The organism is Paenibacillus sp. EKM301P (assembly GCF_011800295.1).
Taxonomy (GTDB): Bacteria; Bacillota; Bacilli; order Paenibacillales; family Paenibacillaceae; genus Paenibacillus; species Paenibacillus polymyxa.
The window spans coordinates 230,686-288,356 of the sequence record NZ_JAALFM010000006.1; the positions used below are offsets into that span (position 1 = coordinate 230,686).

The 57,671-nt window shown below is 44.3% G+C and carries 53 protein-coding genes and 1 riboswitch (2 of these 54 only partly in view); of the genes, 11 read left to right on the forward strand and 42 right to left on the reverse strand.

Features of this window, described 5'->3' with window-relative positions:
* The 9 genes from HFD99_RS16635 to HFD99_RS16675 all read right to left on the reverse strand — a co-directional run.
* Positions 1 to 630, reverse strand: the 5' portion of a protein-coding gene (locus HFD99_RS16635; RefSeq protein WP_167440953.1) for an ABC transporter substrate-binding protein. Its footprint begins 351 nt before the window's first position; only the first 630 of its 981 coding nucleotides appear in the window; the start codon lies at positions 628 to 630; its stop codon lies beyond the left edge, outside the window.
* Positions 631 to 667: 37 nt separating this feature from the next.
* Complete coding sequence (locus HFD99_RS16640; RefSeq protein ID WP_016820751.1) at positions 668 to 2,383, reverse strand: ABC transporter ATP-binding protein; 1,716 nt, start codon at positions 2,381 to 2,383, stop codon at positions 668 to 670.
* Between the two features lie 32 nt (positions 2,384 to 2,415).
* Positions 2,416 to 3,423, reverse strand: a complete 1,008-nt coding sequence (locus tag HFD99_RS16645; RefSeq protein WP_025364997.1) for an ABC transporter substrate-binding protein — start codon at positions 3,421 to 3,423, stop codon at positions 2,416 to 2,418.
* A gap of 221 nt (positions 3,424 to 3,644) precedes the next feature.
* Positions 3,645 to 4,565 carry a ribose ABC transporter substrate-binding protein RbsB gene (gene rbsB / locus HFD99_RS16650; RefSeq protein ID WP_017427750.1) on the reverse strand — a complete coding sequence of 307 codons (921 nt, stop codon included), beginning with the start codon at positions 4,563 to 4,565 and terminating at the stop codon, positions 3,645 to 3,647.
* A 34-nt stretch (positions 4,566 to 4,599) separates the two neighbouring features.
* Positions 4,600 to 5,568, reverse strand: a complete 969-nt coding sequence (gene rbsC, locus HFD99_RS16655; RefSeq protein ID WP_017427749.1) for a ribose ABC transporter permease RbsC — start codon at positions 5,566 to 5,568, stop codon at positions 4,600 to 4,602.
* Between the two features lies 1 nt (position 5,569).
* On the reverse strand, positions 5,570 to 7,051 hold the full coding sequence (locus HFD99_RS16660; RefSeq protein ID WP_025364998.1) for a sugar ABC transporter ATP-binding protein: 1,482 nt from the start codon (positions 7,049 to 7,051) through the stop codon (positions 5,570 to 5,572).
* A 31-nt stretch (positions 7,052 to 7,082) separates the two neighbouring features.
* Positions 7,083 to 7,517, reverse strand: coding sequence for a D-ribose pyranase (gene rbsD, locus HFD99_RS16665; protein WP_025364999.1), 435 nt, complete (start codon positions 7,515 to 7,517; stop codon positions 7,083 to 7,085).
* Complete coding sequence (rbsK, locus tag HFD99_RS16670) at positions 7,517 to 8,395, reverse strand: ribokinase (RefSeq protein ID WP_025365000.1); 879 nt, start codon at positions 8,393 to 8,395, stop codon at positions 7,517 to 7,519. The genes rbsD and rbsK overlap by 1 nt, the downstream gene beginning before the upstream one ends.
* Positions 8,388 to 9,416, reverse strand: coding sequence for a LacI family DNA-binding transcriptional regulator (locus HFD99_RS16675; protein WP_025365001.1), 1,029 nt, complete (start codon positions 9,414 to 9,416; stop codon positions 8,388 to 8,390). The genes rbsK and HFD99_RS16675 overlap by 8 nt, the downstream gene beginning before the upstream one ends.
* 209 nt (positions 9,417 to 9,625) lie before the next feature.
* Between HFD99_RS16675 and HFD99_RS16680 the strand changes: the two genes are divergently transcribed.
* Positions 9,626 to 10,354: a DsbA family oxidoreductase gene (locus HFD99_RS16680; protein ID WP_025365002.1), complete on the forward strand. Its 729-nt coding sequence runs from the start codon at positions 9,626 to 9,628 to the stop codon at positions 10,352 to 10,354.
* A gap of 90 nt (positions 10,355 to 10,444) precedes the next feature.
* Here the strand turns inward: HFD99_RS16680 and HFD99_RS16685 are convergent, their stop codons facing one another.
* A complete protein-coding gene (locus tag HFD99_RS16685) occupies positions 10,445 to 11,233 on the reverse strand; it encodes an SDR family oxidoreductase (RefSeq protein WP_025365003.1) in 789 nt (262 codons plus the stop codon).
* A 155-nt stretch (positions 11,234 to 11,388) separates the two neighbouring features.
* Entirely contained in the window at positions 11,389 to 12,300 is a 912-nt protein-coding gene (locus tag HFD99_RS16690; protein WP_039276065.1) for a copper amine oxidase N-terminal domain-containing protein, read from the reverse strand.
* Between the two features lie 240 nt (positions 12,301 to 12,540).
* On the opposite strand from HFD99_RS16690, the gene HFD99_RS16695 reads away from it, so the two are divergent.
* Complete coding sequence (locus tag HFD99_RS16695) at positions 12,541 to 13,458, forward strand: AEC family transporter (protein WP_019687395.1); 918 nt, start codon at positions 12,541 to 12,543, stop codon at positions 13,456 to 13,458.
* 285 nt (positions 13,459 to 13,743) lie between these two features.
* Here the strand turns inward: HFD99_RS16695 and HFD99_RS16700 are convergent, their stop codons facing one another.
* From HFD99_RS16700 to HFD99_RS16710, 3 genes are all read right to left on the reverse strand, one after another.
* Positions 13,744 to 16,815 carry a X2-like carbohydrate binding domain-containing protein gene (locus tag HFD99_RS16700; RefSeq protein ID WP_167440954.1) on the reverse strand — a complete coding sequence of 1,024 codons (3,072 nt, stop codon included), beginning with the start codon at positions 16,813 to 16,815 and terminating at the stop codon, positions 13,744 to 13,746.
* A gap of 467 nt (positions 16,816 to 17,282) precedes the next feature.
* Positions 17,283 to 18,455: a M20 metallopeptidase family protein gene (locus tag HFD99_RS16705; protein WP_017427740.1), complete on the reverse strand. Its 1,173-nt coding sequence runs from the start codon at positions 18,453 to 18,455 to the stop codon at positions 17,283 to 17,285.
* Positions 18,456 to 18,683: 228 nt separating this feature from the next.
* Positions 18,684 to 19,193 (reverse strand): GNAT family N-acetyltransferase, encoded by a 510-nt coding sequence (locus tag HFD99_RS16710; protein ID WP_017427739.1) that lies wholly within the window; start codon positions 19,191 to 19,193, stop codon positions 18,684 to 18,686.
* A 109-nt stretch (positions 19,194 to 19,302) separates the two neighbouring features.
* Between HFD99_RS16710 and xerS the strand changes: the two genes are divergently transcribed.
* On the forward strand, positions 19,303 to 20,403 hold the full coding sequence (xerS, locus tag HFD99_RS16715) for a tyrosine recombinase XerS (protein WP_167440955.1): 1,101 nt from the start codon (positions 19,303 to 19,305) through the stop codon (positions 20,401 to 20,403).
* A gap of 8 nt (positions 20,404 to 20,411) precedes the next feature.
* Here xerS and mobB read toward each other — a convergent pair whose 3' ends face one another.
* The 3 genes from mobB to HFD99_RS16730 form a co-directional block, all read right to left on the reverse strand.
* Positions 20,412 to 20,963 (reverse strand): molybdopterin-guanine dinucleotide biosynthesis protein B, encoded by a 552-nt coding sequence (mobB, locus tag HFD99_RS16720; protein ID WP_016820736.1) that lies wholly within the window; start codon positions 20,961 to 20,963, stop codon positions 20,412 to 20,414.
* Positions 20,960 to 22,237, reverse strand: a complete 1,278-nt coding sequence (locus HFD99_RS16725) for a molybdopterin molybdotransferase MoeA (protein ID WP_123797271.1) — start codon at positions 22,235 to 22,237, stop codon at positions 20,960 to 20,962. The genes mobB and HFD99_RS16725 overlap by 4 nt, the downstream gene beginning before the upstream one ends.
* Before the next feature lie 195 nt (positions 22,238 to 22,432).
* Positions 22,433 to 22,672, reverse strand: coding sequence for a helix-turn-helix domain-containing protein (locus tag HFD99_RS16730; RefSeq protein WP_016820734.1), 240 nt, complete (start codon positions 22,670 to 22,672; stop codon positions 22,433 to 22,435).
* An 88-nt stretch (positions 22,673 to 22,760) separates the two neighbouring features.
* Between HFD99_RS16730 and HFD99_RS16735 the strand changes: the two genes are divergently transcribed.
* Positions 22,761 to 22,976 (forward strand): helix-turn-helix transcriptional regulator, encoded by a 216-nt coding sequence (locus HFD99_RS16735; RefSeq protein WP_016820733.1) that lies wholly within the window; start codon positions 22,761 to 22,763, stop codon positions 22,974 to 22,976.
* A gap of 270 nt (positions 22,977 to 23,246) precedes the next feature.
* Here the strand turns inward: HFD99_RS16735 and HFD99_RS16740 are convergent, their stop codons facing one another.
* Genes HFD99_RS16740 through HFD99_RS16750 form a run of 4 tightly spaced genes read right to left on the reverse strand, consistent with a single transcriptional unit; the run spans position 23,247 to position 25,303 of the window.
* A complete protein-coding gene (locus HFD99_RS16740) occupies positions 23,247 to 23,981 on the reverse strand; it encodes a hypothetical protein (protein ID WP_016820732.1) in 735 nt (244 codons plus the stop codon).
* Positions 23,982 to 23,986: 5 nt separating this feature from the next.
* Complete coding sequence (locus HFD99_RS25965; protein ID WP_016820731.1) at positions 23,987 to 24,118, reverse strand: hypothetical protein; 132 nt, start codon at positions 24,116 to 24,118, stop codon at positions 23,987 to 23,989.
* The gene (locus tag HFD99_RS26090) at positions 24,091 to 24,639 is read right to left on the reverse strand and encodes an accessory gene regulator ArgB-like protein (protein ID WP_103042465.1); all 549 of its coding nucleotides are present in this window, start codon (positions 24,637 to 24,639) and stop codon (positions 24,091 to 24,093) included. Before HFD99_RS26090 ends, HFD99_RS25965 begins: the two co-directional genes overlap by 28 nt.
* Positions 24,590 to 25,303 (reverse strand): hypothetical protein, encoded by a 714-nt coding sequence (locus HFD99_RS16750; protein ID WP_016820730.1) that lies wholly within the window; start codon positions 25,301 to 25,303, stop codon positions 24,590 to 24,592. The genes HFD99_RS26090 and HFD99_RS16750 overlap by 50 nt, the downstream gene beginning before the upstream one ends.
* Before the next feature lie 266 nt (positions 25,304 to 25,569).
* Between HFD99_RS16750 and HFD99_RS16755 the strand changes: the two genes are divergently transcribed.
* Positions 25,570 to 25,803: a helix-turn-helix transcriptional regulator gene (locus tag HFD99_RS16755; protein WP_016820729.1), complete on the forward strand. Its 234-nt coding sequence runs from the start codon at positions 25,570 to 25,572 to the stop codon at positions 25,801 to 25,803.
* Positions 25,804 to 25,936: 133 nt separating this feature from the next.
* On the opposite strand, the gene HFD99_RS16760 is transcribed toward HFD99_RS16755, so the two are convergent.
* The 5 genes from HFD99_RS16760 to HFD99_RS16780 form a co-directional block, all read right to left on the reverse strand.
* Positions 25,937 to 26,692, reverse strand: coding sequence for a DUF4247 domain-containing protein (locus HFD99_RS16760; RefSeq protein WP_019687402.1), 756 nt, complete (start codon positions 26,690 to 26,692; stop codon positions 25,937 to 25,939).
* A 13-nt stretch (positions 26,693 to 26,705) separates the two neighbouring features.
* Complete coding sequence (locus tag HFD99_RS16765) at positions 26,706 to 27,212, reverse strand: DUF4178 domain-containing protein (RefSeq protein ID WP_017427734.1); 507 nt, start codon at positions 27,210 to 27,212, stop codon at positions 26,706 to 26,708.
* 24 nt (positions 27,213 to 27,236) lie between these two features.
* Positions 27,237 to 27,644, reverse strand: a complete 408-nt coding sequence (locus HFD99_RS16770; protein WP_013371429.1) for a DUF350 domain-containing protein — start codon at positions 27,642 to 27,644, stop codon at positions 27,237 to 27,239.
* Positions 27,645 to 27,773: 129 nt separating this feature from the next.
* Positions 27,774 to 28,442 (reverse strand): PspA/IM30 family protein, encoded by a 669-nt coding sequence (locus tag HFD99_RS16775; protein ID WP_013371430.1) that lies wholly within the window; start codon positions 28,440 to 28,442, stop codon positions 27,774 to 27,776.
* An 86-nt stretch (positions 28,443 to 28,528) separates the two neighbouring features.
* Complete coding sequence (locus HFD99_RS16780) at positions 28,529 to 29,551, reverse strand: NADH:flavin oxidoreductase/NADH oxidase (protein ID WP_103042466.1); 1,023 nt, start codon at positions 29,549 to 29,551, stop codon at positions 28,529 to 28,531.
* Between the two features lie 303 nt (positions 29,552 to 29,854).
* On the opposite strand from HFD99_RS16780, the gene HFD99_RS16785 reads away from it, so the two are divergent.
* Positions 29,855 to 30,661 carry a polysaccharide deacetylase family protein gene (locus HFD99_RS16785; RefSeq protein WP_103042467.1) on the forward strand — a complete coding sequence of 269 codons (807 nt, stop codon included), beginning with the start codon at positions 29,855 to 29,857 and terminating at the stop codon, positions 30,659 to 30,661.
* Positions 30,662 to 30,860: 199 nt separating this feature from the next.
* On the opposite strand, the gene HFD99_RS16790 is transcribed toward HFD99_RS16785, so the two are convergent.
* From HFD99_RS16790 to HFD99_RS16800, 3 genes are all read right to left on the reverse strand, one after another.
* Positions 30,861 to 31,529, reverse strand: a complete 669-nt coding sequence (locus HFD99_RS16790) for a 3D domain-containing protein (protein WP_019687404.1) — start codon at positions 31,527 to 31,529, stop codon at positions 30,861 to 30,863.
* Between the two features lie 6 nt (positions 31,530 to 31,535).
* A riboswitch (cyclic di-AMP (ydaO/yuaA leader) is annotated at positions 31,536 to 31,705 on the reverse strand.
* Between the two features lie 243 nt (positions 31,706 to 31,948).
* A complete protein-coding gene (locus tag HFD99_RS16795; protein ID WP_013371435.1) occupies positions 31,949 to 32,671 on the reverse strand; it encodes an amino acid ABC transporter ATP-binding protein in 723 nt (240 codons plus the stop codon).
* Entirely contained in the window at positions 32,658 to 34,121 is a 1,464-nt protein-coding gene (locus HFD99_RS16800; protein ID WP_017427733.1) for an ABC transporter substrate-binding protein/permease, read from the reverse strand. Before HFD99_RS16800 ends, HFD99_RS16795 begins: the two co-directional genes overlap by 14 nt.
* 148 nt (positions 34,122 to 34,269) lie before the next feature.
* Between HFD99_RS16800 and HFD99_RS16805 the strand changes: the two genes are divergently transcribed.
* Both HFD99_RS16805 and HFD99_RS16810 read left to right on the forward strand, forming a co-directional pair.
* Complete coding sequence (locus HFD99_RS16805) at positions 34,270 to 35,448, forward strand: M20 family metallopeptidase (RefSeq protein WP_123797272.1); 1,179 nt, start codon at positions 34,270 to 34,272, stop codon at positions 35,446 to 35,448.
* Positions 35,449 to 35,487: 39 nt separating this feature from the next.
* A complete protein-coding gene (locus HFD99_RS16810; protein WP_123797273.1) occupies positions 35,488 to 36,558 on the forward strand; it encodes a hypothetical protein in 1,071 nt (356 codons plus the stop codon).
* 77 nt (positions 36,559 to 36,635) lie between these two features.
* On the opposite strand, the gene glgA is transcribed toward HFD99_RS16810, so the two are convergent.
* Entirely contained in the window at positions 36,636 to 38,087 is a 1,452-nt protein-coding gene (glgA, locus tag HFD99_RS16815; RefSeq protein ID WP_123797274.1) for a glycogen synthase GlgA, read from the reverse strand.
* 21 nt (positions 38,088 to 38,108) lie between these two features.
* Positions 38,109 to 40,034: a 1,4-alpha-glucan branching protein GlgB gene (gene glgB, locus HFD99_RS16820; protein ID WP_107733526.1), complete on the reverse strand. Its 1,926-nt coding sequence runs from the start codon at positions 40,032 to 40,034 to the stop codon at positions 38,109 to 38,111.
* A 237-nt stretch (positions 40,035 to 40,271) separates the two neighbouring features.
* Here glgB and HFD99_RS16825 point away from each other — a divergent pair, with 237 nt between their 5' ends.
* Positions 40,272 to 41,498, forward strand: coding sequence for a glucose-1-phosphate adenylyltransferase (locus HFD99_RS16825; protein WP_017427730.1), 1,227 nt, complete (start codon positions 40,272 to 40,274; stop codon positions 41,496 to 41,498).
* A gap of 78 nt (positions 41,499 to 41,576) precedes the next feature.
* Here the strand turns inward: HFD99_RS16825 and HFD99_RS16830 are convergent, their stop codons facing one another.
* From HFD99_RS16830 to HFD99_RS16850, 5 genes are all read right to left on the reverse strand, one after another.
* Entirely contained in the window at positions 41,577 to 43,007 is a 1,431-nt protein-coding gene (locus HFD99_RS16830) for a sensor histidine kinase (RefSeq protein ID WP_017427729.1), read from the reverse strand.
* Positions 43,004 to 43,702 carry a response regulator transcription factor gene (locus HFD99_RS16835; RefSeq protein ID WP_016820715.1) on the reverse strand — a complete coding sequence of 233 codons (699 nt, stop codon included), beginning with the start codon at positions 43,700 to 43,702 and terminating at the stop codon, positions 43,004 to 43,006. Before HFD99_RS16835 ends, HFD99_RS16830 begins: the two co-directional genes overlap by 4 nt.
* 1 nt (position 43,703) lies before the next feature.
* On the reverse strand, positions 43,704 to 45,038 hold the full coding sequence (locus HFD99_RS16840) for a hypothetical protein (protein ID WP_123797275.1): 1,335 nt from the start codon (positions 45,036 to 45,038) through the stop codon (positions 43,704 to 43,706).
* Positions 45,035 to 45,760, reverse strand: coding sequence for a phosphonate ABC transporter ATP-binding protein (locus tag HFD99_RS16845; protein ID WP_031461573.1), 726 nt, complete (start codon positions 45,758 to 45,760; stop codon positions 45,035 to 45,037). Before HFD99_RS16845 ends, HFD99_RS16840 begins: the two co-directional genes overlap by 4 nt.
* 81 nt (positions 45,761 to 45,841) lie before the next feature.
* Positions 45,842 to 46,999: an MFS transporter gene (locus HFD99_RS16850; RefSeq protein WP_123797276.1), complete on the reverse strand. Its 1,158-nt coding sequence runs from the start codon at positions 46,997 to 46,999 to the stop codon at positions 45,842 to 45,844.
* Positions 47,000 to 47,452: 453 nt separating this feature from the next.
* Here HFD99_RS16850 and HFD99_RS16855 point away from each other — a divergent pair, with 453 nt between their 5' ends.
* Together HFD99_RS16855 and HFD99_RS16860 are read left to right on the forward strand one after the other, a co-directional pair.
* Positions 47,453 to 48,370, forward strand: a complete 918-nt coding sequence (locus HFD99_RS16855; protein WP_017427725.1) for a hypothetical protein — start codon at positions 47,453 to 47,455, stop codon at positions 48,368 to 48,370.
* A gap of 65 nt (positions 48,371 to 48,435) precedes the next feature.
* The gene (locus tag HFD99_RS16860; protein ID WP_039276073.1) at positions 48,436 to 49,200 is read left to right on the forward strand and encodes an HAD family hydrolase; all 765 of its coding nucleotides are present in this window, start codon (positions 48,436 to 48,438) and stop codon (positions 49,198 to 49,200) included.
* Between the two features lie 25 nt (positions 49,201 to 49,225).
* Here HFD99_RS16860 and HFD99_RS16865 read toward each other — a convergent pair whose 3' ends face one another.
* From HFD99_RS16865 to HFD99_RS16890, 6 genes are all read right to left on the reverse strand, one after another.
* A complete protein-coding gene (locus HFD99_RS16865; protein ID WP_039276074.1) occupies positions 49,226 to 51,580 on the reverse strand; it encodes a type IA DNA topoisomerase in 2,355 nt (784 codons plus the stop codon).
* 609 nt (positions 51,581 to 52,189) lie between these two features.
* Positions 52,190 to 53,677, reverse strand: a complete 1,488-nt coding sequence (locus tag HFD99_RS16870; protein WP_167440956.1) for a glutamate synthase subunit beta — start codon at positions 53,675 to 53,677, stop codon at positions 52,190 to 52,192.
* A 236-nt stretch (positions 53,678 to 53,913) separates the two neighbouring features.
* Positions 53,914 to 54,402, reverse strand: coding sequence for a dihydrofolate reductase (locus tag HFD99_RS16875; protein ID WP_025365020.1), 489 nt, complete (start codon positions 54,400 to 54,402; stop codon positions 53,914 to 53,916).
* A 17-nt stretch (positions 54,403 to 54,419) separates the two neighbouring features.
* Positions 54,420 to 55,214 (reverse strand): thymidylate synthase, encoded by a 795-nt coding sequence (gene thyA, locus HFD99_RS16880; protein WP_016820707.1) that lies wholly within the window; start codon positions 55,212 to 55,214, stop codon positions 54,420 to 54,422.
* Between the two features lie 249 nt (positions 55,215 to 55,463).
* Positions 55,464 to 56,885, reverse strand: coding sequence for a dihydrolipoyl dehydrogenase (gene lpdA, locus HFD99_RS16885; RefSeq protein WP_016820706.1), 1,422 nt, complete (start codon positions 56,883 to 56,885; stop codon positions 55,464 to 55,466).
* A gap of 3 nt (positions 56,886 to 56,888) precedes the next feature.
* Positions 56,889 to 57,671 carry the 3' end of a 2-oxo acid dehydrogenase subunit E2 gene (locus tag HFD99_RS16890; RefSeq protein ID WP_025365021.1) on the reverse strand. Its footprint extends 831 nt past the window's final position, so only the last 783 of its 1,614 coding nucleotides appear in the window; its start codon lies off the right edge, out of view — the gene reads right to left on this strand; it ends in the stop codon at positions 56,889 to 56,891.

The window sequence follows — 57,671 nt, forward strand, 5'->3', positions numbered from 1 at the left end:
TACATAGTATTCTTTATCTGTGGCTTCCATTACTGTGAAAGTATCCCCGGGTTGAACAATTCCCTTTAATTTGTCACGTGCAGCTTGCAATCGCTGGTCGTATTGGGCAAGCCATGTTTTGGCTTCCTGTTCTTTTCCCAGCAGCTCACCAAAAGCTGTCAGTTCCTCATGCACATTCTTGTATGTTCCATAAGGAATAACGAGAGTCGGAGCAATCTTACTGTATTTTTCATATTCAGAAGCATCCTTGGAACCAATCAGAATCATATCCGGCTGTAGAGCCAATACTTTTTCAATGGATACACTACCGCGGTCTCCAATGCTTGCAATGCCTTGTACAAGATCCTTCGAAAACGGATTATCCAGATAATATTTAACACTTCCCACAGGTTTAATTCCTAATGCTAATAAATCATTCTGGTACATATCTACTACAATCCGCTGAGGATGAATCGGAATCTGAATCTCTCCATGAATCGTCTTAACTGTTTTCGTTGCAGCTGACTTTGATTCACCAGAAGCTTGATTTTGCTTTTCGTCTGGCAGATTTACCTTTCCACCACAGGCGCTAAGAATGACAATAACTGACAAAAGCATCGTCACAATCCACATTTTCTTTGTCAAACTCATTCATTCCTCTCTCTATTTACGAAGTCGCAATTGACTCTTACGTTCCATACTGAGCTTGGTGTAGGCGGCTATATGCACCTTTTACAGCCATTAATTCTTCATGTTTTCCTTGCTCGGCAATCCCTTGATCTGCAACTACAATAATGCGGTCAGCATTTTTAATCGTTGCCAGACGATGGGCAATCACGAGTGTCGTGCGACCTTGAGATAGCTCTGTCAGAGCTTGCTGAATTGCAGCTTCTGTCTCTGTATCCAATGCTGATGTCGCTTCATCCAAAATGAGAATTGGCGGATTTTTCAGAAACATCCGGGCAATGGATAAACGTTGCTTTTGACCACCGGACAGCTTTACGCCTCGCTCACCGATCATCGTATCCAGCCCTTCTGGATAGGATCGAACAAGTTCTTCAATCTGGGCTCGACGGGCAGCATCCCAGATCTCATCTTCTGAAGCATCAAGTTTGCCGTAAGCGATATTTTCACGAATCGTTCCATCAAAAAGGAATACATCCTGCTGTACGATTCCAATCATGGACCGCAGCGAATCCAGCTTCATTTCACGGATATCCATACCATCAATCTTAATGCTGCCTTCCTCGACATCATAGAAGCGTGGCAGCAAGCTGCAAAGTGTCGTTTTGCCTGCTCCTGAAGGACCCACAAGAGCTACAGTTTCTCCCGCATGAATAGCAAGGTCCACTTTGCGCAGTACCTTGTCTTTGTTTTCATAGCCAAACGTTACGCCTTCAAATTGAATATCTCCGTTGAGATGCTTAACGGTCTTCGCACCTGGAAGATCCTCTACGTCAGATTCACTTTCCAGCAAATCTAAGTAACGTCGGAAGCCGGCAATTCCTTTGGGATACGTTTCAATGACAGAGTTAATTTGTTTGATGGGTGCGAGGAATACATTGGACAGCATTACAAATGCGATAAATTCCCCATAGGACATCTGCCCCTTAATAACAAACCATGTTCCACATACAAGCACAAACAAAGAGACCAGTTTCATCAGAATAAAGCTAATTGAAGAATTCCACGCCATAATGCGATATGCGATCAGCTTTGTTTTACGAAACCGTCCATTATTCTCAGCAAAACGATCCATTTCATGTGCTTCGTTGGAAAACGCTTGAACAACACGGATACCGCTAACGTTATTTTCAATCCGGGCGTTGTAATCCGCAATATCAGAAAACATACGATGGAATGCAGCATTCATTTTGCGACTAAAATACAAAGACAGGTAGATCATCAGTGGAACAATAATGAATGTCAGCACAGCCAGCTTCCAGTTAATACTGAGCATGATACCGAAAGCCCCGCCCAGAGTCATCAGTGCAATGAACAAATCTTCTGGTCCGTGGTGGGCAATCTCTCCAATATCCATCAGATCGTTGGTCATACGGGAGACCAGATGGCCTGTTTTGTTATTGTCAAAAAAGCGAAAGGATTGCTTTTGTACTCGATCAAACAGCTTTTTACGCATATCTGACTCAATGTTAATCCCCAGCTTGTGTCCCCAATAGGTAACGACATAATTCAATCCGGCGCTTACGACATAAATCCCAAGCAAAGATAAACAGGCAAATAAAATCCATTTCCAATTTCCACTGGGTAGCAAATCATCAACTACCCGATTGACTGCAAGTGGAAAAGCCAGTTCCAGCAGTGCAGCTAGTATGGCGCAAGTAAAATCAATGATAAACAAAGTCCGGTAGGGACGGTAATATTCAAAAAATCGTCTTAGCATAAGACTTCTCCCTTCCTATTTAAATGAGCTGATTATTTAGGTTCGACGGAAAACATGTTAACGGCCTCATCCAGTGATTGATCGATAGCCAGTGGTGAGTAGGTAAACCAAGGATCGGCCTTGATGAAATACACTTTGTGGTTTTTGACAGCCGGGAGATTTCTCCACAGCGCACTTTGTTCAATTTCCTTCAACATTCCGTCCTTAGTCGCTTCATCGTAAACCAGCATAATAATACGATCTCCTGACAGTTCAGGCAGTTTTTCCATCGAAATGCTATCGTATACAAAATTATACTTCGGGTCCTTTGCGAGCTTCTGACGTATGTACTCTGGAGGATTCAATTCCAGTGAACGGTAGATGACATGTCCTACATTTCGCGCCCCGTACACTCTCAGCACGTCCTTACCGTAGGTCATATAAATGGTAATCGTTTCATCTTTCTTGAATTTTCCAGCCATCTTTTTTCGACCTTCTTCAGCCTTTTTGTCAAAACTAGCAATCCACTGATCGGCTTCCTTGTCCTTACCTAGTACGGCTGCGACATCCCGCAGTTGCTTAAATACATCTCCATCTCCAAAAGAAACAGCTACGGTTGGAGCAATCTTCTCCAGTTGCTCCCTCACTTCTGGCGAGGTATCTTCTGTTGCTATAATCAGATCAGGTTGTAGCTCTAATACCTTTTCCACATTTGTCGGATTCCCAATATCAGCAATCCCGTCAATCTTACCTTTCAAATAGTCGCCTTCTAACACATGAGAAGCAGCCCCTACTGGTTTAACACCTAAAGCCAGCATCGCATCCAAATATTGTGTCGTGACAACCCGCTGTGGATTTGCAGGGATACTGATCTTTTTGCCAGTGGCATCAACATATTCGCGCGTGGCAACTGATTTGGATTGTCCGTTAAGGGCATCCGTTCCACTCTTGTCATTGGTCTGGTTACTACTTGCTGCATTTCCGCATGCAGCCAATACAACCATCAAAAAAACGGCAAAACCAAGCATAATTCCTCTTTTTAATCTGTTCTTTTGTTGCACAATATACGTCCTCCTTAGATATATGCCTTCATAAAATGATAGTGATTCTCATTATCATACAAGTGTTATTCTATCTTTTACCGTCTCTTCTTACAATACAAAAATTAAAAACTTCCATTTATGTGTATATATCGTCTTGGCAAAATATCCAAAAAAAAAGAACTGATGCGTATTCTTTGCATCAGTTCGAAAGCTTCATAGGTTGGTTCACATGCCCATTCCTATTTGGATTGATCCACTAACTCCAGTTTGGCGGGAATCGATGTTTTCACGGTTTTACCTTGAAGTACATCCTTGGCTGCTTGCACTGCCAATTGTCCAATCAACTCAGGCTGCTGAGCCACAGTAGCTGTCAGCTTCCCTTCCTTAATTGATTTAAGCGCATCCTCGTTACCATCAAAGCCGATGACTGGAATATTCTTACCAGAGCTTTGAATGGCTTCAATCGCTCCCAACGCCATTTCATCATTGTGGGCAAATACCGCCTGAACATCCGGGTTGCCTTGCAGTAGATTTTCCATCACATTCAAACCTTTGGTCCGATCAAAATCAGCCGACTGCTTGGCGATGACCTTCAGGTCCTTATCTGCCACTTCATGGAAGCCTTTCCCACGTTCACGGGTAGCCGATGCGCCTGGAACGCCTTCCAACTCAATAACCTTGGCGCCTTTTCCGACTTGATCAATCACGTATCTGGCAGCCATCCGTCCTCCCTCGACGTTGTCTGAAGCGACTAGCGCTTTCACATCACCTTTGTCAGCGGAACGGTCCAGCGTAATTACAGGAATGTTCAAAGCATTCGCTGACTGTACCACAGTGGAGATAGCCGACGAATCTGTCGGATTAATGAGTAACGCATTTACTCCCTGTTGGATCAGATCATCCACATCATTACTTTGCTTCGCAGAATCATTTTGTGCATCGACCACAATAACCTGCAATCCTTGTTTTTTGGCCTCTGCAACAACTCCGTCTTTGAGGGAAACGAAGAATGGATTATTCAATGTTGAGATCGACAAGCCGATTTTAATGTCCTTCAGGTCTGCAGCCGCTTTAGGCTTCGCCCATTCGGGCGGTTCCAGGGAACACCCTGTCATGAGCAGGAGCAGCAAGGATGTCATGATTAATGTAAGCTTTTTCATATTTGTGTGTCTCCTTCTATGCAGATTAGGTGTATTATGCGGATTTTTTACGGTCAATCAATACAGCAATAGCAATGACGATTCCTTTTACGACCATTTGGTAAAAAGAGTTAACCCCCAGCAAATTCAAGCCGTTGTTTAGTGTCCCGATGATTAGCACACCAATTAATGTACCTACAATCCGTCCGCGTCCTCCCGAAAGGCTTGTTCCACCTAGTACGACAGCCGCAATGGCATCCAGTTCATAAGAAGCACCTGCTGTCGGCTGCGCTGAATTCAAGCGTGAGGTCAAGATAGCACCCGCCAATGCGGAAAGCATTCCCGCCAAAGAGTAAATCCAGATTTTTACACGTGGTACTTTAATACCTGAAACAATCGAAGCTTTCTCGTTGCCGCCGATGGCATACGTTTTGCGTCCGAAAGGTGTTTTATGCAGAATGATCCAAAGAGCAGCAAAGGTAATGAGCATCGTAATCGCCGGGACCGGAATACCAAACTGATAACCACGACCGAATAATTGAAATACCAGACTATCTCCGAGCCCCGTAATAGGGTTACCGTTGGTATACACTAATGTTAATCCTCTAAAAATAGTCATGGTTGCGAGTGTGGCGATAAACGGAGCCATTTTACCTTTCGTAATCATCAAGCCGTTGACCATTCCCATCACGCCACCCAATGCACAGCCAATGATAATCGCCAAAATCGGATCGAAGCCGGCCAACATCATATTTGCGACAAACGCACTGGATAGTGCTAATATAGAGCCAACGGACAAATCGATTCCGCCTGTAAGAATAACGAAGGTCATACCGAACGCAATCAACGCATTAATAGATACCTGGCGCAACAAATTCAAAATATTAAGCGGTTCCAAAAAGCTGGGATTTAAGGCCGATACAATGATCACCAAAATAATGAGCCCCAACAATGGGCCAAGCTTCTGTGTGATTTGTGATATTTGGATGCCTTTGCTACCTTTTGCTTCATTCATAGTTGTCATATTACTGTCCTCCTGTAGCTAGCGTCATAATATTTTCTTGTGTGGCTTCTTCCCTGCTTAGCTCTCCGCTGATCTTTCCCTCGTGCACCACGACAATACGATCACTCATGCCAAGTACCTCGGGAAGCTCTGAGGATACCATGATAATTGCGACTCCACGTTCGGTCAGTTCGTTCATCAACTGGTAGATTTCCCGTTTGGCTCCTACATCCACGCCTCTCGTCGGTTCGTCAAGAATGAGCACATTGGGACCGATACCTACCCATTTGGCAATAACCACCTTTTGCTGATTGCCACCTGACAAACTGCCAACCGTCGCTTCGGCTGATTGGGTTTTGATTTGTAAGCGCTTAATTAATGTATTAACAAAATCCATCTCTTTTTTGCCTGATATAAATCCTTTTGATGTAAAACTGAACAGATTCGTCAGCACCATGTTTTCCCGAATGGAAAAATCCAGCACTAAGCCCTCATCTTTTCGATCTTCTGTAATGAAGCCAATCCCTAGTTTCACTGCATCATCCGGCTTGCGAATAGACACCTTTTTCCCACGTACGTGTATCTCACCACGATCCAAAGTATCCAGTCCAAATAACGACCGCATGATCTCGGTCCGTCCCGAGCCCATCAAGCCCGAAAAACCTACAATTTCCCCAGAGCGCACTGTAAAATTCACATTTTCAAATAGACCTTTATGTGATGCGTTTTTGACCTCTAGCACCACTTCTCCCAAAGCAGGCGTTCTTACCGGGTAGCGTTCAGTCAGCTCTCTGCCAACCATTTTCCGTACAACCTCGTCAAAATTCGTATCGGGGATCGCTTGAGTATCTACGGTTTTCCCGTCACGCATAATGGTAATCCGATCACAGATCGCGAATATCTCCTCCATCCGATGGGAAATATACACAATTGAAACACCATCTTTTTTCAAGGAAGTAATAACCTCAAACAGCTTTTGTATTTCCCGTTCGGTTAAGGCTGCTGTCGGCTCATCCATTACGATCACTTTGGCATCCGTCATGAGTGCTTTGGCTATTTCAATCATTTGTTGTTGACCCACTGAACACTCGCCTGCTTCACCGTTCAAAGGAAGGTTTACTGAAAGCTTGCTAAATTGCTCATTTGCTAGCGCTTTCATTTTAGAGCTATCTAGTAATCCCCACTTGGAAGTCATTTCCTTGCCGATAAATAGATTTTCCAGTACCGTCATCTCTGGCCATACATTCAGTTCCTGGTGAATAAAAGCAATTCCTTTTTGCTCCGCTTCCTTGGGGTTGGCAAAATAGGTTTCCTGACCGTCAGTGATGATCGTTCCCTCATCGCGTCGATGCAGTCCGATTAAAATATTCATCAGCGTTGATTTGCCTGCACCATTTTCACCCATGAGGGCATGTACTTCTCCTTCACGGAGATCAAAGTCAACACCACTTAGTACCTGATTGGTTCCAAAGGCTTTGTGAATTCCTTTCATTTGAATCTGCATGCTATTCCCCCCTTTTTTATTCAACACTAATTTATCCAAAAAGAACTCCTGCCTGTAAAATACAATTGGCAAACGGCGTAGCCTCTCCTGTACGGATGACAGCTTTGGCTTGCCGAGTTAATGTCTTAAATTGTTCATGTGAGCAAAACTCAATGACGGCAGTCGGCTGATTAATCTGCGAATGCTCTAGTTGCTCTCCTGCAAAGGTGCGCATAATATACTGGAGTGCTTGTTCATTTTCTTGTTTGATTTCTTCGGCCAGTGTTACTTTTTCAATCATCATATCTGCGGCAATGACATCAACAACGTCCTGAAAGGACGGAATACCCAGTTTCAATGCCAAATCAATTTTGGTAACGCCTTCAGGAACTGGTAAGCCGGCATCAGCCACGACAATAAAGTCCGTGTGGCCGAGATCCGTTAGTATTTTGGATATATGACTGTTAAGAATTCCATGTTTCTTCATTATAATTGCTCCTCCACTTCACGACGGGTTGGCATTCCACCTTGCGCTCCAAATTTGGTAACAGACAAGGACGCAGCCCGATTAGCAAATTTCACACTATCTGCCAGCGATTTCCCTTCAGCTAGTGCTACCGCAAAAGCAGCGTTGAACGTATCTCCTGCACCTGTTGTATCAACGGCTTCTACCTTGTAAGTAGGAACCACAACTTCCTGTTCTCCGTCGAAAAATCGTACACCGTTGCTGCCTTCCGTTACAAACAACTTGTTAGGATACTTGCGCAGTGCTTCTTGAAGACTCATATCCTTAAACATGATGGCAGCTTCATGCTCGTTTGGGGTAATGTAGGTTGCATTGGCAATTACGCTTTCTTCAACTTCACGAGCCGGGGCTGGATTCAGCAGCAAGGGTACCTGATACTTCGCACAAATTTCGCTTACATAGACAATCGTCTCCGCCGGTATTTCCTGTTGAATTAACACAATATCCGAACTTCGTATGACATCAAGCCCTTCTTCCACGTAAGCAGGAGTAACTTCATTATTCGCTGCTTTTACCACGACAATACTGTTATCACCCTCGGCTAGTACAATGTGTGCTGTACCGCTTTCCATATGTGTAACCGGTTTCACATAGTTAATATGAACATGATTTTCTTCAAAATTGCGTAAAATCTGTTGTCCCAAATGGTCGTCTCCTACACGTCCAATCATCGTAACGTCCGCCCCGAGTCGTGCTGCAGCTACTGCCTGATTGGCTCCTTTACCGCCAGGTACGGTTGTAAAGCTTTCTCCCAATACCGTTTCACCAGCACCGGGACGCTTGGAAGAAGTAACTACGAGGTCCATCGAACTGCTTCCGATAACCGAAATTTTAGCCATGATGATCCACCTTTCTCGTTGTTTCCCGTTCGATAAATTTGACGGGCAATTGTATGCTTGAATAGGTAAGTACTTTCGAATGAAGATTAGGTACACTTGACTTCGTTGCTTGCGACTGCTCAATCAATTGAATGAGCAGACCTGCCGCTTCCCAGCCCATTTCATAAGCAGGCTGCTGGATTGTTGATAATGGCGGAAATAACAAGCTGCTTAATGGTATATCATCAAACCCGATAATTTGAACATCTTCCGGGATTTTCTTTCCTAATCTATGTGCTTCATGCATCACCGCGGTAGCTACAATATCGTTACTGGCAATAACTCCGTCCGTATCCGGATACTTGCTGAACAGCTCTTTGGCCCATAACTCAGCTTCCTTGAACGAAAAGGACGTTGTCTCGACGATATGGTAAGCAATACCAGAATGCTGAAGCTCTTCCACTGCCCCGCGAAAACGATCTTGTGCTGGACGAATATGAGCAGGACCCTGCATGACTGTAATTTGTCTGCTGCCACGGGCAACCATAGCCTGTGCAGCCAAGCGACCGCCATGAGCTCCATCCGCATAAACGGAGAGACTGTCACTGGAAGTCCGATCGAGAAAAACGACTGGTATTTTCAGTTTGGCGTAACAGTCGGCAGCAGGGTCATTGGTAGATGAAATAACCCCAACAACATTATTCTGAACAAAAGTATCCATGTAATCTAATTCTTTCTGGCGATCCTCATCACTATTACCGAAAATAATACGAAAATCATTTTCCTGCATTCGATCCTCCACCCCACGAGCCAACAAGGGAAAGTAAGGGTTTGTAATATCCGGCAGCAGCAGGCCGATTAATCTGGATTTCTTTTTATACAGAGAACGTGCAACTTCATTAGGCTTGTAATTTAGCTGCTTCACCGCAGCTTCAACTTTTCGCCGTGTATCCTCGTGGACATAGCCGGTTTCATTAATAACTCGGGATACGGTCGCCACGGAAACACCTGCAAAACTTGCTACTTGCTTAATTGTTGTCATAATGTAGGTTCAACTCCAATTGTGTAACCGGTTACACATATAAAATATCATAGCATTTATTTTTTGACAAGCATTAATTATTTGCACATCGAAAGCAATAGCCGTATAATCTTTTTGTAACTGATGAAGTTTCACCTTTTTGCTTATACTAAAGTATGCTGATTCACTCTCAGTTGCTTAATAAAATATATATATGGAGGCATTTCCTGATGAATATCGAAGTTTGGTCTGATTATATGTGTCCGTTCTGTTATATTGGCAAACGCCGTTTGGAGCAAGTCTTGCAGCAGTTCCCACATCGCGATGAGGTTCAATTGACATTCAAGAGTTTTGAATTGAATCCGAATGCTGTGAAAGATAGTGGTAAGACGATTAATGAGGAACTATCAGCAAAATATGGCGTTAGTCTGCAAGAGGCTCATGCCATGAATGATCGCATGACCGAAAACGCACGTTCTACAGGTCTGGAGTACAATATTCATGCCATGGTGCCGACAAACTCTTTCGATGCTCACCGTCTAACGCATTGGGCTCACACACAAGGCAAAATGCTGGAATTGAGCGAGCGTTTATTTCAGGCTGTCTTCATGGAAGGCAAGCATACTGGGGATCATGAGGTACTGGCAGCGTTGGCAGCCGAAGTTGGTTTGGACCATAACGAAGCCGCTGCCATATTAGCCAGTGACCGCTTTACCGACGAAGTTAGAGCTGATGAAACTGAAGGTGCTAAGTTAGGCGTTCAGGGTGTTCCATTCTTTGTATTTGATCGAAAATTTGCTGTTTCTGGTGCTCAGCCTGAGGAGGTATTTCACGATGCGCTTCAAAAAGCATGGGATGAACGTTCTCCTTTCACTATGATTAGCGGCAGCTCGTCCAAACAGGATGCAGCTGGTGTATGTACTGATGATGGTTGTGAGCTTCCAAGCCGCGAGAGCTGATCAGCCAATGAACTAAACCTCTCTTTAGATAACTTATGAAAAAGCGTGCCAGCAGCAATTAAGCCTGATGCGGCACGCTTCTTTAATTTTTTATAATGATTTAATCATTCCGCCATCCACAAGAATGGTGCTGCCGGTCAAATAGGATGAAGCCGATGACGCCAGAAAAGCAACGACTTTACCGAACTCTTCAGGCTCACCGTACCGTCCTAACGGAATGCCCTCTTCTGCTTGTTTGCGAACTTGATCCGTCGTTTGGTGGGATTTTTCGGCTCGATGCTCGTCCAAGCTACGTACGCGATCGGTTGCAATTCTCCCTGGTGCTACAGTATGTACCAGAATATTATATGGGGCTAATTCCATGGACAATGTTTTCGCCAATCCGGCAACTCCAGTACGTAGTGTATTGGAAATAATCAGGCCCGGAATCGGCTGCTTCACTGATGATGAGGCGATATTTAAAATTCTACCACTTTGTTGTTTTTTCATATAGGGTAACGCCTCACGGATCAACCGGATATGACTAAGTAAATTTTGCTCAAAGGCCTGCATCCATACTTCATCTGTAAAATCATCAAAGGTGCCCACAGGAGGGCCGCCCGCATTGTTAACCAAAATATCGACGGTGCCAAACCAATCAACTGTACGGCGAATGGCCTGGGAGATATGTTCAGGTTTGGTTACATCACAAACTACATATTCAACGCGACCACTCGCTGTTTCCTGTAATTCGGCCTGAGTCCGCTGAAGCTCTGCTTCATTTCGTCCAGAAATAACAACATTCGCACCCTCACGTGCCAGCTCCCTTGCGCTTGCCTTGCCGAGTCCTTTACTGGAACCTGCAACAAAGGCTGCTTTCCCCGTTAATCCTAAATCCATCTATGACACTCCCTTTTCTCAGTGTTCTTTAATTGTACACATGACCAGCACATAATGCTAATAGCTAGGTACAAAGTAGCAAGGCAACACAAAAAAGGACCTGACATTTAGTCAGGCGCCCTTTCTGTTATACACTATTTTCTTGGTTTATAGCACTATAATGCTTCAGATATTGTTGACTGCTCATATACAACAACGGACTGGCTCTCAGGCTCCCATTTAACATTTGCTCCCAAAGCCTCTCCGATTACCCTTACAGGTACCATTGTAGTTCCATCCACTATGGATGCTGGCTGCTCGATAGAATACGGCTGGCCGTTAATATATGCTTTGGCGCTATTCACGAATAATTTGACGGACACGCCGTTGCGACTGACAGTAACAGCCTTTTCTTTCGGATCCCAGGAAACTTTGGCATTAAGGGCTTCGGAAGCTGTTCTAAAAGGAACAAGTGTGGTGCCATTGCGGTTAATCGGTTCGGCATCATATTTTTCACCATTCACGAACAGCTTCATACCTGATGACCTTCCAGCCTTCCTTGAGAATACATCCAGCTTTTTGTAGCTATCCAGATTGGACACATCAGCCAAAACTGCCTCCTCCTGCATGTAAACGGCATCTGTTACATTTCCGTTTTTATCCAGTAGCTCAGCAGCCTTAGTTAGTGCTTTGTCAGAATTTCGGATCAATTCAAGTTCAGCTACCTGCTCCGAGGTCAAACGATCCGGGTATTTTGTAAGCAGCAGATTCGCAATAACCGCTCCTGCCGGCTTATCTTTTGTATTTTCTACTGCTTGAAGCAGACCATTGTACCCGTTGTGTCCCTTGTGACCTTTATGGTCTTTGGACTCCCCGTATGTATCATCCGTTACTGCAACAGGGGTGTTCTTTTTGATTTCGTCGTGTTTATCTTTTTTGTTGCTCTTTTCATTCCGGTCTTTATCAGACGCCTTTGCTTCCTGTTTGTTCTCCTGACCATTTCCGCGCCCCTGTTTGGCTTCGGCTGTTCCTGCTGCCAGTCCCAAGACCAGTATACACGCTAATAATGCTGTCCAAGTGTTTCTCATGATGCGCTTCCTCCTTATAGTAAAAGACCAGGTTTAAATGTAACCTACATATATTAACGGCTACTATAAGCTAAATATGAAGCCCTTTTTTACTAGTGTTGCATTTGCAGGGACTGATGGCTAATCCAATATAATAAATTTTATTATGCGTGAACCTATTTCCACAGTATAATGGGAAATGCACGTGTATTTTAAGGGTTAACGTTTACATTCGCATAATAGAAAGAAGTGGAGACAGACATGTTCGGCACCATTCTTTTAGACGTTGTTTTACCTATTTTTGTCCTTATCGGTTTTGGCTGTATCATGCAATATTATTTTCGATTGGATTTGTATACCCTAGCTAAAATTAATTTTTATTATATCACCCCTGCAGTTGTGTTTACCGGTCTTTATAACTCTGAAATTTCTTTAATTCTCATGGGTGAGGTTTCACTTTTTTATGCCCTGTACATAGCTATTCTGTACGTAATCAGTACTACCGTTGCCAGATCTCTGAAATACAGCCCCGGAATGCGTGGAGCTTTTACAAACAGTGTCATGCTAGATAATTCAGGGAATTATGGTCTACCAATTAATCAGTTGGTGTTTAAAGGTGATCCGCTGGCTATTTCTGTCCAAGCTCTGATTATGACTTTTCAAAGCTTTGTTACATTTACATATGGTACTTTTGTTGTACAGAACGGTAAGGCCAATACACGAAAAATTTTAATTAATTTTTTGAAAATGCCTGTCCCCTACGCGCTTGTGCTGGGCCTGCTCCTGAATCTACTGCACAGTCCATTGCCTAATTTGCTGGCTGAGCCTCTAAATTATATTAGCCATTCGATGGTCGCAGTGGCTCTGCTTACTTTGGGAGCACAAATTGTGCAGTATCCTTTTCATTTACGGCGGACAGCCGTGTATATCAGTATGGTATTACGCCTGATTGCAGGTCCAATAGTTGGCTTTATGCTCGTGTTTTTTCTAGATCTTAAGGGGATTCCCGCTCAAGCATTGCTCATTGCATCAGGTATGCCTACCGGTGTTAACACGAGTATTTTGGCAGAAGAATATAAAAATGAACCTGACTTTGCGGCACAGACAGTATTACTTTCTACGATTGTGAATGTCATTACGATGACTCTGTTAATTTCAATATCTCGTCATCTTACTTGAGGTGTATGATAAATATAAAGCTTGATTTGTAACGCTTTTTGTCTGAGGACAGGAGCGTTTCTTTTTCAATCAAAATAGGAACACACGTTCGTGATTGTACCCCTTTTTCTGTTTATAGTGGTGTGTTTGTTTGATGATGATGGTATGCGAGAAGGAATCTTTTTCTATTATGAATTTTTCATATAGTGAAATAGTTATATTTTTGAATTTAAACCTCTGATTCCTCCAAAAATAAAGCCAGCTCGCTCATTAGAGTGGCTGACTTAAGATTATTTTTATGAAGATTTAAGGCTCAATTCCCCATTGCTTGATCCCAGACAGGTAAGCGGTTATTTTAGTGGAATCTTGTAAGCTGTTTGCTGTGGGATTAAAGGAATAATCATCAGTTTGTGTATAATTGCTCCAATCCGCTTTGGATATCCGGGTTTGTAGCTCAACACTCTGACCAGGCTCTAAAGAACCTGCTGCCGACTTAAAACCAATTTCTGCATAAGAATCTGCACCTGGCTTCGTATTAGTTAATGTTTTGAAGTTAGCAATGACATTCTCTGTACCGATGCTTGACCAATCCGTAAAGAAGTTCTGTGATTTCTCCCCGTTAACGGTGTAATAATAACGCAATGTCACATCTGCTAGGGAAACGGGTGAGCTTCCTGTATTGGTTATTTTAAACTTGGAACTGATCGTATTACTTGTTGCAGATACATTCCCATTGAAGGATTGCACCTTCAGAGCACCCTCGCCTGTTCCCGGCTGACTTGGCGTATCCCCTTTCACCGTAATCGTGAACAACGCATCATTGCCAGTACTAAAATGGAAGTTGAGCGTTGTCTCTCCTTTAGGAAGTTTAGATAAATACTTGTTGGTAAGAATAACTGTTTCTTCACTAACCGTATAATCTTCACCTTTGTTCAGTGCCACACTTCCCTGCTTGATCGCTTCTAGTGTATTACCGTTAAGAGTAAGCTTGACAGTAATATCGGTATTACTGTTAGCCACTCCATAGGTTGCAGCCGTCGGTGTAATACTTGCTTGTCCGGTAGATGGCTGATCACCACCCACACGATCTGCCACCAGAATGCCACGGCCATTCGTTCCGAGATAAGCACGTCCGTAAACCCGAGGGTCCCCAATAATGGTGGTCACTCGAGCATATTGATGCTTGTCATCATTAATGCGCACCCAGTTTGCGCCAGCATCGTCCGAACGATAAAATCCACGAGTTCCGTCAATCTTACCAACGATAAACACTGCTGCATTCGTGCGATTGGGTGCTGCTTTGCCAAAGCCTACAAAATCCGCCTCCTGCACATGATCAAGCTTGGTGAATGTAACACCTGAATCCTTGGAATGCCATAAGCCGTATGGCCCTCCGTCCTCGGAGCCTCCAGCAAACCACACATCTCCTTCCGCTCCTCGTACAGCACCAATATCTGCATTACCTACACTTGGCAAACCAGTAACTGTGGATGGTGTGAAGGATGCGCCTCCATCAACACTTACATATATTTTCCCAGCAGCAAACGCGTAGTATTTGTTAGGATTTACTCGGTCAGAGGCGATCTTTGCATTAGCTGGAACTCCCGTGCTTGCTGTCCATGAGTTTCCTCCGGTTTTGGAATAAAATACACCTTTGTCCGATGTACTCCACAGCAATCCATTACCATTTGCCGCTACAGCGATGCTGCCTCCTCCTGCTGTACCGGAAGGCTCGCTATTAGCTTTGTACCAGTTCGCTCCGCCATCATTGGATAATCCGATAGATTTGGCGTTTGGATCTTTTTTATAGTCCGCTTTACCTACCCGAGCCATAAAAGAAGGGCTTAACTCGGCATAATCAATGCTTTCGCTGCTTGTAAAGGTTGGATTATCCAGCATTTTAGCAGGAGCCTTGAACAGGTCATCATGTCTGAATCCGGAGACATCACCCACTGCACTCACCAGAGGAGCTCCAGTTGGAGGGCTCACCAAATCCAAAATCGCCGTTTCTTCTACCCCTTTAGCGGCTACCGAAATGTCCAGCTTACCTCCCTTGTCCCAATTGGTCAGATTTTTAGAGCCATAAATCGTAGCTCCTGTGCCGTACAGCATATGATCTGAATTAAATGGATCTATTTCCAGATCTCCAATCATCCAGCCCAGCTTGGGCGATACTTCCGGCGGTGCAGGATTGGCATTGAAAGTCAGCCAAGGCGCACCGGATATATCCAGATTGTACTTCAGCTTACGAGCTGGATAACCATCAAATTCCCAAATAGGGCTCCAGGTTGCCCCACGATCAGTACTGCGGTAAATCGTTTCATCCGGCCACCAGGCATTCAACGTTGCAACCATAAGTGTACCTGGCTTCTGGGCGTCCACTGTCAGTCCACCATATCCAAAATGATTGTCTGCGCTGCTGCTGGCAACGGGGCTAATGTTAGTCCACTGTCCACTGGCTGTATTCAGTTTCCACAGCTCACCCTTTGTTCCATCATACGGTCCAGCTCCATCGCTGTAAGAAATATACAGGTCGCCATCTGGCGATAAAACGCCGTGATGTGGCAAATAGCCTGTAGGCTGGCCCGCTATAGCAGACCAGGTTGTCCCGCCATCAGTACTGCGATAGACACTTTGCTTTTTATCTGCGACACCCACATAGATGGTCTGTGTTGCTTTACTGGAAGAGCCCGTTTTTTTGTCAAAAGTGATCCAGGCTAAACCGACAATATCACTGGTGTATTCATTGGAAGGGTCCTGTACATACGTCCCCGGATTCGGAAAACTACTCACCTTGCTCCAGGTCGCCCCGTAATCGGAGCTTTTCCACAATCCATTACCACTTCGAGCTCCGAAGAATAATATATTGTTTTTATTCGGATCAATTGTCAGACGTTCACCCATCGAGCGTCCCGGCATATTGCCTCCTACCTTGAAGGGGAGCTTCGTCGTCTGCCACGTATTCCCCTTGTCGGTAGAGCGCATAATTTGCCCGTTTTGTTTATCCCAGGAATTAGTATACGTGCCTGTAGCTATATATACACGATTCGGATCCACAGGGTCGGTGGCTAGTGCATCGACACCATTTTTGTTCCAATCTTCCCAGCCCACAGAATCCGTCAGCGGAATCCAGCTTTCACTCGCAGGATTCCAGCGGTAAGCTCCTCCAATATCTGTACGGGCATAGATCAGATCTTTTTCCGTTTCATTAAAAATAATACCAGGTACAAAACCACCTCCACCGCCTGTAACGACACTTTTCCAAGTATAATCGTCACTTGGAGCAGCATGGGTGGGTGCTATCATGCCTGTCCAGGAAGCACCCGCTACTATAAGCGCCAAACATACAATTCTCAACCTGCTTTTTGCCTTAGTCAATGAATTCAACCTCCTTCTCCGTAATCATTTAAAAATGCAAGTCATTTCGAGCTAAAAGTAAGCAGTCAATTGCGGATTCGTTCCTATCGTTATTATTCCATTCATCAATCAAACAAGCGTTCTCTCAAGCTCACCTCCAGTAATCCAATAGATTTGCAACCTCTTTTTTGTTAGCGCTTACATCGGTGTCTGCTCAAAAGATTCGTCATCTTTTTCTCATTTCCTTGTGTGAAAAATCAAGATAATGTAATAGTATCTTCTGCTTGATAACTTGTAATAAAAGAGTTGGCTTCCACTTACAGTTGATACCTCTTATAAATTACTAATATGAATTTTTCATATAATGAATTATTTTCTTTAAATTTCATTCGAACGAGGTACCAAAATACTTTGATTTACAGCAAAAAACCGCGCTATGCGCGGTTCGGGCTTCCGTAATGCTATGGCTATTCATTAATAGGTTGAAATTACTGCAAATATTCAAGCGCCAGCGCTAAAAAAATATGTCCTGAGATGAGTAACGCACGCTCATCAAAATCAAAACGAGGATGGTGGTGAGCAAAATGGGTTCGTTCATCCTCATTACGAGCGCCCACAATAATAAAAGCTCCAGGTCGTTGTTCTAGATAATAGGCAAAATCCTCTGCTCCCATGGCCGGTTTTAAGTCCATAAAAGCATCTGCTCCATACAGCCTACTGACTAGCTCACGTACCCGTTCTGTTTCGGCCTCGGCATTCACCAGAGCAGGATAACCATTCAAATAATCAATTTCGTATCCCGCATGATAAGCATCCGTTAGACCTTTTACGATACTACGAATTTCGTTTTCGACTTCCTTGCGTATATCCTTATTAAACGTACGTACGGTCCCTTCAATTTTGGCTTTATCTGCAATTACATTAAAGGCAGTTCCTGCTTGAAATACCCCAATCGTTAACACTGCTGATTCCGTAGGGTCCACTCTGCGACTCACGACCTGTTGTAGTCCGTTCACAATTTGACTTCCAATAACAATGGAATCCACTGTCTGATGCGGTCTGGCGCCATGTCCGCCCTTGCCGTTGATTTCAATTGAAAAGGCATCGGCAGCAGCCATTGCCGGCCCACCCTTTAAGCCGATTTTGCCCAGTGGAATTTCCGAGGAAAGGTGAATACCATATACTGCTTCCACCCCATCCAGACAACCATCCTCAATCATGAATTTGGCTCCGCCAGGCGGTTTTTCTTCGGCATGTTGAAAAATAAACACAAGCTTTCCCTTCAGTGTCTTACGGTGATGGCTTAACACTCGTGCCACTCCTAGCAACGCAGCTGTATGACCATCATGTCCACAAGCATGCATAACACCGGGAACGGTCGATTTATAAGGCGCATCCTTTTCATCCTGAATAGGAAGTGCATCAAAATCAGCACGAAATGCAATCGTTCTACCTGGCTGCCCGCCTTCTAAAAAACCGAGCACACCGTTTCCACCGACATTCGTTCTTACTTCAATACCAAAAGAGCGTAATTGGTCTGCGATAAATGCAGATGTATTCGTTTCCTCAAAAGAAAGCTCTGGATGCTGATGCAAATATCTTCTCCACGCAATCAGTTCTTGTTCACCATCTTTTAGTTCCTGAACCCATTTCTCCAGCATATTACCCTCTTTTCCTATTGAATTTATATACTTCTATCCTTATCTTACCATAAATGATTCCAATAAGTTATATATGAATTACCAAATAACTGTATACCTGCGTTTTTATCAATGTCAATGCAAGTTCTAATTGGAACGATCCATGAACAGAAGGCTTGAAATGACAACAAAAAAGCCGACAAAATATTCTCCTCGGCTTTTTTCTGGTGGTTTTCTATTATGAATTTTTCATGTATTGAAAAACTGACTTATATTCCCTCGTACTGGATGTGTTTGCTCCCTATACTCACCATTCGTATAGCTTCCAATGACCTTGCGCCAAAAGGATTGGGCTGGTCTATTCGTGCTCATCTGAGTCACCTTCCATCGCCCATTAAAACGTCCAAACAGCTCATGAGCCGCCCAAGTGCCCACGCCATTGTGTCGATAAGGACGAAGTACAAAGAACTCAGCCATATAATAGTCAGCTTCTCGATTGCTAGACATTCGGTCAACGAGTGCAAAGCCCACAGGAATATCCTGTCTCCAGATCAAAAAAGGCAGCTTTTGTTCGCCGCTCGTCCAGTATTGATACAAGTCTGGATAAGCCGGGAATGTCCCCTTCTCAGTGACATCAATTCGCAGATAGGCTGTAAAATCGTATAAGTAAAATTGCATGAGCTGGACAATAATGTCCTTCTGCGACTCTGGTACACTCTTTATGGACAGCTTCAATTCTGATTTGATATTATATCCCATACTTTCACCTCTCTTGGCGGTCAGCTTGTTCTTTACTTTGATTACTCCCATCCAGTGCTGTTCAAAATATGCTAAAATACATGTATTATGACCGGACGAGGTGAACCCTATGAACATACAAAAGATCATCGACCGGCGCAAACTGGATGAAAAGTTGCCGGATTTGCCATGGTACGTACAGCAATTTATGGATTACAAGCTTCCCGACCTATCCCCCTCTACTTTGCTGGAATATGTGCGGGATTACGAAGCTTTTTTTTCATGGCTTCGCTCGGAAGGCTTGTCTGCCGGAGAAACGAATGCCCAAGTTACACTGGAAGAATTAGAGACACTCCATATGGATAGCATTACAGGTTTTCGTTTGTTCCTGTCTACCAAACGCGGAGGCTCCAATTCCCGTATCACCATTTCACGTAAACTATCGTCCTTGCGTTCACTCTTTCATTATTTGAGCCAAATCGCTGAGGATGAAAATTTTTATCCGTTGCTCAAGCGCAATATTATGGCCAAAGTCGAAATTAAGCGCGTACATAAACCCAAGGATACGGCCGCCAAGCTCAAAGGAAAAATACTGGAAGAGGAAGAACTGCTTGAATTTATCGGCTATATTTATGAAGGCTATGGACAAGATTTGGCTGATAACAAGCAAGCCCTATACTCTTATGAATTGAACAAGGAGCGAGATGCCTGTATCGCAAGTCTTATTCTGAACTCAGGACTGCGTGTATCTGAAATCGTCAACTTGAACATGGACGATCTCGATATAAACAATAAATTGCTGTATGTGTACCGTAAAGGAAATAACGATGAAACTTTTAAAACGCCAGTATATTTCCGCGAGCAGTCCAAAGATGATCTCGCACTTTATTTGTCCTTAAGACATACCCGTTATCGCGCTCCAAAAAAAGAAAAAGCTCTTTTTGTCGCGCGACCCAACGGCAGTGCTGAGGGCAAACGGATGACTAAAAGAGCGATTCAAGCAATGATCATCAAATACGCCAAGCGGTTCGGCAAGCCCTATTTGACCGTTCACAAGCTCCGTCATTCCTTTGCTACTGACTATTATTTACAAAATGATATTTACAAAACCAAGGAACAGCTGGGTCACGCTTCGACAGAAACAACGGAAGTCTATGCCCACCTGACTGACAAAACGATGTCTCAGGCGATCGAACGACGGATAGAGACTCAGACTGACTCCGCTAATTAGTGGCCCTCTCATCCCTGCTCTGTCTGGAATCCCATTTTGTGCCTCTGAATCTGTTCGAGTAGCCAGCAGCCTGCCGGTTCGCTGGCATCGGCAGGAAATATTTGCACCGTTTGTTCATCTGAGTAGTAGTCCTGAGCCCAATCCATGTGGTACTCCCAAACTACTACTCCCTGTACATTTGTCAGTTCCTGAACAAGCTGCGCATCCGATTGTTCCCGCACCATGATCAGCTTCGGATATTTTTCCTGCTTGAAACCTTCCAGCAACACACAGTCATAGGCCTGAAAATGCCGGATGAGTCCGATCACAGGCCGACTATGTTCCTCTAAAATGGCAGTTCTTCCTGCCGAAACAATCGCTACGCCTTCGGCACCCGCCTGTCGGTGCTTGTACGTATCTGTCCCTTCATGATCCATCTCAAATTCATGACCATCATGCTTGATCACAGCTACACGTAGTCCTGACTGCTGCGCATAACGAATCAAACCTCCGAGGAAGGTTGTTTTTCCTGTATTTTTGAATCCGACGATTTGACATACAAATGGATATTTCGTTTTCACATCACCTGTCCGCCTTGAAGCACCAGTACATGCACCTCTTCACCTTCGTGCAAGCCTTCTGTTGTGGGAGGAACTACGATCAGACAATCGCTGTCCTTAATCGTTACCATAGCACTGGATTCATCTACTCGCGCAGGAATCGCATATACTTGCCCACTACGTATCTCCAGAGAACTGCGTACAAAGCGGGTATAGTTGTTTACCTTCGTATAATCTGCTCCTAGCTTCGCCGTCCAGGTTTGCAAATACGGATGTGCCGAAGATAACATCATTTGAATAGTTGGTCGTACAAACAGCTCACAGCCTACAAAGCATGCACCGGGATTGCCAGAGAGCGCAAATAACAGCTTACCGTCTATCACTGCGGCTGTGGTTACACTACCTGGACGCATCGTAACCTTGTTGAACAGCATATTCACATCTTTCTGTCGTACGAGGTCACCCATAATATCAAAATCACCCACCGACACTCCACCACTCGTAACCACAATATCATAGGCAGCTATCGCTTCTCGGACAGAAGCACGAGCAAGGTTCAAATCATCATGAATGGCTTGCAGAATGAACGGCTCTCCTCCTGCCTCTCTAATTTGAGAAGCCAGCATATATGTATTACTGTTTCGAATTTTCCCCGGTTGTAACGGCTCATCCACTGCGAGCAATTCTGATCCAGTGGAAAAGACAGCCACCCTTGGCTTCTTGTAAACAGGCACCCGATGTACACCAAAAGTAGCCAGTACCGAGACATGCCCCGCTCCTACGCAAGTTCCCTTACTGAGCAAAAGCTGACCTTCCTTAATCTCATGACCAATTTGTGTCACATTTTTGCCAACTTCCATACGCTTCTTCAAGCCAACATATGTCTGTCCATTTTCCTCACGCAGCTGTGTCGCCTCCAGCATCACCACCGTGTCCGCTCCTTCAGGTAGTTGTGCTCCTGTCATGATGCGGACTGCCATTCCCGTCTCCACCCGCTTGTCCGATACGGTGCCACAAGGAATTTCATCAATCACGTGTAGCCAGATTTCCTGACCGGTCGAACAGACTTCAGTGTCCGAGGCAAGGATCGCATAGCCGTCCATACCAGAACGACGAAAGCGGGGATACGGATGTGGCGCAGTCAAATCCATCGCCAGATAGCGACCATGTGCTTGCTCGAGCCCTACGTCCTCCCTTTCACCCTGTTGAACATAGCTAGCTATCCTGCTTTGTGCTTCTTCCACCTTAACTGCTTTACGTTGGAATTTTTCTGTGTTTAATGGCGTCTGTTTCATGTTCTCACTCCGTTCTTCTAAAATACCCTCTTTCTGTTATAACGCTAAAACCGTTATCTGGCAAATCCGAACGGTGTTTATTGGATACTGCAAGTCTCTATCCGCCAAAAAACAGCCTGAATATCATATCGCGGCTGTTTTTGGTAGATTTTGCTTTTTTGTTTTGCATGTCATCACGTCAGTTTTCTACGTATATTAGGTTATATTATTTTTACCGAAATAGATTGAATCTATTGAAACCTCATACAACGAGGACATTTGCTGCGCTCGAGCTATTGTTAAATCGGATGAATCTTCCTCTATATGTTTTAATTCATTCATTGACATACCAAGTATATTGCAAGCTATTAACTCACTATAACCTGAAGCGAGTCGTGCCATCTTTATTGTATAAAAGCTAGTGCAAGTTACATTTTCATTTTTATCTGCAACCATCCAATCAACTCCACAATATAATTGATAAAAAAGTAATTTACCTGTATACTCTGAACGAAACACTTTTCCCCTGTTAGGAGCAAGTAAGGTGCAAAAACTTACTCGGGGGAAATGCCTTTTGAAAGAGGAGCTCAAATCTCATGGACGCACTCAATCATGGCTCGCCCGACGAACTGGATATTCGCGGCAACAAATATCCAACTGGATCGCGGGACGTGACAAAATGTCATTTGAGGCGGCAGTCCTCATTTCTAGGATATTGGAGTGTAAAGCTGAGGACTTATATGAGTGGGAACTTGCCTGACAAACAGGCATTTCCTTCGGGCCGTTTGTACATGCCGGCATTTACATTATATATCCCGCTTTCACCCTCCTTTTCTTATATGTAGATTGTTTTCATCTTAATTTAAAAGATTGTTATTTTTTTCATAATCAAATTTTATCACATAGAAAATGATTAAAAACGGGAAATATGTCGAATTAAATCGAACCCGTCCGGCTTATCCTAGTCTAACTGATTATTGACTTATTCATTTAAATCTGGTAACAAAAATGACCCCTGAATTTTCATGGGTCATTTCCACAATTTTTTAAGTGCTTTAAGTTTATTATGAGACATCGAGCAAGTGAAGTCTGATCCTTCGAATCGTACCAAACCTCCAAATGCGTTAGACTCAATCTCACAAACCAATTCTAGGTTTATCAGGGTGTCTTTATAAGCAGGATATAGATACGGAAAAGCTTCCCTGCAAGCTTGTGCGGTTAGCCCGATTGAATAAGAACGATCTCCAGAGTGAAAACGCGGGACATAATAATTTTTTTTAGGTTCCCACATATCCACACTAAGCATATTCCCTACTTTAAAAAAACCGCTCACTGCCGCTTTACCCACTACCTTAATTTCCGATCCGAAAATATAACGAATTTCTCTATCGGCATTCATTGCATTCTCATATATTTGTTTCCATCGAGATAAATTTGCTGAATTTATACTTTCTTTAATGTCTTGATTTTTAAAAACAACCTGCCCCCCTCCATAATCTCCCGTAACGATCTTGTCCACTTGTGTGATGTTAACCAAATTAGATCCGTCCAAATTGCAAAAAGTGGGTAAGCCTACGGAACATTCATGGAGGGTGGTGGGAACTGTAAATCTTCCATGAGAAGTATGAAAAAGCGGGATGTGATAATTGCTTTTAGGCTTCCACAATTCAATCGCAACTAGGTGATTCTCACAAAAAAAAGAGCAATCTCCAAGTGAATTGTCATCAAGCAATGGAGTAGCTAGGATTCGCTTTCCCTCTTCCATTAAATTCAGTTCTTTTCTGTTTTCTTCAGCTCAGCTGGTACAGGTTTAGCGCCAAAAATTGTTTTTTCTTTTTTGGTAGACTCGTTAGCGTAATTACCAAGGCTTATACTTAAAGCTCTCGCCAATTTCTTATCCATTTTCGCTCACCTCCTTTCCATAAAGGAAGAATACTGAATGCTTGTATAATTAAAGATAAACATATTATGTGAGATTGTATAAAAAAATTTAATATGCAAACCAAAATACATATCGTTTTATAATATTTGTGATGTTTGGTCTTGTTAATATAGATAAAATGATTGGGAGCATATACTACAAACATTAATAATGAACAAGCGTTAATTATCAAAATCGTTGATAAACTTAAAGAGACGAAAGGTATAGTTACACATATGGCCGTTGTAAAACAGACACAAAGGGTAAGGTTGCTGAAGTGTACCCCTCCTGAAAATCTCCTTACAAACATGATTGTAGCCAGGGCTAGTAATGCCCCAAAAAAATGTCCTGTTATCCAGGCCATAACTGCGACCATTAGTACTGCCGAAATTTCGGTAATTTTCACACCAATCGCATACTCCATCACTTCTACACTTGTAGGTCCATCAGGATCAGCTTTCTTTATTTCTGATGCGATGTGCCTCGATAGCGTTTCTAGCATCCTCGTAATCTCCTTTCTCTGATAAGAAGTACGAAATTCCAAAAGTCAGCAATGAGATGGAAAGTAGTCCTATCGTATTGGAGTTATAGAGCATATACAAAGTAACAAGAATCGTGACAAATGATATTAAGGAGCCTATAATGAACATTTTATTAAGGGGTGATAGGTAATTTTCACCTTTCAAAAAATCATGTGGGGGCTGAATGATAAATGAGAAACCAAAGTTGTATTTCCCCATGACAAAAGAAATAAAGTACGCAGTAAAAATAGAAGCTAGCTGTATAACGTAAATGGAAGAGCCAGCTGTATCACTTATAACACCCGGTTGTGCTACTCCGAAAAAGTTTGCAAAGATATATACAAATAGCTGTAGATTAATGTAAGCTGTAAGACCGGAACCAGCAGAAAAAGCCGCAAGATATGTTTTGATTCCTAAACCAAATCTTAAAAAGAGAACCATTAATAAATACTGGAGCGGAAAATCAAATTTAGGCATGCCTATAACTTCTCTCATGAGAAAGGAAAACAAGGCTATGCCCATTGCATAGAAAATTATTTTTCTTCGATTTTCCCACACGGGAAGCATATAAAGCTTCAAGACCAAAGTAACTGCCGCTAAAGCATCGAAAAAACCAAGTATAATATATAAGAAAGCAGATAACACAGTTACATCATCCTCCTATTTCGCCTGATGTAATTGTATATTTTACTAATAGATGTGGCAATGAAATAATCTAGTAAACTGGAATTTTTTGTATGACTATAAGATGAAATTTTCTTCCCCTGGCTTTCTTTTTCAAACTCGACATCCATTCGTGGTAATAAAAAAAGTCACCCCAAGTGAGCGACGTTGCTTTTGCCAATGTATTATGTTGGTTTTTTTTCGATATCAAGGTTATAATCTACTTAATTTGGGGTGGAGGGATTATTGTGGCTTTAAGTGACAATTTCAAAAAATTACGTATAAAATATCATTTGACTCAACAAGAGCTTGCTGAGATCGCTGGGGTTACCAATAAAGCAATTTCAGCTTGGGAGAGCGGACTTTCTGAACCACGGATGGGTGCTATAGAAAAGATAGCTCGTCATCTCCATATCAAAAAAAGCAATATCATTGAAGAAGATGGCATTGAGCACATAAGCCCTGATCGCAGGTCAAAGTAGACGGCAATAAAATCGAAGTGAGGGAGCATCCATTCAATTTACATTAGTAAATGTTAAACAACAAAAAAAGGAACTGTGCAAGACAGTTCCACAGTTCCGCAAACAACTTTAGAAGAAAATAAAATATTACCTATCATCGTCGACTTCGCCGGCTAATTTTACCTGAGCCGCTGCGTGTTTTAGGCTTACTATAAGATTTGCGTGGTGAATCAAATATGCTGGAACCACCGCTGCTGCCTCGGTCACGTGAAATCGAGCCTCTGCTCGGTGAACTGCTGGAGCCTCGATCGAATAGACTTCCGCTTGATCCAACGCTGGAATCCGAATTTTTCCCTCTACGGGTAACTGAACCTTTTCGTTCCACCGTTATCGGCGGAATAGCTTTTTTCTCCTGTGCTGTTGGAGCACGATATTGCCCTTGTGAAGGTCGGTATACATCTCTGCTCGAATAACCTCGATAGGAGCCAGACCCCCGCAATGAATCGAACAGAGCATCCAGCACAGTTGCAGTTAAGTATCCTTTTAGAAAGCTGGAACTGTAATTTTGCTCGACATACTTTTTACTGTCGATTTCAATGAGTGTATCTTCCTTCTTAGCTGGATCTTGCTGCAAATGGTACCATTCATCGCTATATACCAGAAACATCCGCTCATTGCTCTGAGGCGATATTTGTTCCGGTGTACGCTGTTCTTTCAATTCCTCCGCTACTTCGGGAACCGTTTTGCCTGCCGCCCGATATACGTACGAGGTCGAGTTTCCGCTACCACTAACGGATTCCAGCGGATACGTATCTTTCACATTTGGCGCCCCGCAGCCGCTTAGCACGGATACGAACAAGCTCAGCGCCACAATGACCTTTAATGCATATTGCCAGGTGCGTTTGCCCATGTGTAACCCTCTCCTAGCTAGCCCGAATAACCTTGACGTCTCCGGTAATCACTTCTTCTCCTTCATAAAGCATAAAGCGACCGTCCTGCCACTCTACCCGCAGTAGATGGTAATCATCAGACTGGTACTGCCAAACATGTTGCTCTCCCCCCTGCCGGAAAGGAGCACGGCCCATAACGGTAACATGCCCAAAATACTGTTCTTCCAAATGATACGTTGTATCATCCAGTTCTAAAATGGTCGGTACTTCCTCCGGGTTGTCTAGTCTGCCATCGATGGCCTGATATAGTCCGAATTGCAGTGTTTCCCGTTCCTCAATATGAAGATAACTCACTTGATTACCATCCTGAAGCGTCAAAACAACGGCATTCCGAGCACGATTATGTACACGACCTACCACTTCATAGGTGACAAGCGACACTTCACAAATATCACCAGGATTTAAGTGAAGCATGCTTTTTTCCGCTTTCGGCGGTTCAGGCTTGGCAAATAGATTTGAAATTCGTTTCCATACACTCATGGTCATATTCCCTCCTTACTTTGCCTAGAAGCATGCTGTAATGATCAAGGCACCCACCAAATGCAGCGCTCCTGAGAACAAGCCGAAACCAATTTTACCTTCTTGGGTACCTTTATCCAAATCAAACTGTGCCCAATACCGCAACAGCAGACGCACAATCACTTCCAAAACAAGCAAGATGATAAAGGCAATCACAGAATACACAAGCGCTTCGAGCAAATTATTAGCTGTAGCAATTGAACCCGATAAAATGTATCCTTGTGCAATCAGCTTCATAATCATCCGGACTGTTACAGCCATATTTCCGGCTTTTACTTCGGCAAAATCCTTATACTTTGTAAATAAAGAATCGACATACATTAATACGAACAGCAAAATAGCACCTGCGCCCGTCCATACCAGCATCGCTTTCATCGTTTCTAAAAAATGCATTTGCTACCATCCTCCACATCTTCTTGACTACATATATTGATTTACGCCCCCAGGCAGGGAAAAGCGAAGGAGATAACGTTTCTCCTTCGCTTACTGAGCCATCACACTAGCGGCAATGCTTAAAAGTTCTTATTTATTTTCGTATTGTTTCAGCAAAGCAGCAAGTTCGTCGTCCACAGCACTTTTCTTATCCAGCTCTTTGAACTCTTCATCCAGCGATTTTTCCTTGGAAGCCATTTCGTTGCTCGCTTCAGCACGTGCTTCTGCTTGCAGCATTTTTTCCTCCATACGCTTTAATCCAGCAGTTGCCGTATCCGAGCTAAAACCATTCATCGCTTTGTTAATTTCGGTTTGCGCTTTAGCTGCATTATAACGGGCAACCAGTGTCTCGCGCTTGTTTTTCATTTCAGTCAGCTGTCTGCGCATTTCATCCAGCTTACCACGCAGGTTGTCAGCTGCAGCTTTGTTTTGCTCATAACCAGCTTGGAACTCGTTCATTTTTTGTTCGGCAGATTTCTTTTCTTCCAGCGCACGACGAGCAAGATCCACATTTTGTGCTTTTGCAGCCGTATGAGCCTGTTCTTCGCGTTTTTTCACCAAAGCTGCCTGTTCTTCGTATTGCTGTTTAAATCTCTTTTCAATAGCAATTTGAGCGGCTACCGCTTTCTCTGCGTCTTCCAGATCCTCTTGCATATCACGAATGTATTGATCCGTCATTTTAACTGGATCTTCTGCCTTGTCGATAATGGCGTTAATGTTAGACATCGTAAGATCTCTTAATCGTTTGAAAATAGACATGTGAAGTTCCTCCTAGAATTGAATGCTTAAATTTTAAGCTCTGTACACATGTTTACGCAAGCTTTGCAAAGAGGTTTCAGAAATATCTAAAAACCGCGTAGATAAGGCTCTGGAATATCCGCCTGTACTTTTAGCGCCCGTGATGCATGCAGCGCCCAATAGGGATCACGCAGCATGGCACGCCCTATGGCTACCAGATCAGCTTCATTGTGCTGAACGACTCGGCGGGCATCCTCATAATCATCCAATAAGCCGACAGCAATGACAGGCACATTCAGTTTCTCACGGATGGTATGAGCCAAATCCACCTGATAACCAGCACGCGCAGACGGACCTCCGCTGGAACCAATCGGACCCTCACCACCAGAAGAAATATGGAAAATGTCTACACCCGCATCACGATATCGTTCCCCTATGGCTGCTATGTATTCAACATCATATCCGTCTTGGACATATTCTTTGGCAGATATCCGCATTAGCACAGGCATATCAGCAGGAAGTACCTCTTTAACAGCACGTATCACCTCAACACCAAACAGTGATAAATCCTGCCCATACTCATCTTCTCGGGTATTGGTTAAAGGAGAATGGAATTGATGGATTAGATAGCCGTGAGCGCCATGAATCTCTACCGTGTCAAAACCAGCTTCTACCGCCCGGCGCGCCCCCTCTTTGTAGGCTTGAACCAGTTCCTTGACTTCTGCTCGCGTCAAAGCGTGCGGCTCTTTAAATCGTTCACTAAAGGGGATCGAGGACGGGCCTACAGGTGGCTCAGCATCTTCAGCCTTGCGTCCGGCATGGCCTAATTGAATGGCAATTTTGGCACCATACTTGTGGACTTCCTCTACCATTTTACGATATGCAGGAATATGTTCATCACTCCAAATGCCCAAATCACGATCCGTAATGCGCCCATCCGGATGAACCGCTGTCATTTCCACAATTATGAGTCCAGTCCCTCCTACCGCGCGACTCACATAATGGACATAATGCCAATCCGTCGGTTTGCCGTCCTTGGCCTCCACGCTGTATTGGCACATTGGGGGCATGACAATCCGATTTCTTAAAGAAAGCCCCTTTAATTGATAAGGAGTAAACAAGTCGGTCACTTTTATCCATCCTTCCCTCAATTCCAAGTCTGTAGCATTATGAATAGCATCCCCATTATACACCAGCTGTCACGGTATACCGAATCCTTTGTAAGGCTAAAACTTACGAAAATGCTCCAGTTTTCGTTCATGTTTAAGAGAATATGCGCGTTTACTTCGTCATCTTCACGGATATCCGCTTCATGATGTGCTTCTCTTCAGTCGTGTAGGACTTCACTCAATCACCAGCATAATTTTAATAGGACAGGTACATAATAGCTGAGAGCACCACTAGGTACCACTGCACGGAAAGGGGGAATACAAATGCGGTACAGGGGAGTGTTGCCATGTTTAGCACTGTTACTAGCATTTTCAAGTTTTCCCGTTCACGCTGACACGCCTCCCAACATCGGAACGCCCCATCCCAAGGAAGCTGCTGTCGCTACTTCGGTATATCAAAGTAAAGATCGAGCTACTCCAACATTAGCGATGCTACGAAAAAAGCATGCGGACATTTTTAAAATGTGCGGCCCGCACACCCGCCAAATTGCCTTAACCTTTGATGATGTGCCCGATTCAAGGTATACGCCGCAGGTTTTGGACGTATTACACGCAAACGGTATTAAAGCTACGTTTTTTATCGTCGGCCATCGTGCGGAAAAGCATCCGGGGATCATACGCCGCATCATCCGCGAGGGTCATGCTATAGGAAACCATTCCTATACTCATCCGGATTTCAGGAAGGCCACACCAGAACGCTTTCGCCACCAGATTACAAAAACAGAACGCATTTTAGAAGCCAGCGCAGGTTTTCGGCCCAGATTGATACGACCACCCTATGGTGAAATCACGGAGCCTCAAATTCAGTGGGCGCGTCGTCATGGGTACATGATCGTCAATTGGAATGTGGACTCTCTAGACTGGAAGGGATTAAGCAAAACACAGATTCAGCGTAACGTGATCCCGGCTACCAGACCTGGCTCCATTATTTTAATGCATGCAGGTGGAGGTCAAAGTTCCAACTTGCAAGGTACTGTCCAAGCTTTGCCGGGTCTAATCCACTCTTTAAAAGCTAAGGGCTACAAGTTTGTCACAGTCCCCCGGCTACTTCACACATCGGAACGAAAATAACAGTATGTCTAAGCCTCGTATATACCAACAACGTAAAAAGGCTGCCTTGACGAGCAGAGTGCTTCTGCTTGTAAGACAGCCTTTTTTAGCGATAAACGACCGTACTGATAAGAAGTCGTCCCAGTTATATGTTGTGTGCTATAATATTAAGTTTACATAATATATATTATGTTTAATGAAATCAAATATATGCACAATGCTATTTATCAATAACGTACAGTTTCACATTTTGGAAGCCGAAGTCGTTCACGAATGATTTGTTGCCAGGGATAAAGATATCAATCCGCTTTCCGGTAATAGCGCTGCCCTGATCACGGGCAACGGCTACAAAAGAATGGTCTGGCAAGCCGGGATGGGAATAGCCTGTAACTAGCACCTTTGTCCCCATAGGAATGACTTTCGGGTCTACTGCAATTGTACCCAGTTTAAGCGGATTACCGTAGTAATCGACTGCACCCCATTTGCCATTTTCATCAGCTGCGGCTGAATATGCTGTTGCTTTAACATCAACAACTTTACTGTAATTGAATGTTTTGCCCCATGCTTCAATTGTTGGCCTCTCATTCGCTGGTGCTTTCTCCGTAAGAAGCTGTGGTTTCGAATCCGAAGCCGCCTTCACACTTTTTTCGTCTGGCACTTTAATTTGTAGACCTGCATATATGTTGTTGGACGCAATATCCGGGTTAGCCTTCGTCAAGTCATCTACCGATACCCCATAACGTTGAGCAAGCAAAAAGAAAGTATCGCCTTCTTTGGCAGTATGAAGCGAAGCAGCATTTGCTACTCCAGCTGTCTGTGCCAATCCTGCAATCGCTGCGGCAAGCACCGCAAATTTCATGGTTTTTCCAATATGTTTTAAGTGTTTCAAAGATATGTACCTCCTCTGTTATGCCTGCGAAGTTAGCTGTCGGATTCGGACTCAGGAGAAGCCCTATGCTTGTGCAATTCACCCCTAGGCATATTCCACAACATCTATATGACGCATTGGAATAATTGCCGTTGTTACGTCCCCCGCACTTCCCATGGTTTGAGCCCAGCACCTGAGTAATTGTTATCTTTGCTGCTGCCCCGGTAAGTTTTGGCTTACTGCATAATATCACAATTTTGTAACCTTATCTGCATGAAAATGTTGGGAACCTTGAACATCATACTATATCCATTACAATTTTGTCATCAAAAATCGGTTTTTTGTTACGAAAATATGGAGATATGGTGACAAAAAGAGAAAAGCCCTCCGTGAAATATCATCACGAGAGGGCTTTGTCAATAATTCATAAAAGCATTTTCTTACAGCACTTTAGCCAGAAAATCACGGGTACGATCATGGCTTGGAGTTCCGAAAACTTGCTCCGGCGTACCTTGCTCTATAATTTGACCGTTGTCCATAAAGATGATTCGGTCTCCTACCTCACGAGCAAAGCCCATTTCATGCGTCACGATCACCATCGTCATGCCGCCTTCAGCGAGTTTCTTCATCACATCCAGAACCTCTCCAACCATTTCAGGGTCCAGGGCAGAGGTAGGTTCATCGAACAGCATTACGTGCGGCTGCATGGCCAGAGCGCGTGCTATCGCTATACGTTGCTTTTGACCGCCAGATAACTGGTTCGGGTAGGTATTCTTTTTATCCTCAAGACCCACGGTCCGCAGGAGCTCCAACGCAATTTTCTCCGCTTCTTTCCCCGATTGCTTCTTCACCTGCGTTGGTGCAAGCGTCAGATTCTGCAGTATTGTTTTATGTGGAAACAGATTAAAATGCTGGAAAACCATCCCCATCTTCTCCCGAGTCGCATTAATATTATGACCACGGGCCGTAATCGGCTCACCCTCAAACAAGATTTCCCCTTCTGTTGGCTGTTCCAACAGATTCATACAACGCAAAAACGTACTTTTCCCCGAACCACTCGGGCCGATAATGACGACTACTTCACCTTTGGCGATATCTATATCAATGCCTTTTAAAATTTCATTCTTACCGAATGATTTACGCAGTTGTTTAACGGTGATCACTGGCTCTCAACTTCCTTTCCCATAAACCCAACAGCTTAGATAAGCTGAATGTCATTACAAAATAAATAGCGGCTGCGATTACGAATGGACTTAAGCCTTCGTAGGTAATATTCTTAATGACCTGGGCTTGATACATAATGTCCACCATCCCAATGGTCGAAATAATAGAAGATTCTTTAATGATCGTAATGAACTCATTACCAATAGCAGGCAATATAGATTTAAATGCTTGCGGTAAAATAACGTGACGCATCGCTTTGCCTCGTCCCATCCCGAGCGAGCGGGCAGCTTCCATCTGTCCACGGTCTACGGCCTGAATACCAGCACGGAAAATTTCAGCCAAATATGCCGAACTATTCAGAGACAACGTAATTATACCGGACTGGAGTGGCGTAAAATTAACACCTAACGTCAAAGCAACTCCGTAATGAATGATCATAAGCTGCACCAGCATAGGTGTGCCGCGCAGTATCTCTACATATGCGGTACCTAGCCACTCGATAATACGAATACCACTCATCCGCAGCAAGGATATGATCAGGCCAATAATGAATCCGAACAGTACTCCGAGCGCAGACAGCAATAGAGTGTAGCCGATACCCGTAGCGTAGAAACTGCGATATTTCAAAAATATATCTACAATGCTATTCGAAGAAACCTGTCTGTCAGCAGACAGTGCACTCGCTTCTGTAGAAAATTTCTCAATCGAACCGTCCGCTTTCAGGCGAGCCAACGTTTTATTTACTGAAGCAAGCAATTCCGCATTTCCTTTACGGATGCCTACAGCAGTTTCTGCTCCTTCATCTTCAGGTACTGCTTTGGCAAGTGTTACGGTACCGTCTAGCGTGTATCCTTTAGCAACGGTATCTTCGATTACAACCGCGTTGATACGCTTGGTCCGAAGCTGGAGTACCAGATCGGATATTTTATCCAATGAGGTTACAGAAGCATTAGGCACTTTTTGCGCAATTTCTTCCTGGATACTCCCCTTCTGCGCACCGAGCTTCTCTCCTTTTAGAGCAGCCATCGTTGAATATTTGTCTTTGTCCTCTGGACGAACCATAATGACTTGCTTGGAACGATAGTATACATCCGAAAAATCAATGCTCTTTCTGCGTTCATCTGTCGGTGTCATACCAGACAGCACCAAGTCTACGCGACCACTTTGCAGAGCAGGCAGCAAAGAGTCAAAACTCATGTCCTCTGGGACCATCTCTGCATCCAGATCCTTGGCGATTTCCTTGGCAATTTCAACATCAAACCCGACAATGGTATCCTGACCGTTAATAACTTTGTGAAACTCATACGGCGGGAAGTCAGCACTCATACCCACTACAAGTTTTTTCTGTGGCTTTCCTTCCGATCCGTATGCAGTGAGCATAGGAAGACCAGCCAACAGCAAGATAACCGCCGTCAAAACCAGGGCGGTAAAACGATATGCCTTTTTCAATCTTTTTTTCTCTCCTTAAATTCTTTATAATAAATAAGATTGTGTCATTATAAATGAATATGCATGATTATGCAATGAATGTTATAGTACAATTTTAGTATATCTATCGCAGTACCTACATTACAGCATATATAAAGGAGTTTTCAGCATGAATTTTAAACAGACCATTCAACACACCATTGAACAGCATGCCGAGCGATTTAAGGACATTTCGTTGTATATAGGCGCAAACCCTGAACTTGGAAACGAGGAATTCCTGGCCTCTGCCCGTCTAAAAGAAGAACTTGCCTTTCACGGTTTTGAAGTTCAGGCACCCATATTGGGTATAGAAACGGCCTTTATTGCTACTTACAAAGCAGTCAAGCCTGGACCAGTTGTTGCTTTTCTGGCAGAATATGACGCCCTGAAAGGTTTAGGGCACGCCTGTGGACACCATTTGATATGCATGATGAGTACAGGCGCTGCCGTCGGTCTCAAATCGATCATCGACGAGACTGGTGGAGAAGTACGTGTTTACGGCACACCTGCCGAAGAAACACGCGGTGCAAAAGTTCCGATGGCGGCGGCTGGATTGTTTGATGATTGCGACATAGTCATGATGACACATCCCTTCGATCGCTACGAAAAATCAGGAAAATCGCTGGCGATTGATGCTGTACAGTTCGAATTTTTTGGTCAATCCGCTCACGCTGCGGCCAGTCCGCACGAAGGGATTAATGCTTTGGACGCAGTGATTCAAACGTTTAATGGGATCAACGCATTTCGGCAACAGGTGAAAAGTACAGTACGTATCCATGGCATCATTAATCAGGGTGGGCAGGCTGCCAATATTATTCCTGATTACGCCTCAGCTCAATTTTACGTGAGAGCCGCGACACGCCAAGAATTGAACCCGCTTACCCGTCGTGTTATTCAAATTGCTGAAGGAGCTGCTTTACAAGCCGGGTGTCGCTTGGAAACCTCCAATTATGAGACTTCTTATGATGAAATGGTGACTAACGGTGTACTCTCCGACATCTTTACTGCAAATTTGGTGCAGGCTGGTATTGCGCAAGAAGATATTACGGAAGGCGAAGATCATGGCTCTATGGATATCGGAAATGTATCACTTCATTGCCCTGCGATCCATCCGTACATTCAAGTTATTGACGAGAAGCATGCCTTGCATACACCAGAATTCCGCGATTTGGCGATGCAGGACCGCGCAATGGAAGGAATGCTCTTGGCCGCGAGGACCTTGGCATGGACAGCTTGCGATGTAATCACAAGTTCTGATCTGCTGGCACAGATTAAAGAAGAATTCGCTCTACTGAATAGCAAAAGCTAAAATCGGAAATGCCGTCTTCTTGGAGAAAGGAGTGCCTTTATGAATAGTATGAGTAGCTTTTGGACGTTGTTTATTGTGGTTGACCTCATCATTTTTTGGTTTATATTCCGAGCAATACGCAGGAATCGTGGAAACAGAAGCACGCGCCGCCGGAATGCATTTTTCCTTAGTTCCCCGTTTCCTTCGTCACTCACGCAAGAGCGTCATCCAGAAATTACGGAGCTGAAGGAGCTGCTGGAGCGATCCATTCCAGCCTCCTATGCTCACAACGTAAAGCAACGTGTCATGGAAGCCCACCCTAATCTGACGGAACAAGAATATGACTGGCGCTGGCATGAGCTAAAACGATACTTCATGCTATGCGCGATTATGAATCGAGTGCCTATGTTCAGTAGTGATGTGGATGAACTATGGCACGAAATGTTAATGTTTACGCGCGAATACCAGCAGTTCTCGGAAGCTTTTTTTGGTCGTATGCTTCACCATGCTCCCCATTCGGGCGGCTCTCAGCCGATGCCAGAGGAGCGGGCGTGGTTTGACTGGTTGTATGTGGAATGCTTTGGCTGGAATCGCTATAGCGCCAGTTTGTGGGGAACTTTTTTTAAACATCCATTACCGAATGATGAGCTTTCACACTATTACAACCTGACAGCTTCAGCGCAGCCAGTAGGTGACCGATGGAATATAAGTGAAAATATAGGCATTTCAAAGCAGACACAACAAGCGGTTCATAAGATAGTCCAACACCTCCGTGAGCGGGTAAATAAAGCTGTAAATGATCCTGAGGGCAAGCAGCTCCCCAAGATCAACTATTTGCAGGTTGACTATTTGCTACTGGCTGTTGTGTGGTATTCATGGTATCGGCCTGATGAATTTGCCATACACATGCACCCAGACTCTACAAGCAGTGCCGCCCTAGCCAGCTCATCCGGCTGTAGCTCTGCAAGCGGCTGCTCAAACTGGGATACACACCACTCGCACCATCATTCCTCCCATGACAGTTCTCATGGTGGAGGCTCTTCTCACCACGATTCAGGCGATTCTGGGAGTCATTCCTCTTGTAACAGCGGATCTTCGTGTGGAAGCAGTTGTGGTGGCGGGGGCGACTGACCGCAGCAAAAAAGGGAATTCCTCAGCCAGACACTGGCTAAAGGGATTCCCTTTTTTATTAGCACAAATATGGTATCCTACTCTGTTCCATCAATCTTTGCTAGCGAACGGTAAATATCCATATAAGCCTCGGCCGATACATCCCAACTGTACTCTCCTGCAAAGGCCGTCTGTGTAAGCTTGTTCCAATGCTCAGGTTGGCGATAGTAATCAACAGCACGACGAATGGTGTGCAGCATGTCATGTGCATTATAGTTCGTGAAACTAAAACCGTTACCTTCACCTGTGGATTCATTGTAAGCCTGTACAGTATCGTTCAGCCCTCCAGTTTCTCGCACTATAGGGATACTTCCATAACGAAGCGCCAGCAGTTGACTAATCCCACAAGGCTCAAACCTCGATGGCATAAGATACATGTCACTTGCCGCATATATTTTTCGTGACAGTGGCTCGCTAAAAGTAAGCTGCGCCGACATTTTCAGAGGATACCGTCCCGCTGCTTCCCGGAACCAGTGCTCAAAAGCCGGGTCCCCTGTTCCCAGCACGACAAACTGAATAGCGTCATAATACAAGATTTCGTCAAGCACTCTCGTAACCAGATCTAGTCCCTTCATATCCACAAGTCTAGTTACCATTGCTATCATAGGTACGTCCGGACGCACCGGCAGACCTAGCTCCTTTTGCAAGGCAATTTTATTTTCCTTTTTCTTTGCCAGACTTGTGCGGTACTTTGTATAAATACGGTTGTCTGTGGCAGGATTGTAGCTTTGGGTATCGATTCCATTCACAATCCCCGTTAAGCGTCCCTGCTCTCCTAATTTACGAAGTAAACCCTCCAGTCCGTATCCGTAAAATTCAGTTTGAATCTCCTCTGCATAGGTTGGACTCACGGTCGTGACATGATCGGAGTAAGTAAGCCCACCTTTCATAAAATTCAGTCTGCCATAATATTCCACACCTTCGGAAGTAAAATAGCTTCCATCCAAGTTAAGCAGCTCCGTTAAGACCTCATATGGAAAATCACCCTGATACAACAGATTATGTATCGTAAACACCGTGCGAATATCGTTGTAAAAGGGCAGATGTCGATAATCGGCATTCAGAAGCAGCGGAACCATTGCCGTATGCCAGTCATGACAATGCACAATATCCGGCCGAAAATTCAGTTCAGGCAGCACTTCCAAAATCGCCCGGTTAAAGAAGGAGAAGCGTTCGCCATCATCCATGTAACCGTAAATACCGTCACGACCGAAGTAATATTCATTATCTATAAAATAAACCCTGATCCCGTCCAACGTCAGCTCCTCTACTCCACAATACTGATCACGCCAGCCTACAGCTACATGCTTGACCGTTACCGGACGCAGAGACTTCTTATAGGTATCGGGAATGCCCGCATATTTAGGTAAGATGATTCGGACGTCGCATCCTGCCTGATGAAGTGCCTTTGGCAGTGCGCCAATAACATCAGCCAACCCGCCTGTTTTAATAAATGGATGTGCTTCTGCTGCCGCAAACAAAATGTTCATATGTGCTTCCTCCTTATGTGGTTAATCTACTTTTTTAGACCTACGTGGTGGTGTTTTCTTGAGTATAACGATGCCTAGGGGTGGAATCGTCACCTCCAAGCTGTGAAGCTGGCCGTGGTAAGGGATTTTGGAAGTACGTATCACCCCAGAGTTAAGCTGACCACTCCCCCCAAAGTCCTTATGATCGCTGTTCAGTAATTCCATATAGCTTCCTGCCTTTTGCAACCCAATTCGATAATTTTCTCTTGGCACAGGTTGGAAATTAATGAGGACAACCAGCGTGTCTCCTGCTTTTTTGCCTTTACGTAAATACGTAATCACACTCTGTCCGCGGTCTTCAGCTTCAATCCATTGATAGCCGTCCCACGAATGGTCCAATTCCCATAGTGCCTTCTCCTGAAGATATAAATGATTCAGTGCTTTCGAATATGCGTGCAGAGACCGATGACTGTCATAGTCCAGCAAAAACCAGTCAAGCTGATCCTCATCCTTCCACTCAATAAATTGACCAAATTCCCCTCCCATGAATAAAAGCTTTTTACCTGGTGAGGTCATTTGATAGCCAAGAAGTGCCCGTAGTCCGGCAAATTTTTGTTCATAGGTGCCCGGCATTTTATCAAGCAGCGACTTTTTACCATGCACAACCTCATCATGTGACAATGGCAGTGTAAAATTTTCGCTGTACGCATAGGCTATGGGGAATGTCAGCAAATTATGGCGATCGGGTCGTTGATCAAACTCTGATTCCATATAATCAAGTGTATCGTTCATCCAACCCATATTCCATTTGTAATTAAAACCGAGTCCTCCATCGCTTACTGGGGAGGTCACCATCGGCCAAGCGCTGGACTCCTCTGCCATCATGAGTGCGTATGGATAATAGCGGAATACCGTCTCATTCAGCTGTTGAAGGAAGGCGATAGCCTCCTCATTTTCAATCCCTCCCTTGGAATTGAGACAATATTGTCCATCCTGCTTTTCAAAATCAAGCCGTAACATGCTCGTCACTGCATCTACACGCAGACCATCAATATGGTACACATCCATCCAGAACAATGCATTGGAGATCAGAAAAGAACGTACTTCTGGCTTGCTATAATCGAATGTCAGGGTTCCCCAGCCGGGCTTTTCCGCAATTAGCGGGTCTGCGTATTCGAACAGCGGCGATCCGTCAAACCGTCTCAATCCATGAGCATCCTTGGCAAAATGAGCTGGAACCCAATCCATAATCACTCCAATTCCCGCCTGATGGCAACGATCCACCAAATACATAAAATCATGTGGTTCACCATAGCGGCTTGTGAGTGCAAAATACCCGGTGAGTTGGTAGCCCCAGGAAAGGTCATACGGATGCTCACTCAGCGGCATCAGCTCAATATGTGTATACCCCATATCTGTTACATAAGGCACAAGAAGCTCAGCCATCTCCCTGTATGTATAAAACGTACCATCTGCTTTTTGCTTCCAAGTGCCTAGATGAAGCTCATATATATGTAGAGGTTTACCATATGGTGCTCTACGTTTACGGCGCCAAGCTGCATCATTCCAAACATAACCATCCAATGAAGCTACCACTGACGCCGTAGCCGGTCTTACTTCAGCACGTACGGCGTAAGGATCTGCTTTCAGAAATCGTTCACCATTTGGACCTGTAATGTCGTATTTGTAAAATGTTCCTTGGGATATCCCCGGAAAAAAACGACTCCAAAAACCGGATTTGGGAACCCTATATAAGGAATCCTGTTCCCCATTCCAGTTGTTGCGATCTGTAGCAAGCCCGACATGGAGAGCATGAGGAGCCCAGACCGTAAAACGAACGCCCTGTTCTCCGTTCTCCACAGTAAGGTGGGAACCCAAAGATCGGTAGCTGTGATAAAGCGTTCCTTCATGAAACAAATAAATATCTTCCGATGATATCGTCTGTTGCGGAAGAGTTTGGTCTGTCATCACGTCACCACCCTTTTATGTTTTGTGAGTAAAAATGTATGAGTCGGTAATGCATTCGCTTTTGGGTCAAAGCTGACCTGAGTTATTACCCCATTCTAGCCACAATGAACAGAAAAATGACTAGGAAAAAAATAAACCTTAGTTTTTGGGGAATCTTATATACCTGATGGTTTCAAGAGTACCCCATACCGTTTATGTATGTACTACAACAGACAACTAAACCGGGAGGGAAACGAAATGTTTAATAAAGAATGCATTGCCATGCTGCTGGCAGGCGGAGAGGGACGCCGTCTTGCTCCCCTTACTTCAACGATTGCAAAACCCGCCGTACCTTTTGGCGGTCATTACCGGATCATCGATTTTCCTCTCAGTAATTGCGTAAATTCAAACATTGATACTGTAGGTGTACTGACGCAATATGAGGCGGAATCCTTGCACGAACATATTGGGGATGGGACTCCATGGGGCCTTACAAAAACGGATGACAAAGGAATTACCCTGCTTCCATCTTATAATACAGGTAACGCTGAATACTTAGGAACGGCAGATGCTATTCATAAGAATATCGAATATATTGACAGCCAAAATCCAGAGCATGTGCTTATTTTATCCGGTGATCATATTTACTATATGAATTATCGCGAGATGCTGAACTACCATAAGGAAAAAGGAGCTGCGGCAACCATTTCTGTCATGGAGGTTCCTTGGGATGAAGCACACCGTTTTGGTGTTATGAGCGCCGATGAAGATCTGCGTGTCACTGAATTTGCAGAGAAGCCGGAGAAACCCGAAAGTAATTTGGCCTCTATGGGGATTTATCTTTTCAAATGGGATTACTTAAGAAATTACCTGTTGGAAGACGCACAGGATCCTCAATCCAGTCATGATTTTGGCAAAGATATCATACCTAAAATGCTGGCGGACCAAGAATCTCTATACGTTTATGAATTCCAGGGCTACTGGAAAGACGTAGGTACAGTTAAAAGCCTATGGGACTCCCACATGGACCTGCTCCATGAAAATTGCGCAATTGACCTTCAGCGTCAAGACTGGCCGATGTATACACGTGAACGCCGCACAAGGCTGAGCGCGCAAAAGGTGCCTGGTCGTAAAATGCAGTCATTGGACAGCCTCCTGCATGATTCCTGCCAAGTAGAAGGCCAAATTGAGCGCTCTGTAGTGTTTAGTGGCGTCGAGGTGGGAAAAGGCTCATCCATCAAGGAAAGTATCGTTATGCCCGACACACGTATTGGGCGCAACGTGCATATTGAGCATGCCATTATCGGTGAAGGTGCTGTGATTCGTGATGGTGCTGTGATTAAAGGTAATCCGAGCGAAATTATGGTTATCGGACCCAATGAAACAGTATTTGGTAAAATGGCAGTACGGCCGCAAACTACACGTATGCTAAAAGAAGCCTATGAGCGTAACACACGCTTGCGTGCAGAAGGCTTTACTTCATAACTCTCCCTAAAATTTCAAACAGCCAGCCCTCCAATATAGTGAGGACTGGCTGTTTTTTATTACCTCTTACAACTGACTTTAAATTTGCCCTTCCGAGAGTTGTGGTAGTTCCACGGATGACTCTGCTTGCAGAGCAGGCAATGAAACCGTAATGGTGGTTCCAGCTCCCAATTCACTTCTGATGAGCATCTGACCGTGATGACGCTCAACAAACTGTTGCGAGATTGCCAATCCGAGACCCGTCCCCCCATTTTGGTGGTCTACCTGGAAAAAGCGATCCCTTACTCTGGCAAGGTTTTCTTCACTAATCCCAATCCCCGTATCCTGTACCGATATCTCGATATTACCCTTAATGCGTTGAAGAGACAAATAAATAATCGAGCTTTCATGCGAAAACTTGATAGCATTATCTACAATGTTCAAAAATACCTGCTTCAGACGGTTACCGTCTCCATGAACGAGATAAGCCGTTTCCTCGGAATCCAGTTGAAGCTTGATCTGCTTCATTTCTGCCTTTGCCCATACGTTCAGCATAATTTCCTGCAAAAGCTCTCGAAGATCAACTGTTCCCATCACGAGCTTCATGGCATTTTGCTCCAGTTTGGAAAAATCGAGAATTTCCTCCACTAAGCCAATCAGCCGATCCGTTTCCTTGGAAATAATCTGCATCCCGATCTTAGTCTCTTCCGGGTCATACCCGCCAGAATTTAGCGTTTCACTCCAGCCCTTAATCGATGTAAGCGGAGTACGCAGCTCATGAGAAATAGAAGAAATAAAATCATCCTTGATTTGATTGGTTCGGACAATCTCCTGTGCCATGTAGTTCAACGTCGATGCCAATTCACCCAGTTCATAGCGATAATCGCCTTTGATACGTGCATCAAATCGTCCCTGCGCCATCTGAGCAGATACATCGCGAATATTGTTAATCGGTCTGACAATGGAATTGGCAAGCCCTGTGCTTACTATAAATACAATAATCAGTACAGCTGCCATGATTCCCACCGAAAATAATGTAATGATGAATAATTTATCATTTACTAATTCCAACGAAGTCGTATACCGGATAATATACACCTGATCTCCGACGATATTGTCCAGTTTCTGAGATACCGCCATCACCTGCTGTCCCGTGCCGGGTTGCTTTCCAATCCATTTGCCCGTATCTCCAGCTAAGGCTTGTGTCACATCACTGGTTTGCACACTTAGATCCGCAGCAAAATTTGTCGAGTTATCAATTACATTTCCCTGTTCATCAAGCAATTGTAATTCAGTGAAGGGCAGAGAAAATGTATTCAACAAATACGATTGTAAAGACTGTTCTGGCTCTTTGAATTTGGATGCAAATTCACTTACCGATTCGATACGGCTTTCGATGTGTTTGTAAATGGAGTCGTAATAATACGACCGGAGTGCAAACATAAAAATGACTTCTACTAACAGAAGCGCCAAGAACACTACGAAAAAATAGTGAAGCACAATCTGTCGGCGAATCCCCTTTTTGATCATTGAGACTGACCTTTCCATTTATATCCATGTCCCCACACGGTTTGTAAGAAAGCCGGCTCGGATGGATTGTTTTCAATTTTCTGCCGCAGACGTCGGATATTCACATCTACAATTTTCGGATCGCCCATATATTCCTTGCCCCATACGTGGTCAAGTAGCACATCTCGGCTAAGCGGCGTATTTTCTTTCTCCAGAAAAAACTGAATCAGCGAAAACTCTGTCGGTGTCAGTTCGATCAGCTGTCCGTTTTTCTTAAATTGCTTAGCTATCAAATCCAGCGTGAACGGACCGGATTGGAAAGACACCTTGGCTGCTGTTTCACGATGTACATTTACCCGACGCAATAACGATTGGATACGTGCAATCAGCTCTGTTGGGCTGAAAGGCTTGCTCACATGATCATCAGCCCCTACAGACAAGGCATACACCTTATCCTGTTCCTGTACCTTGGCTGTCAGAAAGATAATGCCAATACGCTCATTCGTTTCCCGAATTCTCCGACAAACCTCAAAACCATCCATCCCAGGCACCATCACGTCAAGCAGCGCGATATCAATATCCCGTACCGTGTTCAAAATATTCAGAGCCTCATGCCCATCTGCCGCCTCCAGCACCTCAAAACCGTTACGTTTCAAGTTAATAACGATAAAGCTACGGATCGATTCCTCGTCTTCCATGATTAAAACTTTACTCACTCTATTCTACCTGCCTTTCCCCCATCTTGTTTTTAATGGTTTTACGTGGTTCCAGCTCGCTGGATCGCTTAATGCCAATTACCTGTGCGTTCGTTCGCCACAATTGGCTATAGCCTTCATTGTTTCGCTCCCATTGTGACAATGAGAAAAATTTAATTTCCGCTATTGTTTTGTCTGTATCATCCAGAATGAACCGCAAATAGCTGTCTTTCCTGGAAACCTTCGGATCAATAGTCACCTTGCCATGCAGCTCTTTCGGCAGTCTGAAGTAGACCTGTTCATTAGAATCACGATACTGTTGCTGCTTGAAAATCGTCCCTTTGGCCCCATCCCACTGATAGAACGATACAAAATAAGGAACTTCATCCAGCGGCCTGTTGCTCCAACCTTTAGGCTTCTCTAAATTCCCAAATTCGAGAATACCGTCACCATCCACATCACCACTGGCGATGGTAGCATCCTTAAAGGTAACATCCATAAGATTGAGCTTTCTGAGTTTGCCGTGATCCATCACGATAACATTGGAAACCGTAGTTGTCTCGGCAATCTTTGTATCAATAATAATCCCTTGCCTACCTTGGGCTACCTTACCAGCGACGACATTGTAGACGCCTAAAGCCTGACTGTCCAATTCCAACGATCCGATCTCCTTAAAGGTCCCTCCGCTGAACTGGAATGTTTTCACGGTAAAAAATTCATTACGACGGAGCAAGATAATCGTCAAGTCATTCAGATTGTCCCCGTTCAAATCCATCTTCTTATGGTTAAAATCGTCTACAACGAAGTCCGTATAGCCCGTTGCATATATTTTTTCCAATGTTCCTCCAGTATAAGAGTACACGATGAGGCCCTTCTGGTCCCCGTTCTCACCACTGTCTCCGCTCGAAAAACCTGCTACAATATCAAGCGTACCATCATTGGTTAAATCCACAAGCTTAAATGATTCCAACACCGTGCCTTCCCCATCAAACGTAAGCTTCTTTACCCACGTTCCGCCCTGATCTTCAAACAAGGCACCATGTATCTTTACACTCTCATCTGGTGTTTCATAAAAGAGCACCGCTTCATCTATACCATCATTATTCAAATCTCCCGTCCGAATTGGCGTAGGATCATCCGGATCATTCGGCCTTAAAGGCTGTACCGCCCCTAATTGCGTATTCACTGCTCCATTCAGCTGTTGTTTCTCATCAGACATCGTTGGTGTCTGCATCAGCGAAATCGGATCGCTAATCACATTACAGCCGCTTAAAAATCCAGCAAGGAGCAGCAAGGAACAGCAGCACGCCACCATTTTCAACAGCATTTTTTTCACTTCTCTTGCCGTCCCCTTCACAATTTGTTCTTTTCTGCCTGTGTCAATCGTCTTCCCTGGATATCAAACACCAGCTCGCCCTCATTCAGCCCCCAGATTCGGGAAGCAAAACGTTCAGCCATTTCCAGCGGCAGTACAGTAATGATTGTTACTCGTTCGTCAGAACACAGCTTGCGAAAGGTTTCCAGTACATGCGCTGCTGAGGCAGGATCAAGTCCATTTACAGGCTCATCAGCTAAAATAACCTTAGCTCCGTGAACGAGAGCACGCGCTGTGGCTACCCGCTGCCGTTCGCCGCCGCTGAGCTTGTCGCATTTATCATGCGCCTTATCCAGCAGACCCAGATCCTCCAGAACGTCCATCGCTCCCATATAATCGTCGGAACGCACCATACCAGTAACCATTCTCCACCAGGGGGTCTGACCCGATCTGCCAATGAGCACATTTTTAAGAGCGGTCCGATTCATATTAAGATGCGGATTTTGCTCCAGATATGCCCATTCCCGCTTTAATTTCATCTTGCCTGTCCACCCGGATTTCAGTACATCATTGCCTCCTACAATTAAACTGCCTTCTTCCCAAGATTCATGTAAAGCAAGACAGCGAAGAAGTGTCGTTTTACCGCTTCCGCTTGGCCCCACTATAGCAATGAATTCACCCTGATGAATTTCAGCATCAATCCCTCGAAGCAACGGGGTACGTTCAGGCCCCACGTGCTTGGTCAGCTTCCGAATTTTAATCATCTATGATTCCCCTTTGTCCGCCATCAATACATGTTTATATTTTATAGTAATTGTGAAACAAATACCATGCAAACCGCAGTTTTAAACCGCCGGTACTCTTTTTCGGGAAAACAGACCCAACAATCCGAAAACAATGTAACTACCTCCAAGAACTAGAAACATGCTGCCTTGAGTTCCAATGTCTAGCAACCCTCCGCTAATATTAGGTCCGACCACACTTCCCAGATTAAAATGAAAGGATGCCAGCACATTTGCAGCCGCCAAAAATGATTTGGGCAACAGGTCAGCTGCATAGGCCAAACCGAGTGAGAAAAAGGAGCCTACCAATCCACCTGCGATGGTCAGCAATACCAAAGTGAACATAAAATGATTACCACTCCAGGGTAGCAACATAAAGGTCAATCCTCCCGCTATACCTACGCTCATTAGCACTTTTTTACGTCCCCAACGGTCACTTAATATACCCAAAGGCAGTTGCAACACTAAGCCTCCCAAACTAACGAAAGGCAGCAAAGCAGCAATTTCATCGGTATGGAAGCCAATACGCAGGCCATAGACTGGAAAATTACTGTTCAGGCTCGCTTCCATATAACCGTATAGAAATGCAGGCAACAGAGCATACCATGCCCAGCTATAGCTGCGTCGGAATCTTTGTGCGGGACGCGCCTCAGTTTCCTGCTTCTCCGGTCTGGAGTCAGGTAGCTTGATTAACACTAACAGCAACACAAGCAAGCACAAAAAAGCCAACGCAGCAAATGGAACCAGCATTCCATAATCGAGTAGCCATAATCCCAATGGGCCTAATGCAAAACCCAGACCGTAAGACATACCATAAAAGGAAATGTTGCGGCCTCGATTCTCTGGTGGAGTTACTAGCAATATCCACAACTGCGCAGAATAGTGCAACGCACTGTCTCCAATACCTACGAGCAGACGCAGTACGAACCAAATCCGAATATCAGGAATTAGCGGGAACAGCAGCAGCGTAATGAGCACAAGCACAAGACCACCGGCCATCAGCTTTTTGAACCCCAGCCATCCCAAAGTCCGTTCAGCCGCCAGTGTCATTGCAAATGAACCAATATACAGTGCAGCCGCGTTCATTCCGTTTAGCGAAGACGAAACACCCATTTGTTCCAAAGAAATCGACAAAATAGGTAATAGCAAACCCTGACATAATCCAGCAACAATAATAACTGCAATTAAAATAAAATAATGAACACGTAACGACGACGACATCCTAGCTCCTCCTGCCCGAACAATTAAATTATTAACATCATAAAATGAATGCTTAGAAATGATTTGCATTTGATACCATAATCAATAATAATTCTTATCACGATGTATACCATGACCATCTGAAAAATCGGTATATTACATATTAAGATGTTTTTAGCGTTAATTTTAGTGTATTAAAGAGAAAAAGAAAAAAATCGCCATCTGAGATGACGATTTTACGGATAGAGCTAGTCTGGTATGTATCCGACTCCATTTGGTGAAGAGCCTCGTATGTTCAATCCGACCAAGTTCACGTCACAACGCACTATTTCATATTATAGTGGACAATGCCCGGCAGAACAAGCCATAATAAATAAGTGGGCAATTTCAAAATGCTCATGTTTTGCTTATGGACGGGCTTTATTTACGTTCACCGCTCTGGGCTAGAAGACAGAATAGGAGGCATTTGGTTCCATGAGTTATCAAATTAAAATAGACACTTCTCCAATTTATGAATTGCTCGGCAGCTTTATGGCCTATGTAACTAAAAAGTGGGTCCAAGATATGGACTTGGGCCATGAATGGATCGACAAGGTGGATGCACGACTACAACAAGAAGTTCGTACTGAGCTTGCTACAGCTCAGGATTGCCCTTTTAGCGATTATGACGCACTCTATGCCTGGGCGTTGCTTCGACCGGAGTCAGATGAAATATCCGACTATATTTCTTACTTGGATCACGGACCGGACAAGGATATGTTTGAGCTGCTTGTTCCGCATATTCCTTTTTTAACCTTTGAAGAATCTTTACGCATTCGTAAGGTATATGCACCACTCCTCAGATTGTGGGATCGTGATTATTTTCGGACCTTGGAAGGCGAACTGCGTGTGTTGGCAGAAGAAGACGCTGCGGAAAAGCGCATGCTGTTAAGTAAAATGGAACCGGAAGCACTTGTTGAATATGCAACAGCCGGGCTAGTCGTCCCACATATGGAAGATCTCGATACAGTGGTGCTGTTTCCGGTCGTCCATAATCGCCCAATTAATTCATATTGCTTTTATACCCGTACACTGCTGATCCAGTATCCGGTAGATATTCCCGAGGAGAGTGAGGAAGAACCGCCTACGCTTCTACTACGGCTTACTCGTGCTGTCAATGATCCGCAACGACTGCGCATTTTGCGTTATGTAGCTCAAGGTCCTAAGTCTCTTGAAGACATGCGTCATGATTTGAGCCGATTGGAAGATACACTTATGTCTGATATGATGATTTTGCGTGTGGCTGGCTTGCTCCGCATTCACATTGGACGCTATCACAAGGAAAAATTCAGCATCCGTCCCGACGGTGCGGCTGATTTGCAGGTATTTTTGGAATCCTATATTGGATTGTAATTTGAATCGCAACTTAGTTATAAACCGAACACCGTTAAAGCTTTGGCTTGGAAGGAGTATGCATCATGTCGTATCCGAAGCAGCACATTTTATTTGATCTTGATGACACTTTGGTCCACTGCAACAAGTATTTCGATCTTATTCTCAACCACTTTTTCGATTTGCTTCAGGAATGGTTTGCAGCTCATAACCTAACGAGAAATTCGATCCGTGAAAAACAAATCGAAATTGATGTGGCTGGAGTTCATCAGGTGGGTTTTGCCAGCGAGCATTTTCCACAATCCCTAATAGATACGTACCAGTTTTTCTCGGAACAATTTGGACGCCGTACGGATTCTCGGGAAGAGCAGGAGCTCCGCTCGCTTGGCCGAAGTGTGTACGAGCAGGAAATCGAACCGTATCCAGGTATGGCCGAAACGTTAAATTCACTCCAAAAAGCAGGGCATTCCCTTCATCTTTACACTGGGGGTGAGCAGATCATTCAAGAAAGAAAGATTGAACAAATGAAGCTGGCTACTTACTTTGATGACCGCATCTACATTCGCCAGCATAAAAATGTAGATGCACTGGAAGAAATCATCCAAATGAATCGCTTGGACCGAAGCATCACCTGGATGATTGGGAATTCTTTACGCACCGACGTATCTCCAGCCCTTGCGGCAGGTATTCACGCTGTGTATCTTAAGCAGCCAAAAGAATGGATTTACAATATGGTTGAATTGCAAAAAAACGTGAACTCTGTGATGTATACTATACAGAAGCTAACAGAAGTGCCACGGGTGATCCACGAAAGCATACAATTGCATCAACAAAAAAGGACCCTCGGATAGGGTCCTTTTTGTTGATGCTCCTATCTCAGGCATCCTCACGAACGCTAAGTTGTCCTGTTCCTGGCACATCCAGAACAATCCGCGCTTTGACGGTCGATCCATCTTTACGTTTAAAAGACAACAATTGCGTCTGCCCCTTGGCGAGCAGGGACTTGAGCATCGTTTCGGTAATCTGCTTGCCCGCATATTCCTTCCAAATGACAAAACCACAGCCCTGCTTAAAGTGGCTACACCCATACCCTTTGCGGCCTTCAATAATGCTTCCACCGCAATTGGAGCACGGGCAGCTGCCTAACGCCTGCCTTTGGCTTGCTGAAGTATCTGACTGTCCATCAGATGAGCTCCGCACTGCTTTTGTAGTCGAACTGCGACTTATTGGCGCCGATGCTTGCTTTAGCGCAGCACTTCCTGCACTGCTACCGCCTCCTGATGCTGTGCGGTCTCTTCCTTTGGCGGTGGTGGCACGTCCACTCGTACCTACGCCGCTGGCGTTCGTCTTTCCTCCCGAGCGATTACTCCTTGCCTCCTCGCCAAAGGCATTTGCGGGAGCAGGTGGCTGCTGCCTTACCTTATCAATGATGGACAACGTAAATCTTTTAACGTTATCCATAAACTTCTCCTGAGCTGCCTCACCCTTGGAAATTTGATGAAGACGGCGTTCCCATTGACCTGTCATCTCCGGTGAAGCTAATAGATCTACCCCGGCATGACGGATCAGGTTAATAGCCATCTTTCCTTTATCCGTAATCAGAATCTTTTTGCCCTTCATTTCAATGTAGCCGACTTTCTTTAATCGTTCAATTGTAGCGGCCCGTGTCGCAGGTGTACCTAAGCCAGCATCCTTCATAACCTCGCGTAATTCCTCATTCTCCATCTGCTTGCCCGCGCTTTCCATCGCTTTAAGCAATGTGCCCTCCGTGTAGCTTTTAGGAGGCTGAGTCGCCTTTTCTTTCATCTCAGCGCGCACACAATCTACCGGACGCCCTGCATCAATTTCAAACTTCTTGTCCGTCCACTCGTCCGTTTCCTCTTCATCCTCTTTTTTGGATGTTTTGCTTTTTTTACCTTTATCCTGATCAGCCTTACTCAAAACCACTTTCCATCCCAAGGACAGAAGCTCCTTAATATTAGTTTTAAACAGATGCTTGTCCACCTGCGTCATTACGGTATGCATTTTATATTCAGCTGGCGGAAAAAAATGCGACAGAAACCTACGAATAACCAGGTCATATACATTTTGTTCCTCCTTGCTTAGCGTTCCCGGCCTTTTTAACGTCGGCAAAATAGCATGGTGATCCTCAACACGAGACGGATTGCAGACCGATTTATTCTGTTTATGGACCAAATTAGGGTTTGCTTGTTGTACCAGATCAGCATAAGGGCCTGTCCCCAGCATCCGTAATGCCTTATGCATGCCGTCTATATTCTGCTCTGTCACATAATTAGAGTTGGTCCGCGGATAGGAAATGACCTTGTGACGCTCATAAAGCGCTTGTGCCACATCCAGCGTTTTTTTAGCCGAATAACCGTACTTGGCATTCGCCTCGCGTTGAAGCAGCGTCAAATCGTATAATTTAAAAGGATACTCCTTTGTCTGCTTTGTATCATATTTGGTAATTTTACCCTCTTTTCCGCGTACCGCCGCAGCGATCCCCTCAGCTTCTTCCGGATTCGTCAGCCGATCACCCTGCCATGCCCCTTTGTACTTAATCTGATCTTGCTTGAACTCAGCCCATACGTCATAGAAGGTTTGAGACTGAAATGCTTCAATTTCCTTTTCTCGATCATGAATTAGTGCCAACACGGGAGTCTGCACCCGTCCTACCGACAGCAAGGTGTTATGTCGTGTTGTGAACGCTCTGGAGGCGTTCATGCCAATCAGCCAGTCCGCTTCACTTCGTGCCCGCGCAGCTTGAGTCAGGAATTCAAACTCCGAGGCATCTCGCAATCGTTCAAAGCCTGTCGCAATACTTTCCGCCGTCAAGTCCGAGATCCACAATCGCTTAACCGGCTGTCGTAGCTTTAACTGCTGCTGAATTAACGCAAAAATATATTGCCCCTCCCGTCCAGCATCACAAGCATTCACGATGGCATTGCAGCGTTTGGCCAGCTCACCAATCATTTTTAGCTGATCTTTTGTTTTCGGATTAGGTACGATTTTGAATTGTTCAGGGATAATCGGAAGATCTTGAATATTCCATCGTTTGTACTTAGCATCGTAAGCATCCGGCTCAGCCAGACCCAACAAATGACCGATCGCCCAGGTTACAATGTATTTCTCCCCTTCCAAATAGGTACGGTTATTTTTAGCACGCGGCTCCATAACAGCGGCAATTGTCCGCCCCATATCTGGTTTCTCAGCAATAATCAACGTCTTCATTCATTCCATTCCTTCCTGACGGCCTTCTGTTTCTCCTCCATGAATCATAGATATACATGGAACGCAAATGAAAACACAGGTTCCCGGCCTCATGCAAAAGGAGCCTTCTCCCGGCGAAAGCTCCTTTGTAAATTCATTTAGTCTAGCGCTTCAACAATGTACGTCTATTATACCATAGATATCATGATTCTCTCAGGTCATGATTTTATGTAACCTTGGAAAAGATCATGTCATCTTCCTTTTAAAGCAATATAAATATAGAAAACCCAAAATAAAACTGCACTATTAGCAAACTTGTGTAATATTAATGTTAATTTATATTACGCAATTTAAGTTTTTATCTAATTATTTTGTAAAATAAATGTATTTTTCTTTGAAAAGGCTACACAAGCCGTCCTTATTTATGTTATGATTATTTTAGATAACAACTACATGATTAAAAAGTTAATTTTAAGTTAATTTATATAACATTGAATTTACAACGTTTTGTATACCTCACTAGAAAATTGGTTTCAACAATGACTAGTGATAAAGCTTTAAACACAAATAAAGCCCCATCCTAAGATGGAGCCTTTACTTGATTCGTAACGGTAACATAAAAATTTATAATTATACCAAAACAGTAACACCCATGAGGTATTTATCAACTTCACGTGCTGCTTCTCGGCCTTCATTAATAGCCCACACAACAAGACTTTGTCCGCGGCGCATGTCACCCGCAGCAAACACCTTATCCACATTCGTCACATATTTCCCATAACGTGCCTTAACGTTGGAGCGACGGTCTGTTTCCAAACCAATTTCCTTCACAATCGTTTGCTCAGGCCCATCAAATCCAATTGCAATCAGCGCAATTTGTGCCGGGAATACGCGTTCCGTACCTGGAATTGGTTGATAGATTTTACGTCCAGTTTCATCAACAATACGTTGAATTTGAATGGTGTGTAGTTCTTTCAGATTGCCATTCTCATCACCCACAAATTTGGTTGTCATAATGGAGAACTCACGTGGGTCTTCACCGAACAACGCTTTCGCTTCTTCCTGTGCATAATCGAGAGAGTACACATTCGGAAACTGCGGCCAAGGATTCGCAATCGGATCACGTTCCAGCGGAGCTTTGGTGTGTGTGCCAAATTGAGTGACACTCCGGCAACCATGCCGCAAAGAAGTAGCTACACAGTCCGAACCTGTATCACCGCCACCGATAACAATAACGTCCTTACCTTTGGAGGACAAATAGTTGCCATCTTCGAGGTTGGAATCCAAAAAACTCTTGATGGTGCCATTCAAATAATCCATAGCATAATGGACACCATTCAAATCGCTGCCTTCAATATTGAATTCTCTCGGCTTTGTAGATCCACCGCATAGCACAACTGCATCATAGTCAGCAATCAGCTGCTCAGTAGGGATATCCTTGCCGATTTCCGTATTCGTGATGAATTGGATACCTTCAGCCTCCAGCAAATCTACACGGCGCTGTACAACCTTCTTATCCAGCTTCATGGATGGGATTCCATACATCAGTAACCCACCTACACGATCTGCACGCTCATACACTGTCACGCTGTGACCTGCTTTGTTAAGCTGTGCTGCCGCAGCCAATCCCGCAGGACCCGAGCCAACAATAGCCACTCGTTTGCCTGTACGTTTTTCCGGCGGGTTAGGAACGACCCAACCTTCCTCAAAGCCTTTTTCAATAATCGCTTCCTCAATTGTCTTAATGGTAACAGACTCCCCAATAAGGCCAACTGTACATGAACCTTCACATGGCGCAGGACAGACACGACCCGTAAATTCGGGAAAGTTATTCGTTTTGTGCAGCCGATCTAACGCTTCCTTCCACAAACCACGATATACGAGATTGTTCCATTCCGGAATAAGATTATGAACTGGGCAGCCTAAAGTTGCTCCCATGAGATCCATCCCCGTATGACAATAAGGAGTTCCGCAGTCCATACAACGCGCCCCTTGGGTACGCAGCTCTTCTTCAGACATATGCTTATGGAATTCTTCCCAATCCTTTATACGCTCTGCCGGGTCCCGGTCTGTAGGAAGCTGTCGTGTGTATTCCATAAATCCAGTTGGTGTAGACATGTTACGTTCCCCCATCTCTTCGCTTATGAACCCCGATCATCCATTCAGAATTCTAATCAAATTCGAACTTGTCTGTTTGTGTTATGAAAGGGTCTGTTCTCATTGAATTTGATTTATTGTATCACAATACAGCGTAAAAGTAATGAAAACTTATGCAAATTTCTGCATCTACAGCCAAAAGGATTTTTTATATGGTTTATTAATTTTTCAAATGAGCTAGGTTGAATTCCTGTATGTTATTCTGTTCTCTCGTAAACAACAAAACGGTAGTCATACAAGTTTTTGTCGTCCTTGATACCCGGCGTCTCACTGACTATAGTCCAGCCGCTCCAATCCAGCTCAGGAAACGTCGTATCGCCTTCAAAAGTCTCCTCAATTCGAGTCACAATCAGTCGATCCGCATGTGGCCAAAACAGTGAATAAATCTCCGCTCCGCCAATGACCATTAGCTCTTCTTGCTGTGCAAGTTGGAGCCCCTCCTCCAGTGTATAGATCACTTCTGCACCTTCCGCCTGATAGCTCTCATCTCGAGTCAAAACGACGTTGCGGCGGTTTGGTAGGCTTCTCCCGCCAAAGGATTCCCACGTCTTGCGTCCCATGAGTACTGTTTTATTAATCGTCTGCTCTTTGAAGAAGGCCATATCTCTGGGAAGGCGCCAAGGAAGACTGTTATCCCGACCAATCACACCATTTTGTGCCATAGCCCATATCATCGAAATGCTCATCTTTCCACCTCCTCTAATCAGATGGCGACAGGCGCCTTAATCCCTGGATGATGCTCGTAATTCTCAAAAACAAAATCCTCGTAAGTGTAATCAAAAATGGATTCAGGCTTGCGCAGAATTTTCAACTGTGGCAAGGGATAAGGATCACGCTCCAACTGCGTATGCACTTGTTGTATATGGTTTGAATAAATATGCACATCGCCACCTGACCAAATAAACTCTCCAGGCTCCAAACCACACTGCTGTGCAACCATATGCGTCAGCAATGCATAACTAGCGATGTTGAACGGCAGTCCAAGGAAGGTATCCACTGAACGCATCGTCAGCATACAGGATAGCTTTCCTCCAGCTACGTAGAATTGAAATACAAAATGACATGGCGGCAACTTCATCGATTCAATTTCAGCCACATTCCAAGCACTGACGATATGTCGACGTGAATCCGGATTGTTTTTGATAGCTTCAATGACATTCGCAATTTGATCAATATGTTGTCCGTCCGTTGTTTCCCATGCGCGCCATTGCGATCCATATACAGGTCCCAGATTCCCCTGTTCATCTGCCCATTCATCCCAAATGCTAACTCCGTTCTCCTTGAGATAAGCAATATTGGTATCACCTCGCAAAAACCATAACAGCTCATGTATAACGGATTTCAAATGTACTCTTTTAGTGGTCACTAACGGGAAGCCCTTGGCCAGATCAAAACGAAGTTGCCTTCCGAAAACAGATAATGTTCCCGTTCCTGTCCGATCCTCTTTTTTTACCCCGTTCTCTAAAATATCCTCCAGCAATTCCAAGTAGTTGCGCACGTTGTTTCTCTCCTTTGAGCATGAATAAAAAAACAGCATCGTCCATTTTTAATTTTGAAAACTCTCGATCTACACCATTAATCTATATTTAGTTTATCATGTAGGGTACTTTTTTGACCATGTACTGTGTGAATTTTCATGATAGTCCAATAATCTTAAAGTTTGAAAAAAAGAGACAAAGAGCGCACATATAGCGCTCCTTGCCTCTTTTTTCATGTATGAATCCAAAAACAAGATAATGAAATGGAATTAGCGACGTGGCGCCAATGCGTGGATCGGATGACCCATTACGACTTCTGCTGCTTCCATCACAAGTTCGCCCAGTGTAGGGTGAGCATGGATAGTCAGGGAGATATCTTCAAGTGTAGCACCCATTTCAATCGCCAGACCCAGCTCAGCAATCAGGTTGGAAGCTTCCAGACCTACGATTTGCGTACCCAGTACCAGACCTGTATCTGCGTCAGCTACGATTTTCACAAAGCCTTCAGCAGCGTTCAGGGAAACAGCACGACCGTTTGCTCCGTAAGAGAACTTACCAACTTTGACATTGTAACCTTTTTCTTTAGCTTGTGTCTCTGTGTAGCCTACGCTAGAGCATTCTGGATCTGTGAACACAACAGCCGGAATACATTTGTAGTCTACAACAGATGGTTGGCCGGCAATTACTTCAGCAGCTACTTTACCTTCGTAAGAAGCTTTGTGAGCCAGAGCAAGACCAGGAACAATATCACCGATTGCGAAGATGTGAGGAATGCTTGTGCGTCCTTGGTGGTCAACTTTCACCATTCCGCGGTCATCCAGTTCTACACCGATCAAATCCAGACCCAGTTCACCGTCTGTATTTGGACGACGTCCAACAGTTACAAGCAGGTACTCAGCAGTTACTTCTTTGCTTTCACCGTTAACAGAGAATTTCACTGTTACATCTTTATCAGTTTGTTCCGCACTTTCCGCTTTAGCGCCAGTGAAGATTTCGATACCTGTTTTCTTCATGCTTTTCGAAACGATGGAAGTCATATCTTTATCGAAGCCAGGAAGAACAGTATCCATACCTTCAATGATCGTTACTTTGGAACCGAATTTGGAATACATTTGTCCAAGCTCTGCACCAATGTATCCACCACCGATAACGATCAGGCTTTTCGGAATTTCAGGCAGGTTCAATGCTTCAGTAGAAGACAGAATGCGTCCGCCAAACGGGAATGGCTTCAATTCGATAGGACGGGAGCCTGTTGCGATAATCGCATTTTTAAAACGGTAACGTGGTGATTCATGTTCGTTGAATACACGCGCTTCGTTTTCGTTGATGAACATACACTCACCGTTGAAAACTTCGACTTTGTTGCCTTTGAGCAAGCCGCTTACGCCACCAGTCATTTTCTTAACAACACCGTTTTTGAATTCTTGCGTTTTAGCAAAATCTACTTTTACATTTTCAGCCGTAATACCGAAAGTTTCGCCATGTTTAGCTGCTTCGTATTGATGAGCTGCAGAGATCAAAGCTTTGGATGGAATACATCCACGGTTCAGACAGACACCGCCCAGCTCAGATTTATCAACGATCAATACGCTTTGTCCCAATTGTGCGGCACGGATGGCAGCTACATAACCGCCAGGACCCGCACCGATAACCAATGTGTCAATATCCAGAGAAGCGTCTCCTACTACCATTGATTACACCTCCATTACAAGCAGCTCAGGGTTAGCGAGCAGCTGTTTGATATAGTTCATGAAGTTTTGAGCAGTTGCACCGTCAATAATACGGTGGTCAAAGCTCAGGGAAAGAGCCATTACTGGAGCGGCAACAATTTCACCGTTTTTCACGACTGCTTTTTCACTGATGCGGCCAGTACCCAAAATTGCAACTTCAGGGAAGTTGATGATTGGAGTAAAGAACATACCGCCTGCGGAACCAATGTTCGTGATGGAAATCGTGCTTCCTCTCATTTCATTGGCAGCCAATTTACCATCACGACCGCGTACAGCCAGATCACGAATGGAATCAGCAATCATCCAGATACTTTTACGATCAGCATCTTTGATAACAGGAACGATCAAGCCGTTGTCTGTATCTGTAGCGATACCGATGTTGTAGTATTTTTTGTAGACAATTTCGTTAGCTTCTTCGTCGATCGAGGCATTCAGAGCCGGGAATTGACGGGAAGCAGCAACCAAAGCTTTTACGATGAACGGCAGGTAAGTTACTTTTGTGCCTTTCTTCTCTGCAATTGGCTTGATACGAGTACGGAAAGCAACCAGCTCAGTTACATCCACTTCATCCATAATTGTAACGTGTGGAGCCGTGTAAGCCGACTTAACCATAGCATTGGAAATTGCTTTACGGATACCTTTAAATGGTACGCGTTCTTCCTCAGCACGCGGATCTGCAGCTGGTGCGGATGGTGCTGCAGCTTTCGCTTCTTTTTTAGCTGGCTCTTGCGCTTTTGCAGCTTCTTT

Excerpts from the sequence above, each read along its gene's own strand:
- rbsD (WP_025364999.1), bottom strand. The coding sequence starts at position 7,517 with ATGAAGAAACATGGAATTCTTAACAGTCATATATCCAAAATACTAACG.
- HFD99_RS16660 (WP_025364998.1), bottom strand. The coding sequence starts at position 7,051 with ATGCAGATTCAAATGAAAGGAATTCACAAAGCCTTTGGAACCAATCAG.
- glgA (WP_123797274.1), bottom strand. The coding sequence starts at position 38,087 with ATGAACATTTTGTTTGCGGCAGCAGAAGCACATCCATTTATTAAAACA.
- glgB (WP_107733526.1), bottom strand. The coding sequence starts at position 40,034 with ATGACAGACCAAACTCTTCCGCAACAGACGATATCATCGGAAGATATT.
- HFD99_RS16865 (WP_039276074.1), bottom strand. The coding sequence starts at position 51,580 with ATGAAGACGTTGATTATTGCTGAGAAACCAGATATGGGGCGGACAATT.
- rbsB (WP_017427750.1), bottom strand. The coding sequence starts at position 4,565 with ATGAAAAAGCTTACATTAATCATGACATCCTTGCTGCTCCTGCTCATG.
- HFD99_RS16730 (WP_016820734.1), bottom strand. The coding sequence starts at position 22,672 with ATGGTTGCAGATAAAAATGAAAATGTAACTTGCACTAGCTTTTATACA.
- HFD99_RS16810 (WP_123797273.1), top strand. The coding sequence starts at position 35,488 with ATGAATAGTATGAGTAGCTTTTGGACGTTGTTTATTGTGGTTGACCTC.
- HFD99_RS16695 (WP_019687395.1), top strand. The coding sequence starts at position 12,541 with ATGTTCGGCACCATTCTTTTAGACGTTGTTTTACCTATTTTTGTCCTT.
- rbsK (WP_025365000.1), bottom strand. The coding sequence starts at position 8,395 with ATGGCTAAAATTTCGGTTATCGGAAGCAGTTCGATGGACCTCGTAGTT.
- HFD99_RS16870 (WP_167440956.1), bottom strand. The coding sequence starts at position 53,677 with ATGTCTACACCAACTGGATTTATGGAATACACACGACAGCTTCCTACA.
- HFD99_RS16785 (WP_103042467.1), top strand. The coding sequence starts at position 29,855 with ATGCGGTACAGGGGAGTGTTGCCATGTTTAGCACTGTTACTAGCATTT.
- HFD99_RS16860 (WP_039276073.1), top strand. The coding sequence starts at position 48,436 with ATGTCGTATCCGAAGCAGCACATTTTATTTGATCTTGATGACACTTTG.
- HFD99_RS16680 (WP_025365002.1), top strand. The coding sequence starts at position 9,626 with ATGAATATCGAAGTTTGGTCTGATTATATGTGTCCGTTCTGTTATATT.
- HFD99_RS16775 (WP_013371430.1), bottom strand. The coding sequence starts at position 28,442 with ATGTCTATTTTCAAACGATTAAGAGATCTTACGATGTCTAACATTAAC.
- HFD99_RS16640 (WP_016820751.1), bottom strand. The coding sequence starts at position 2,383 with ATGCTAAGACGATTTTTTGAATATTACCGTCCCTACCGGACTTTGTTT.
- rbsC (WP_017427749.1), bottom strand. The coding sequence starts at position 5,568 with ATGACAACTATGAATGAAGCAAAAGGTAGCAAAGGCATCCAAATATCA.
- lpdA (WP_016820706.1), bottom strand. The coding sequence starts at position 56,885 with ATGGTAGTAGGAGACGCTTCTCTGGATATTGACACATTGGTTATCGGT.
- xerS (WP_167440955.1), top strand. The coding sequence starts at position 19,303 with ATGAACATACAAAAGATCATCGACCGGCGCAAACTGGATGAAAAGTTG.
- HFD99_RS16705 (WP_017427740.1), bottom strand. The coding sequence starts at position 18,455 with ATGCTGGAGAAATGGGTTCAGGAACTAAAAGATGGTGAACAAGAACTG.
- HFD99_RS16765 (WP_017427734.1), bottom strand. The coding sequence starts at position 27,212 with ATGAGTGTATGGAAACGAATTTCAAATCTATTTGCCAAGCCTGAACCG.
- HFD99_RS16770 (WP_013371429.1), bottom strand. The coding sequence starts at position 27,644 with ATGCATTTTTTAGAAACGATGAAAGCGATGCTGGTATGGACGGGCGCA.
- HFD99_RS16710 (WP_017427739.1), bottom strand. The coding sequence starts at position 19,193 with ATGGGATATAATATCAAATCAGAATTGAAGCTGTCCATAAAGAGTGTA.
- HFD99_RS16725 (WP_123797271.1), bottom strand. The coding sequence starts at position 22,237 with ATGAAACAGACGCCATTAAACACAGAAAAATTCCAACGTAAAGCAGTT.
- HFD99_RS25965 (WP_016820731.1), bottom strand. The coding sequence starts at position 24,118 with ATGGATAAGAAATTGGCGAGAGCTTTAAGTATAAGCCTTGGTAATTAC.
- HFD99_RS16845 (WP_031461573.1), bottom strand. The coding sequence starts at position 45,760 with ATGATTAAAATTCGGAAGCTGACCAAGCACGTGGGGCCTGAACGTACC.
- HFD99_RS16875 (WP_025365020.1), bottom strand. The coding sequence starts at position 54,402 with ATGAGCATTTCGATGATATGGGCTATGGCACAAAATGGTGTGATTGGT.
- HFD99_RS16825 (WP_017427730.1), top strand. The coding sequence starts at position 40,272 with ATGTTTAATAAAGAATGCATTGCCATGCTGCTGGCAGGCGGAGAGGGA.
- HFD99_RS16805 (WP_123797272.1), top strand. The coding sequence starts at position 34,270 with ATGAATTTTAAACAGACCATTCAACACACCATTGAACAGCATGCCGAG.
- HFD99_RS16760 (WP_019687402.1), bottom strand. The coding sequence starts at position 26,692 with ATGGGCAAACGCACCTGGCAATATGCATTAAAGGTCATTGTGGCGCTG.
- HFD99_RS16740 (WP_016820732.1), bottom strand. The coding sequence starts at position 23,981 with ATGGAAGAGGGAAAGCGAATCCTAGCTACTCCATTGCTTGATGACAAT.
- HFD99_RS16855 (WP_017427725.1), top strand. The coding sequence starts at position 47,453 with ATGAGTTATCAAATTAAAATAGACACTTCTCCAATTTATGAATTGCTC.
- HFD99_RS16685 (WP_025365003.1), bottom strand. The coding sequence starts at position 11,233 with ATGGATTTAGGATTAACGGGGAAAGCAGCCTTTGTTGCAGGTTCCAGT.
- HFD99_RS16675 (WP_025365001.1), bottom strand. The coding sequence starts at position 9,416 with ATGACAACAATTAAGCAAGTAGCAAGTTTTGCAGGTGTTTCCGTGGCG.
- HFD99_RS16850 (WP_123797276.1), bottom strand. The coding sequence starts at position 46,999 with ATGTCGTCGTCGTTACGTGTTCATTATTTTATTTTAATTGCAGTTATT.
- HFD99_RS16830 (WP_017427729.1), bottom strand. The coding sequence starts at position 43,007 with ATGATCAAAAAGGGGATTCGCCGACAGATTGTGCTTCACTATTTTTTC.
- HFD99_RS16690 (WP_039276065.1), bottom strand. The coding sequence starts at position 12,300 with ATGAGAAACACTTGGACAGCATTATTAGCGTGTATACTGGTCTTGGGA.
- HFD99_RS26090 (WP_103042465.1), bottom strand. The coding sequence starts at position 24,639 with ATGCTAGAAACGCTATCGAGGCACATCGCATCAGAAATAAAGAAAGCT.